The sequence below is a fragment of the Parabacteroides massiliensis genome (assembly GCF_900155425.1).
Classification (GTDB): Bacteria; Bacteroidota; Bacteroidia; order Bacteroidales; family Tannerellaceae; genus Parabacteroides; species Parabacteroides massiliensis.
Genome location: NZ_LT700191.1, coordinates 1533497 through 1591167 on the forward strand (window position 1 = coordinate 1533497; position 57671 = coordinate 1591167).

Consider the following 57671-nt stretch of genomic DNA (forward strand, 5'->3'; position numbering starts at 1 on the left):
TGTCGGTGGAAATGGAATTGAAGCGGATGTTATTGTGTTGCCAGATGGAACACGTGTTAGTCTCGGAACCCAAACTTCTTTCTCTTATGATTCTCGTTATGGTAAATCTGAACGTGTTGTACAACTGGAAGGAGAAGCCAATTTTGAAGTTACCAAAGAAAAAAATAAACCTTTTATTGTCAAAACAAAAGAACAGTCTATCGAAGCTCTTGGAACGAAGTTCAACGTTTCTGCTTATCCGACCGATTCGCTCTTGACTACGACATTGTTAGAAGGTTCTGTCCTGTTGACCACGCAGAATTTGTTACATCCTACAATCCTAAAGCCTAACGAGCAGTTTATTTATAATAAAAAGACACAATTGACTATCCTGCAACAGGTTGATGCCAACCAATTCGTTTCGTGGACGACTGGGTATTATTTTTTCCCCGAACAAAGTCTTGAAGCTATTTTGTATCGGTTGAGCCATGTTTATGGTGTACAGTTCACTATCGAGTCGGAAACACTGAGCCGACGGACATTTACCGGAACTTTTTATCGCGGGCAAAGTATTAAAGACATCATGGAGATTATCCATCTGTCAATACCAATTCGGTATAAGATCGATGATCATCATGTAACAATATCAGAAATCTAAATAAAAACAAATGCTAATCTTAGTAGAAAATATGAATACCAGTTAGTCCTAAGCAAAAAAGAAGAGAAAATCTTGCCGGATCTTCTCTTCTGAAAGTGTGAACAATTAAACTCCCATTGCCGTGGGATTGTGTTTAATCTTAAAAACATTCAAAAGTATGAATAATCAACGTATAGTTGTTTCTCTTAACCTGAAAAGAACTATAAAAATCATGAAATTAACCGTGTTAATGTTGGCTGTTTGTCTGTCGAGCGTGGTTGCTTCCACTTATGCACAAACTACCACTCTAAATGTTTCAGCTAAGAATGAAACTTTAGAAAAAGTATTGAAACAGATAGAAAAGCAGTCCGAGTTTCTGTTTTTCTATAATTTGGAAGAAATCAACAAGAATGAAAAGATCTCTATTAATGAAAAGAATGCCAACATTCAAACAGTATTGAATGCCATTGCTGCTAAAACAGGTTTGAAATATACGATCAAGGATCGTCACATCGTCCTGACTTCCGAAGTCGTTCCAGCGTCTCCTGCTGTGCAACAGCAGGAGCGCAAGGTGACCGGTACTGTAAATGATGCTTTCGGCCCTGTTGCCGGAGCGAACGTCATCCAGAAAGGTACGACCAACGGTACGACTACCGACATGGATGGTAACTTCTCCATCGAAGTCCCGGCCAATGCGACTTTGCAGATTTCCTTTATCGGATACATTCCACAGGATATAGCTGTGAAGAACCAGAGTGTGATCAACGTCCTGTTGAAAGAAGATACGCAGGCATTGGAAGAAGTGGTAGTTGTCGGTTACGGTACGATGAAGAAGAAAGACTTGACGGGTGCGGTCGCTTCTGTCAAGATGGACGACACTCCTGTCGGTACGGTTTCTTCTATCAGCCACGCTTTGGCTGGTAAAGCAGCCGGTTTGTAGGTAAGCACGATCAGTGCGCAGCCAGGTGGCCAGTCTACTTTCCGTGTACGTGGTGCTGCCTCTTCCGATAAGGCCGGTAACGATCCGTTGATCATTATCGACGGTTTCCCTGTTAGTACGCCGGGTTCTTTGGACAGTGGTAACCAATATAAGGATGGCAACACGGATAACATCTTGGGTTCTATCAACCCGAACGATATCGAATCTATTGAAGTCCTGAAGGATGCCAGTTCTACGGCTATTTATGGTGCGCGTGCCGGCAACGGTGTGATCATTGTAACGACAAAACGCGGTAAGAGCGGTGCTGCTAAAGTTCAGTATTCAGGTTCTGCTTCTGTTCAGCAGATTGCCAAATCGTATGAAATGCTTGATGCTTCCGGTTTTATGCAAGCGACAAACAACTATAATCGTGAATTATGGTTGCATACTAATAAAGTTGGTATTTATGGTGGATTGTCTGAGTCTGAAATTTCGACTCCTTTTGTTCCGACTTATACCGATGCACAAATTGCAAATCCTACAAACAATACAAACTGGTTTGACGAAATTTCTCGTTTGGGTTTCCAGACTTCTCATAACTTGTCTGTTACCGGAGGTAATGACAATACAAAGTATTTGGTTTCCGGTAACTATTTCAAACAGGACGGTGTGATCAAGAGCAACGCAATGGAACGTTATTCAGTCCGTGTTAATTTGGACCAGAAATTGAGTAAATATGTGAAGATGGGAATAAACCTGAATGTTTCACGCAATGAATATGATAATATTCCATTAGGAAATGGAGAAAATGAAAATGCAGGTATTTTGGTTTCTGCCGCTCAGTTCAACCCGACACTTCCAGTTCGTGACGAGAATGGTGATTATTCGATGAACTCCGATGCCTCTTTTTTGCCGAATCCTGTGTCTTTGTTGGATATCACAGACAAAACAACAAAAGAACGTTTGTTAGGAAGTATATTTTTTGAAGTTCGTCCGATTCAAGATTTGTTATTGAAGGCAAATTTCGGCATTGACCGTAACTATCAGAAACGTAAACAGTACATGCCAACTACGACTCTTTACGGAGCCAGAGAGAATGGTTCAGCTTATGTCGCTCAGGGGGATAATTCCGATTACCTAATGGAATTGACGGCAAGCTACACGAAACAGATTGGCGAACATAACTTCGGTGTATTGGCTGGTCATTCTTATCAGTTGTTTACATACGAAATGTTGTCAGGTAAAAGTAATGACTTTATTACAGATGGTTTCTTATTTAATAACTTAGGAGCTGGTAATGCAAAACGTCCGACTGTCGGTTCAAGTGCAACGAAATCTCGTATGGCTTCATTTTTCGGTCGTGTGAACTATTCATTCAAGGATCGTTACTTGCTGACTGCTACTATCCGTACGGATGGTTCTTCCAACTTTGCTGAAGGTAATCGTTGGGGTGTTTTCCCTTCAGTTGCTGCTGGATGGAGATTCACGGAAGAAGAGTTTTTGTCTCCGTTGAGAGATGTATTATCTAATGGTAAATTACGTTTGAGCTATGGTGAAACCGGTAACTCTAACGTCGGCGATGTGGCTTACAGCTATTATAAGGTCGGAGATCGTAATAATATTTTCGGAGGCTCAATGATCAATGGCGTTTATCTGGATCAACTGGGCAACGGTAATGTGACTTGGGAAACGACACGTGAGTGGAACGTCGGTTTGGATTTAGGATTTCTGAACGGACGTATCAATGTAACAGCTGAATATTACCATAAAATAATCTCGGATCTGTTGAACGAACGAACATTGCTTTCTTATAACGAAGTCAATAAACTGATTGCAAACGTTGGTAAAACACAGAGCCAAGGCTTTGAGTTGACAATCAATACGACAAATATTCGTAACAGAAATTTTGAATGGACTTCAGACCTGACATTTTCTTTGTATCGTGACAAATGGAAAGAACGCGATCCGAACTGGAAACCGAATGCTTATAGTGAGTATAACGGATATATCCGTACGTTTGCAGGTTATTTGTCGGATGGTCTGGTTCAGCCGGGAGAAACAATCGATCATATGCCGGGTGCACTGCCTGGACAGGTAAAAATCAAGGATATAGATGGCTATGTATATGAAGCTGATGGTTCGATCAAGGTAGATAAACACGGTATTCCGATGAAGACTGGTCAACCTGACGGCAAACTGGATGATGCCGATAAAGTAATTTACGGAAGCAAGGATCCGGGATATTTGTTGGGATTCAACAATACCTTACGTTATAAGAACTTCGATTTCAATATTTACTTCTACGGACAGTTTAACAAACTTTCAGCCGGAAGTTATAAGAAACAGTGGTTGAGTAATAATGTAAATGATTTACGCCGTGGTTATAACCAACCGACTTCTATTAGTGATCTTTGGAGTTCTGCTAATCCGAACGGAACATTACCGGGGTATTTCCAGACAGAAAGTGCGTATGGAACAGGCGACTATTATTATGAAAAGACATGGTTTATCCGTTGCCGTAATATTACATTAGGTTATAATATTCCAATCAAGACCAGCAAACACATTTTGTCCAATGTACGTGTATACTTCGATGTGAACAATCCGTTTACTATTACTCCGTATACAGGTCTTGACCCCGAAACTGATGTCTCAAGTGATAAGACCGATGCTTCACAGTTGCAATGGGCATATCCGAACGTTCGTACATACAGCTTCGGTTTGGATATTACATTCTAATAGTATAAACAGATAAAAATATAAAGATAAAGTCATGAAAAAATTATTATATACAGTGATGTGCTGCTGTGCATTAGCCTCATGTACTAATTTGGATTCGGAGAGATACGATGCGATCAATCCGGACTTCTTCCCGACAAGTGAAAAGGATGCGGAAGCCCTTGTTGTAGGGGGTGTTTATGCTCCTTTCCGTAGTGCGGAATATAGTGGTGTGTTCAGTACGGCCCATAGCTTCCAGGTGATTGGTGACATGTCGACCGATATCGCTGTTTGCTGTTGGGTAAATAATAGCTGGATTCCATTGACAACCCACAACTGGACTTCGAACCATCAATATACGACTCTCAACTATACGGATTATGCCAAATATTTAGGAACAATGACATTGACATTAGACCGTATTTCAAAAGTGGAAATGAGTGATGAGAAGAAAGCTCTACTGATTGCTGAAACACATTTCGGTCGTGGATGGCTGGCTTTCATGTTGTATGATTTCTACGGTCCGATTCCAATTCCGACTTTGGAAGATTTGCAAAACCCGTTGGAGGAAATTATCGAACCACGTGCCACTCAGGAAGAAATGACAAACTTCATCGAAACGGAATTAACCGAATCTTTGAAAGGCCTGCCGACCCGTACGACACAGTTCGGACGTTTCGACAAAGGTCTGGCATATACAGTTCTGATGAAGTACTACATGCACGAAAAGAATTGGGCGAAAGCTGAAGAATGCGGTCGTGAATTGCAGAAAGCCGAATATGGTTATGGATTGATGGACAGATATGCAGATATCTTTACACTTGAAAACGAAGGTAACAAAGAAATTATCTTTGCTTGTACACAGGAAAGAGGAACGGCTCTGCAATTGTGGCATGACCATGCCCTTCCTGGTAACTATCCGACTCAGAATACTGCTATCCAGAAATGGGATGGTTTCAAAGTGCCTTGGGCTTTCTATCATACTTTTGAAAAGAATGACGATCGTTTGTCTGTTTTGGTCGGTGAATATGTAGGTACGGATGGTGTCCTTTTCAATGAAGAATCTGATCTGATTAAGCATGGTAATGTCTATTCAGGTGCTGTTCCTGTAAAATATGGCGAAGACCCTGAATCTACAGGTGACGGTAGCCAGATTGACCTGGTCGTTTACCGCTATGCGGACGTTCTGACTTTGCTTTCTGAAGCAATCGTTCGTAAAGGGAATGCTGTCACTTCCGAAGCATTGGATCTGTTGAACCAGGTTCGTGTACGTGCCAAACTGAATCCGTATGCAATGGGTGATGTAAAGGGTGTAAACGACTTCCTGCAGAAAGTATTGGATGAAAGAGGCCATGAATTATGGTGGGAAGGCGTTCGCCGTGCCGACTTGATCCGTCACGGACAATTTATCCAGAACGCAAGAGACCGCGGTTGTACGACTACCAAGGATGAATTCGTTCTCTTCCCCTTGCCTCAGGCCGTTATCAACGAAGGTAAAGGTAAGATCATTCAGAATCCGGGTTATTAATCCGATTCTTTTTTAGAGTCTATATTAATAGGGAAAGGGCCGCTTCATTGCGGCCTTTTTTTTCTCCGTTAACACATAAATATCATGAGTAACAAATATATATTCAGTACATTTCTTGCCTGTTTCCTTTTGCAGGGTAACTTACAGAACATACAGGCACAGGATTATCCCGCCAGTCCGTTGGAAAAAGAGGGATACCGTCTGATTTTCCACGATGAATTCGACGGAAAAGAGATCGACCGGACGAAATGGATTCCAGAGTATCTGCCTTCCTGGCCGAAAAGTCGGACTATCTGTACACCGACATACGAAATGAAAGACGGCGTGATCCGGCTGACGATCGATCGGGATTCGAAGAACGAGTTTGATAAAGGGATGTATATATCGGGCTTTATGAGTGCCAGCCGTACAGGCATGCATCATTATGATCCGAAAAGAAAGGCGCTTCACCGGATTAAGACCGAAGCTACGCAGATCAACCAGTATGGTTATTACGAAATGCGGGCGAAGATGCAGGCCGGAGGCGGTGTGCATTGTGCTTGGTGGCTGATCGGCTTTGAGGATGATCCGAACCAGAGTTGCGAGATCGACATCTTTGAAATATTGGGAACGGATGTGGATCGCATCTGGTCGACCGTGCATAGCTGGAAAGACTCGACGATCCGATATCATACGGAATATCCCTGGTTTGCCAATAAGAAGTTGGCGGATGAGTTTCATGTATATGGCTTCGATTGGACACCGGAAGGCGTAACCGTTTATGTGGATGGCATACAGGTGATGACGCATAAGGCGGCGATCACGTATCCGCTGATCCAGATTATCTCTTTCTATGACAATCGGAAAGCGAAGAACGGCTGGACAGGGACGTACGATCCCTCTGTCCCGTATCCGAAGAGTTTCGATATCGACTATATCCGCATGTACAAGAAGATACCCGACTGCTGTCGGGCGGTACCGGAAAATGAACTGCGTATTACTGCAATCGAGCCTGCCCGCTTGCAGGTATCCGAAGGAAAAGTTACCTTGCGCGATATTGACGGACATGTGACACGCGAATTGTTGTACACGCCTTCGTTTGTGAACGTGCATTATAACGACGGAACGGTAACACAACAGTTCGTGGAATGGGAACCGTTGAGCGATACTGCCTTTCGCCGGATTCAGGATGCCGGGACGGTTATCGTGAACGGAAAGATCACCGGCCTGTCGGATGATTTGCTGAAAGAGCAGGAAGCTACATTGATTATAATAACAACTAAAAACGATTGAAATGAAGAACATAGTGACTTTGGCTCTGGCTATCACATTGGCACTTGGGTATTTCACCTCTTGCAACTCCGGTGTGCAGCATCGTACTTTTCGGGGCATTTATGCGGATGATCCGGCAGGTATGGAAGGACTGTATAATCCCGAAAGAGGGTTCCGGCTTGAAGTGGCTCTGGATGTAACGGAAAAGAACTATGTCTGGGCTCCCGAAGAATATCCTGATATCACCTCCTATCTGGAAGAGCAGTCCGAACTTTATGCATCTGACAGTGTTTCCCTGGTTCAGACCTATTTCTATCTGACAGGAGCAGTCGGAAAAGATTTGACAGAAGCTGATTTCCGGACGATGAATATTTTTCTTGATAAACTGCGTGAACTTGGCAAGAAAGCAGTGCTCCGTTTTGCTTACGAAACTCAATTTATGGGAAGGGCGGCAATGGGGCCGACGTTGGAAGATATCGTCCGTCATACGGAACAGCTTCGGCCTTTCCTCGAAAAGAATAAAGATGTGATCCAGGTCGTGCAAGCCGGTATGATTGGTGCTTGGGGAGAATGGCACAGTTCTTTTCATGGCTTGGAGAAGTCGGACGAGACGAAACGGACTGTTTTGCAACACATCTGCCGGATGGCACCGGAAGGGCGGGTTGTCCAGATACGGGTTCCCGAATATAAGAACTTGTTGGATCCGGTTTCGGATGATTATAAGCGTGTCTCTTTTCACGATGATTTTATTGTGATTAAGAAACATCGCTGGGATGGTGAAATGTCCGAAGGCACGCCGGCTTACGAACAAATTGTACGTGAGTCTCCTTATCTTCCGGTCGACGGGGAACTGCCCTGGGGGACCTGGAGCATGAATGAGGACACCGATAATCCTGAAGCTGGGTGGATCATTGATGGATTGCAAACGGCACACCGCCTGTTCCTGCAACATTTCACTTCTCTTAGCGTGATTCATAACTATAAGGAAAAAAATACGAAAGATAAGTATTCGATGATGTACTGGAAGGAAACTCCTATTTTCACAGAATTCCTGCGGGAGAACAAGATGCCGGTGTCGGATGGGTATTTCATCAGGAAAGATGGCTCTGTAGCGGAACGGAATGTATTCGATTATATCCGGGACCATCTCGGTTACCGTATCGAGTTGCAGGAGATGACGGCTCCGGCGGTTTTGCTTGCCGGGCAGGCTAATCCTGTCGAAATATCTTTGATAAATCGCGGTTTCTCGACTTTGTTTAATGAACATCCTGTCTATTTGGTCTTGATTGACGAGTCCGGTAAGGTTTGCCATGTCGCTTTGACAGATGCGAATGTGAATGACTGGCAACCGTATGAACCGGGTGATAGCACATGTACTCCGTTGCTGCATACTATTTTGACCGATCTGCAAATTCCGGCAGACCTGAAAAAAGGAACGTACTGCCTCGGCCTATGGATTCCGGACGGTTCCGTCCGTTTGCAGTATGACAATCGTTTTGCGATCCGTTGTGCAAACGGCGATACGCATTGGTGGGTGTCTCCTGATGGAAAGTATGGTGTCAATATATTAATGAATAAAATCTCTATCAAATGAAAATCATTCATATCCTTGGCATGTTGCTGATGGCGCTTGCCGTAAAAGCGGTTTCTCCTATCGAAGGGTTGCTGGAACGTATTGATAAAGGTGCGTCGCGTAAATTTGTGATTGAACAGGTGAAATCGCCTGCCGATTTCTTCGAACTCGACCAGAAAGGTGACAAGGTCGTGATTCGAGGTAATAATTATGTGAGTATCGCGACCGGGTTGAACTGGTATCTGAAATATCATGCCGGGATTCATCTTTCCTGGAACGGCATGCAGGCCGAATTGCCGGAGGTCTTACCGGCAGTGAAGCAGAAGGAGCGTCATGAGACGGATATGAAATACCGCTATGACTTCAACTATTGTACCTTCTCCTACACGATGGCCTTTTGGGATTGGGCACGCTGGGAGAAAGAGATCGACTGGATGGCGTTGCATGGCATTAACCTGCCGTTGGCAATGGTCGGGACGGATGGTGTCTGGTACAATGTGCTGAGTAAGTTAGGCTATACGAAAGATGAAATCAACGAGTTTGTAGCCGGTCCCGGTTTCCAGGCTTGGTGGTTGATGAACAATCTGGAAGGGTGGGGCGGTCCGAATCCGGACAGTTGGTACCGGCAGCAGGTCGCTTTACAGAAACAGATCGTGAAGCGGATGCGTGAGTACGGTATCGAGCCGGTATTCCCCGGATACTCCGGCATGGTTCCCCATAACGCAAAAGAAAAGTTAGGCCTGAATGTCTCCGATCCGGGTTTGTGGTGCGGATATCGCCGTCCGGCATTTTTGCAACCAACAGATCCGCGGTTCCAGGAGATTGCTTCCTTATATTATAAGGAGATGAATAAATTGTACGGCAAAGCGAACTACTACAGCATGGACCCGTTCCACGAGGGCGGAAGTGTTGCCGGTGTGGATCTGGATGCGGCCGGGAAAGCAATTATGCAGGCGATGAAAAAGAACAATCCGGAAGCTGTTTGGGTGGCGCAGGCCTGGCAAGCGAACCCGCGTCCACAAATGATCGGGAATTTAGAGGCAGGAGATCTGATTGTGCTGGATTTATTTGCGGAAAGCCGCCCGCAGTGGGGAGATCCTGCGTCTACCTGGTATCGGAAGAATGGTTTCGGACAGCATGACTGGATTTACTGTATGTTATTGAACTATGGTGGAAACATCGGATTACATGGGAAAATGAAGCATGTGATCGACGAGTTCTATAAGGCGAAAGAAAGTCCATTCGGTAAAACGCTGAAAGGAGTCGGTATGACAATGGAAGGAAGTGAAAACAATCCGGTTATGTTCGAACTGCTGACGGAACTACCTTGGCGATCACAGCATTTCGACAAGAATCAATGGTTGAAGGAGTATACGGTCGCCCGTTACGGAAAGAGCAGCCCCACGGTGCAAGACGCTTGGATACTGCTGAGCAATACCATCTATAACTGCCCGGATGCAAATACGCAGCAGGGAACCCATGAGTCTGTATTCTGTGCCCGTCCTACCGAACACCCGTATCTGGTTTCGAGTTGGTCGGAGATGGAAGATTATTACGATCCAAACGATGTGATCCGTGCCGCCACTATGATGGTGGCTGCTTCCGATCAGTTCAAGGGGAACAATAATTTCGAGTATGATCTGGTTGATATTGTCCGCCAGGCAATCGCTGAGAAAGGACGTCTGACGGAGAAAGTTGTTGAGGCCGCTTTTGCCGCCGGCGACAAGAAGCTGTATAAAGATGCTTCCGACCGCTTCCTGCGTTTGATCCTGTTGCAGGACGAATTGCTGGCAACGCGTCCTGAATTTAAGGTTGGAACCTGGATTGGCCGTGCCCGTAACCTCGGAAATACCCCTGAAGAAAAGGATCTCTACGAATGGAACGCCCGTGTACAGATCACGACCTGGGGTAACCGGTTGGCGGCCGATGAAGGCGGCTTGCGCGATTATGCCCATCGCGAATGGAACGGTATCCTGAAAGATTTCTATTATATGCGCTGGAAAACCTGGTTCGATTATCAGATGCAGCTTTTGGATGGCAAAAGCCCGGCAAAGATTGACTTTTATGCAATCGAGGAACCGTGGACGAAAACAACAAATGTTTATCCGAGCGAACCGGAAGGAGATTGTATTCCGACTGTACAACGTATATTTGCGGAAATATTCGGGAAATAACATAACATAATTGAATAACATCATGACACGTAAAACAATCTATCTCCTTTTTCTGGCTCTCTTGGTCTTGCCCTGCTTTGCGGTGAGTAAGTACGAATCGAAAATAATGTCTCTCGAAGGAGAGAAATGGTGGGGCGGTGCTGTCGGCTTGGGTTCGAAGATGCCTTTTGAAGGCGACTTGCGTTTGTTCGACCTTTCCGCTGAGAATCTGAACAATCAGAACGTACCGCTTCTGCTCTCTTCCGAAGGACGGTATATATGGAGTGACAAGCCGTTTTCTTTTCAGATGGAGAATGGGGAGTTGTGTTTGTACTCCGATTATGAGAAGATAGAACCTGTATTGGCGGGCCGTACGTTGAAGGAGGCTTATATGGCTGCTTCAGCCAAGCATTTCCCGCCTTCCGGAGATTTGCCGGACCCGCTGTTCTTCTCCATGCCACAGTACAATACCTGGATTGAGCTGATGTACAACCAGAATCAGGCGGATATCCTGAAATATGCGGATCATGTGTTGGAGAACGATTTCCCGGTCGGCGTGTTCATGGTGGATGACAACTGGCAGAAATATTATGGCAATTTCGACTTCAAACCCGAACGTTTTCCCGATCCGAAAGGGATGATCGACCGCCTGCACGGGCAAGGGTTCAAGATCATGTTCTGGATTTGCCCGTTCGTCAGCCCGGACAGCCCGGAGTTTCGTGAGCTTCAGCAGAAAGGGTATCTGATCAAGAAGAAGGGAACGAACAAAGCCGCCATCATTCCTTGGTGGAACGGTTACAGTGCTTGCTATGACTTGAGTAATCCGGCTGCCGCCGAACATCTGAAACAGCAGTTGCGTGGCATGCAGGAGAAATACGGTGCGGATGGCTTCAAGTTCGATGCCGGTGATATCGGCCATTATAATGATCCGGATCTGGAGTTCTATGATAAGTCGGCGACCTCTGTCGATATGTGCGAGTATTGGGCGAAGATCGGGTTGGACTTCCCGTTCAACGAATATCGTGCCGGATGGAAGATGGGAGGTGAGGCACTGGTTCAGCGTCTGGGAGATAAAGATTATTCCTGGAATGCGGTCGGCCTGCTGATCCCCGACATGATTGCTGCCGGACTTGTAGGATATGCTTATGCTTGTCCGGATATGATCGGTGGAGGCCAGTTCGGGTCTTTTCTGGGAGTAGACCAGACAAAGCTCGATCAGGAATTGATTGTCCGTTCCTGCCAGGTACACGCCTTGATGCCGATGATGCAGTTTTCGGTGGCTCCGTGGCGTATTCTCGATGAAAAGCATTTGGCAATTTGCCGCGATTATGCTCACCTGCACGAGAAAATGGGAGCATATATCCTGGAGCTGGCACACCATGCCGCAAAGACCGGTGAACCGATCATCCGGCACATGGAATATGCCTTTCCACACCAGGGATTCATAGATTGCAAAGACCAGTTCATGTTGGGCGACAAATATCTGGTAGCTCCGGTATTGACAAAGGAACATACACGCAAGGTAATGCTGCCCAAGGGAGTATGGAGGGACGATACGGGCAAAAAATTCAAAGGTCCGAAAACGATTGAAGTGACAGCCCCTCTGGAACGCTTGCCCTGGTTTGAAAAAATAAAATAAACGGGTGGAAACACGACCTCCGATTTATGTGACCGGACGCTAATTTGCATCTTCTGCAACATCAGCGTCCGGTCCTTTTCTTGCCATTTTCTTTTCTTTAAAAATTTGTACTATCTTTATCGGCGAAAAGGATTATCATGGAAACGGCTTCGGAGATAAAAGCATTTAATAAGTTGTTTGCTGAATATCATGGATTGTTTGTGCGTTTTGCCAATACATATCTGCAAGATGAGGTGGCAGCGGAGGATATTGCTGTCGAGGGGATCATGTATTATTGGGAAAACCGCCATTCTCTTTCTTCCGATTCGAATATCCCGGCCTATATCCTGGAAGCAATCAAACATAAATGCTTGAACTATCTTCGTCATCTTCGTGTCCGTGAAGATGTGGAACAACGCATTCAGGAACACCAGCAACGGGTGAACAGCCTGAGGATTGCCACCCTTGAAGCCTGCGATCCTCAGGAAATCTTCAGTTCGGAGGCCGGTCGGCTTGTCGACGAGGCCTTGGCGATGATGTCCGACAAGACTCGCCGGATCTTTATCATGAGCCGCTATGAAAATAAAACATATCCGGAAATCGCCGCCCATTTTTCTCTTTCCGTCAAGAGTGTGGAGTTTCACATCTCCAAAGCATTGAAGATATTGAAAGTGAAACTGAAGGACTATATGGCGATTGTTTTGTTCATTTGAGATAAAGTGTTTTGGGAAAAATGATATTTCTTTTTAGGGGATATCCTTTTTGAGGTGCTTATTATATAAGAAACTTGAAAAACACATTATCAAATAAGTAACATGAGAAAACAGATTTATTGCCTTTTGTCTCTTTTATGGATTAGCAGCCTTTCCGTATCGGCAGCCGATCGCTGGACCATTAATCCTGCCGGCGGTATTACCTGGCAGGTAGATGAGCGTATCCCACATGAAGATCATATTGAAATGAGCGGGTTGAAAGTTTCGACCGTGCTTCGCTACGGAGTCGATGCAAACGGAGCCTTTATGCTGAACAGAAGTATGGTATGGCCGATGCTCCGCACGATTCCGAATAATACGCATGCCAGCCTGATGCGTCGCTTTGCCTGGAACGTGACGGATATGGTCGAGGTAAACGGACGGTCTTTGCTGAATGAGAAAGTAAAAGAGATTACCTTGAACGGCACGATGGTCGTGCAGAGCGAATACGTGCTTCCCCGTAAGGGAAAACTCGGCTTGACACGTATCCTGTTCCCTTCCGTTTCGAATCCGGCTTTTTGTGAAAAATATATTTTACGCAATATAGGCGAATCTGCGATATCGGTGGAAATCCCTTCTTCCCGTTCGGTTGTCGAGACAGATGCCGCAAAGGGGGTGGATGGCAGCTATAAGTTGGTTTCGACAATCAACGGACAGGCAGCCTGCCAGTTACAACCGGGCGAGGAGTTGACTTTCAGTGCGGTTTTTGCCGGATATAAAAAGGATGAAAGCGAGCTTTCGTTCGATATTGACCGGGAATTGCAGGCCCGGCAGGATTTGATTGCCGGCTTTTGGAATAATCTGGTTCTGGATACGCCCGATCCGGTCATCAACACCATGTTCGCTTTTGCAAAAATCCGTGGAGCGGAAAGTATTTACGACACGAAAGGCGGACTGATGCACGGTCCCGGCGGTGAATCCTACTATGCAGCCATCTGGGCGAACGACCAGGCAGAATATATCAACCCTTTCTTCCCTTACTTGGGATATGAGGTAGGGAACCGTTCCGCATTGTGCTCGTATGAGCATTTTGCCCGTTTCATGAATCCGGAATACAAGCCGATCCCCAGTTCGATCATAGCGGAAGGCCTCGACATCTGGGCGGGAGCCGGTGACCGCGGTGATGCGGCGATGGTTGCCTATGGCGCTTCCCGCTATGCTTTATCCCGAGGAGATAAGGCGGAAGCCGAAAAGTTGTGGCCGTTGATCGAATGGTGCTTGGAATATTGCAGGCGCAATCTGAACGAGAGTGGAGTAGTGGCTTCCGATGCAGATGAACTGGAAGGACGTTTTCCGGCAGGGAAGGCGAATCTTTGTACTTCCTCCTTGTATTATGATGCTCTGATCTCTGCCGGTTATTTAGGAAAGGATTTGGGCAAACCTGTTGCAGCTTATGCCCGCCAGGCAACGGCTTTGAAGAAAAATATCGATCGCTATTTCGGTGGGACGGTCGAGAGCTTCAATACCTATCGGTATTATGAAGGCAACGATGTCTTGCGTTCTTGGATCTGTATTCCGCTCACGGTCGGGATCGAGGATCGGAAAGATGCGACTATCCGGGCGTTGTTCTCTCCGCGCCTGTGGACGGAAAACGGTTTGTTGACACAGGCGGGAAGTGAAACCTTCTGGGACCGCTCCACCTTGTACGCGTTGCGTGGCGTGTATGCTTGCGGTGAGACGGAGAAGGCTACCGGTTATTTGAAATTCTATTCTTCCCAACGCCTGTTGGGTGAACATGTCCCTTATGCAATCGAGGCATGGCCGGAAGGCAACCAACGCCATCTGTCAGCCGAAAGCGGCTTGTATTGCCGTATCATCACGGAAGGAATGTTCGGCATTCGTCCGACCGGCCTGAATTCGTTTGTCTTTACTCCCCGCCTGCCGCAGGAGTGGGATCATATGAACCTGCGTAAGATTTGCGCGTTCGATAAAGTTTTCGATCTCGAAGTGAAGCGCTTTGGCGGTAAGCTGCAAGTTGCTGTTGTCGCTGACGGAAAAACGATCTGTAACCGGAAAATAAAAGAAGGCGAAAATATCCGGATAAAATTTTAGGGGGTTGCTTCCGAGAGGTGCTTATATTGTATATGGACAGAAATGTATTACATCGGTTTTTTGCAGGAACAGCCTCTTTTGAAGAGGAAGAGGCTGTTTGCGATTGGGTGGATGCTTCTGATAAAAATCGGGAAGAGCTGATAAGGGAGCGGAAATATTTTGATGTGCTGTTGTTGCATAAGGCAAAAAATAGCAGTATGCCACAATCCGGCCACCGTTTCAGCCTGCCTTTTGTTATCGGAGAATCGCTGAAGATCGCTGCTGCTATTTCCGTATTGGTAATGTCAGCTCTATACATATATAATAGCGTATCAAAACCGGCTCCTGTATTGGCGATGAACAAGATAGTCGTCCCACCGGGCCAACGGGCTAATCTCACTTTGTCCGACGGGACGAATGTTTGGCTGAACGCTTGCAGTGAGTTGACCTATCCGGCCTCTTTTACGGAGGAATCTCGTAACGTCTCGCTGAAGGGGGAAGCTTATTTCGATGTCTCTAAAGATGCGGAACATCCGTTTGTCGTACAGACGAAGAAATGCGATATAAAGGTTTTGGGTACGGAGTTCAATGTGCAGGCAGATGAGTCGGATTGCGAATTTTCAGCAGCTCTGCTGGAAGGCTCCATCGAGTTGACGAATAAAATGAATCCCGGTCCTTCCATCCGGCTTGCTCCGATGCAGAAAGCGGAGTGGACGGGCGGTAAAATAGTGGTCGATTCGATCCGTAACTTGGATAATTATCGCTGGAAAGAGGGATTGATCTGCTTTGAAGATATGCGTTTTGCCGATTTGATGCAACGTTTTGAGAAAACTTATGATATCCGTATTGTGATTCAGAACAAAGGGCTTCATGATTATAAATGCAGTGGGAAATGCCGTGTTTCGGACGGTGTGGATTTCATTTTGCAGGTGTTGCAACGCAGTACGCGTTTTACTTTCTTTCGCAGCGACGATAATACGATTATCTACATAAAGTAAGTGTCTAACCTTAAATAAAAACGAGAAATGCCTATGGAATGAAAAGAAACAGAGTACAGGAAATAATGTGAAAAAGGCGATGAATGTGCGAGATTCACCGCCTTGCAATTAACACATGTCTAACACAAGTATTAATCTTTAAATATTACAAAGTTATGAATAAATTACCTTTGTCGGGGTTTTGTCTCTTGTTAAAATCACGGCATAAACATTTATTTAGGATTATGAGAATAACCTATATGTTCTTATTTGCAGCCATTTTCTGTTTGCATGCAGAGAATGCGATATCGCAAAAGATCACCCTGCAGGGTGATAATCTTTCAGTAAAGGATTATTTGAATACTATTGAAAAGCAAACGGATTACCTCTTTATCTATGATGCCGGCGTAAATGTAAATAAGAGGATATCTGTTAATATGGTTGGTAAGTCTATCAAGGAAGTTTTGGATAACCTCTCTACCCGGTTGGGATTGAATTATTCCCAGAAGGGTTCTTATATTGTCCTGTCGAGCTATAAGGCAAAGGATACATCCGCTCCGGTCGTTACCCAGCAGAAGAAGACGATTACGGGGGTCGTCACGGACGATTTGGGCGAACCGATTATTGGTGCCAATGTAATAGAGAAAGGCACTACAAACGGTATTATCACCGATATCAATGGTAAATTTACGTTGGAAGTCGCTCCGGGTGCGGTCGTACAGGTGTCATATATCGGTTATAATACGCAGGAAATAAAGGTGGGTAACCAGTCGGCATTAGTTATCCAGATGGTTGAAGATACCCAGGCATTGAGCGAGGTTGTGGTTGTCGGTTACGGTGTTCAGCGCAAAGTGACGACTACCGGTGCCGTTACCAAACTGGAAGGTGATGAAATCAATAAGATGACAGTGGTAAATGCCACAAAAGCTTTGCAGGGTTTGAGTCCCGGTATTACGGTAGTCGACCGTGGCGGTGCGCCGGGAAGTGACGATCCTGAAATCTACTTGCGTGGTGTCGGTACGACCGGCAATGCCAAACCGTTGGTATTGGTGGACGGTATCGAAATGTCTTTGAGCCAGATCCCTTCTTCCGAAATCGAGAATATCTCCGTTTTGAAAGATGCCGCATCTGCTTCTATCTATGGTTCGCGTGCAGCTCACGGTGTAATCTTAGTAACAACCAAACGTGGTAAGGAAGGGAAAGTGAAATTATCGTACGACGGTACGATCGGTTTCCAGGACCGGGCGGTAAGAGCCGAACAAGTTTCCGCACGCGAATATATGACGATGGTCAATGAAGCCTTGATCAATTCAGGTGGTTCAAGCAAGTATTCGGAAGACGATATTCTGGCAACGGAAAGAGGTGATGATCCGTATAACCATTCTTATCTGAACTGGGCTAATGAAGTGTATAAACCGACTTATATCACACAGCATACCTTAAACCTGACAGGGGGTAGCGAAGTCGGTCGCTATCTGGTTTCGTTTGACTATCTGGATCAGCCCGGATTGGTTAAGAACACGGAATATCAGCGTTATAGCTATCGTGTGAATACGGATTTGAACATTGGCAAGATGCTGAAAGTCAGCAGTGACGTGACATATCGCCACATCGACCGCCTGTGGCCTGAAGCATTGGGCAACGTGCAGTATGATGTCTGGAGTATGCAGCCCACATCGCCGGTCAAGTATGAAAATGGCGATTACCGTTTGGATAAGCAGAACAGAAATGCCATTTCTCTTATGGACTTGGATGTCGTAGGAGAAGACCGCTATAATATGGATGTGGTTTATGGGCAGGTAAAAGTCGATTTGGAACCGGTCAAGGATTTGGTATTTACCGGTATGGCTTCTTTGAACGGTTCTTGGGACAGAAGAAAGATCCATTATAAGAACCATAAGTATTATAACGAAGCCGGTGAACTGATCACACAGCGCAATAATCCGAACAGCGTAAAAGACTCACGTAACAACAGCTATCAGATGACACTTCGTTTCTTGGCCAATTATAAAAAGCGTTTCGGCGACGACCATGATTTGGCATTGCTCTATGGTATGGAACAAATCTCTTACCGTAACTACTATTCGATGGCTCAACGTAAGGATTTGATCTCTGATGCTTTACCGGATGTTTCTTTAGGTTCGGCCGGTAGCCAGTTTGCGGAAGGATATCCGACAAAGTGGGGTATCAATTCTTTCTTCGGACGTGTAAACTACGGTTTCAAGGATAAGTATTTATTTGAAGCGAACATTCGTGCCGACGGTTCTTCCCGTTTTGCGAAAGGTCATAAGTGGGGCGTTTTCCCGTCTTTCTCTGCCGCATGGCGTATTTCGGAAGAAGGATTTATGAAGAATTTAGGATTTGTGGATAATCTGAAACTGAGAGCATCCTGGGGGCAGACCGGTAACGAACGTATTGATGCTTTCATGTATCTGCCTCAATATAACACTTCGAATGTCGTCATGAACGGTAACCTTGTTTCTGCGGTTTACCAGAAAAAGATGGCAAATCCGGATGTGACTTGGGAGACGGTGGAACAGACCAATGTCGGCTTAGACTTTGGTTTCCTGAATAACACGATTTATGGAGAATTGGACTGGTACTCGAAAGACACGAAAGATATTTTGTTAGCGTTGGGTATCCCTCATTTCATCGGTTTGGATGCTCCCGAACAAAATGCCGGAGTGGTTCGTAACTCAGGCGTGGAGGCGATGGTCGGTTTCCGCAAAACATTCGGAGAATTTACGTTCAACACCTCTTTCAATCTTGCCTATAACAAGAATGAATGGATCGATCGCGGTGGTGACGACAAGAATATCAGCGGTTATAATATCCAGACGATCGGTTCGCCTTTGAACGCTTTCTACATCTATCAGGCAGACGGTCTGATCGCGAACGAACAGGAACTGGAAGAATATCGCGCCAAATATAAATCGGACCCGCGTGGCATGTCCGATCTTCATGCCGGCGATGTAAAACTGGTCGATACGAATAACGATGGAACGATCGATCCGGACGACCGTCAGATATTTACTTCCAATATTCCTAAGTTCACATATGGATGGAATATCAGCGGCGAATATAAAGGATTCGATTTGAGTTTGCTGTTCCAAGGGTCAAGCGGTGCGAACCGTATGATGTACGGGGAATGGATCGAAGGACCGAGCTATGAGGCCTTCACCGGTGTACATTTCCGCGACAGATGGACGGATGAGAACCAGAATGGAAATGCCGAAATGCCTCGTTTGGAAGCAGCCAATAACCGGAATGCATCTACTTATAACTCGTTCTTCCTGAAAAAGACAAATTATCTGCGTCTGAAGAACGCCCAGTTAGGTTATACCTTCTCGAAGGGTATCACGGACAAGCTGAGGATCACGAAGCTGAGATTGTATGTTTCAGGTTCGAACCTGCTTACATTCAGTAGCTTGTATCAAGGCTTGGATCCGGAAGGAAAGAGTGATAGAATCTATGATTTTCCTCCGTTGAAAATCGTGAACTTCGGTGTGAACATTATCTTTTAATCTAAACTAATAAATAGAGCATTATGAAAATATATAAGAAATCGTTGCTGTATGGAGCGTTGGCTTTTACCCTCTGTATGGCAGGCGGTTGTAACAGCAATATAGATCTGGAACCGGAAGGCATCATCACGGCAGACGGTTATTTCAAATCGGCAGAAGACTATGAAAAGGCGCTGACCGCCTTGTATGAGAGGCTGAACGTCGAAAATTATGATTTGTGGATGGATGGCGTGACGGATAACGGTTTGGTTACACATAGTTGGAATAGGGGATATGACTTGGGACGAGGCCTCGGAAGTACGGCCTCTTCTTTCCCTGCTAACAAATGGGATAATGGGTATATTTCCGTCCAGCGTGCGAATAACGTGATCAACAACATCGATAAGTACCAATGGCCGGGCGGAGAGAGCGATGCTAACCGGAACCAGGTTTTGGGAGAAGCCCGTACCTTGCGTGCTTATTTTTATCTGGATTTGGTTTCCATTTTCGGACATATCATGTTTTATACGGAAAATCCGGCTACAGTAGCGGAAAGTGAAAATGTCAAACAAATACAGGATCCGAAAGAAGTGTTCGATTTTATCCTGGATGACCTGGACAAGGCAATTGCCGGACTGCCGGACAAACCAAGCAATAAGTCGAAGATCGGAAAACCGGCTGCCCGCTTGCTTCGTGCGCGTGCTGCAGCTTATGCCGCCGGTTACCTGAATGATAAGTCTTATTTCCAGATTACGCTGGATGAAACGGCTCAACTGGTTGCATCTGCTCCGCAGCTGGCCGATTTTGACAAGTTGTTTGTGACCGGTTGCGAAGACCTGGATGAAGTGATCCTGGTAAGACGCTATTCATTGGATGCGACGAACGGTTGGGGAAACTGGTATAACCAGTCTATCGGCGGTTATTGCGTGACGACTCCGGTAAAAGCATTGGCTGATGCATTCGAATATGTGGGCGAGAGAAACGAGGCTATGCCGTATCTGAATAAGGATCCTCGTTTTTACCAGACCATTTATGCTCCGGGTATGGAAATGCGCGGCAAATATTTTAATACGATCCCGAACAATGTGGTTGAAAAGGACGGCAAGACCTATTTTGATCCCAACAAGGATTACGGGGCTTTGCAGGACAAGGAAGTCAGCGTAGGTGATGTCTTGGCAGAAGGCGGCGGTGGCGAATGGAACAAGACGCCTACCGGCCTGTCTTGGAAGAAATATTGCCAGGAGCCGGAAACATGGACAACTTACAACTCGTTTATCATTTTCCGCTATGCGGAAGCTTATCTGTTGAGGGCGGAAGCGTTGGTGGAAACCGGAGGAAGTACGGACGAGGTTAAGTCTCTGATAAAAGTGATCCGTGACCGTGCCGGCAATACGAACGATATCGACAAGATGGTAGCCGAACGTTATAACGGCAGCCTCCGTGACCTGGTCCGCAACGAAAGACGGGTGGAACTTGCACAGGAAGGCCTTCGTTTTGCCGATATCCGTCGCTGGGATATCTTGTTGGATGTGATGAACAAGCCGATCGAAGGAATCGAATACCGCGATTTCTCAAGTGGGACGCCTGAACATGCCATTTTGGTTCCGGCAATAAGAGAAGCTTATACGACAAGAGATTTCTGGTGGCCGATTCCGCAAGCGGAGATCGACTTGAACCCGGATCGTATCACTCAGAACGAAGGTTGGAAATAGTAACCCCCGGTTCTGAATTATGATTATAAAGAAAAGCGTGTCAGGACTATCCGAGGATATTCTGATGCGCTTTTTTTGTAATTTCGCTGAAGCACATAAATATAAACTTGAAAAAGATGAAAAAGTCGATTAAACTTGTAGCCTTGTTGTTGACCGCCGGATTTTATTCCGCTTGTACCCAACAACTGCCTCCCGATACCCGGAGCCGTATTTCCCTGGAGGGAAATTGGGGATTGCAACTGGATACAGCCGGTACGGGGATTGCTCCTGGCTGGTTGGCAAAGCCCTGTACGGACTCTCTTTTCCTGCCCGGCACTACCGATATGGGGAAAAAGGGAACTTACAATACGGATATGACACAGACAACAGCCCTTTCCAGGGAATATATGTTTGAAGGGAAGGCGCTATACACGAAGCAGATCGATATACCGGAGGAATGGGCCGGGACATCCGTCCGCCTGGTGATGGAACGTACGAAACCCACGACAATCTGGATCGACGGGAAAGAGGTCGGATCGAATAGTGATATCTCTACCGCCCAACAATATGACCTGTCCTCCTATCTGTCTCCCGGAACTCATGCACTTGCCATTTTAGTCGATAACGGGAAGGAGGCGGTTCCGGAAAAGGTCTATGGTTCTTCACATGCCTATTCTGCTTCCACACAGACAAACTGGAACGGGATCATCGGCGGTTTCTATCTGGAAAGCGCCCCTCTTTGCGGGATCGACGATATCCAGCTTTATCCGGATGTCGCGAAAAAAGCCGTGACAGCCAAAGTACTCCTTCGTAACCCGGATAAAGGGACGGGAAAGGGATTCTTGTCTTTTTATGCCGAAGCCTGGAATACGGACAGACAACATAAGACACCGGTGCAGACGGTTGAAGTGGACTGGACGAAGCCAGAGCAGGAATTCGAACTTGCGCTGGGGGATAAGGCTTTGCTTTGGAGTGAATTCACACCGGCTCTTTATCGTCTCTCTGTCTCATTGAAAACAGACCGGTCCGTCGATACCCGGCAGGCAACTTTCGGTTTGCGCGACTTCAAAACAAAAGGCCGCCAGTTTACCATGAATGGCAAGACTACGTTCCTGCGCGGAAAACATGATGCCTGTGTCTTTCCTCTGATTGCCCATACCGCAATGGATGTGGAGACTTGGCGGCACTATTTCCGAGTAGCGAAACAGTACGGCATCAACCATTATCGTTTCCATTCCTGGTGCCCTCCCGAAGCCTGTTTCGAAGCTGCCGACATCGAAGGTATTTACCTGCAACCGGAACTTCCTGTTTGGGGAAACGTCAATATCAACGATTCCGAATTATGCGATTATCTGTTGAAAGAAGGACGGAACCTGCATCGGACCTATAGTAACCATGCCTCTTTCGTCATGTTCGGATTAGGGAATGAGATGTCCGGCGAAGAAGGGCTTGCCATGCTGATCCGGACTTTCAAAAAAGAAGACAATCGCCATCTGTATGCTTCCGGTTCGAATAACTATTTAGGCTTTAAAGGAAAGCAGGCAGATGAAGATTATTTTACCACCTGCCGTGTCGGACGTGAAGACGAGAAGCAGTTCAACACCCATGCCCGTGCCTCTTTCTCGTTTGCCGACGCTTATGACGGCGGGTATCTGAATCACACGTACCCGAATTCGGAGATGAACTTCTCGTCAGCCAATGCTTTGTGCGATATCCCGATTATCAGCCATGAGACAGGGCAGTTCCAGGTATATCCGAATTACGAAGAGATCAAGAAATATACGGGTGTGTTGAAGCCTCGCAATTTCGAAATCTTCAGGAAACGCTTGGAAGAAGCCGGTATGATCGGACAGGCGCATGATTTTATGATGGCTTCCGGCAAATGGTCGGCCCTGTTGTACCGGGCGGATATCGAGATGAACCTGCGTACGCCGGAATGGGGCGGTTTCCAGTTGCTCGATTTGCAGGATTATCCGGGACAGGGATCGGCTTATGTCGGCATCCTGGATGCTTTTATGGAAAGTAAAGGGTTGGTCACACCGGAAGAATGGCGCCATTTCTGTTCGGAGGTGGTTCCTCTGTTCTGCATCGAGAAGTTCTGTTGGACGAACGATGAGGTTCCTGCCGGAGAGGTGGAGATTGCCAATTACTCTGAAAGCGATTTGAATGGCAGACAATTGTCCTGGACATTGACCGATAGCAAACAACAGGTCTTGGATAAGGGTGTTTTACCTTTGCAGGTCAAACAAGGAGAGCTGGCAAAGGTGGGTACTTTGAAGCCGGCGATCGCTTCTGTCCGGAAGGCGGAAAAGGTTACGCTTGGCTTGTCGATAGACGGCACTCCTTACCGGAATGATTATTCCCTTTGGATTTATCCGGCAGATAAAGCCGATAAAGAGGTGAAAGCGGCTGAAGGCATTTGTGTGACGGACGATCTGGACGCTCATCTGAAATACCTGGCGGAAGGCGGCAAAGTCCTTTGGTTTCCTTCGAAAGACAAACACAAGGATCAAACGGTAGGCGGACTGTTCCAGACGGATTATTGGAATTACCGCATGTTCCGTTCCATCTGCGAGAACTTAGGACGCCCTGTCTCTCCGGGCACATTAGGGATTCTGACCGATCCTGCCCATCCGGCACTGGCTGATTTCCCGACCGAGTTCCATACCAACTGGCAATGGTTCCCGATCATCAAGCAGAGCTATCCCATGATTCTGGATCGCCTGTCCGACGATTACCGGCCGATCGTGCAGGTGATCGACAATGTCGAACGCAACCATAAGTTGGGCCTGTTGTTCGAATTCAAGGTAGGGAACGGAAAACTCTTGGTTTGCATGTCCGACCTGAAAGCCGTCCAGGACAAGCCGGAAGCCCGGCAGTTCTACCGTAGCATTTTGGAATACATGGAAACGCCTGCTTTTGCACCGTCTTATTCCTTGTCCGTCAGGGATTTGCAAGACCTGTTCACCGCTAAGGTGAAAACCGGCGAGATGAAGAAGCTGTTTAATATTTCGTCTTATGAATAGTCTCGTTTTAAAACACCTATGTTTTGATTGCAAAGCATAGGTGTTTTGAAATCGAAACATATATGTTTTGGGAAGGAGGCCTGTCGCTTATGGAAGGATGTCTTTCTTTTTAGGGTTTCTGTAAAATCAAACTCAGCGCTTTCAGGTCGTCGCCTCCGATCAAATCCACTTTTTCCCGGATAAAGAACTTCTTGAACTGGGGCGTGTCCGGTGCGCCCCACCAACGGAACAGTTTGCCTTCCGCATGGCTCTGGCGGATATAGCCGCGCATCTTTTCGAGCATCTCGGCGGGAATTTCTCCCTGGCCTTTCCAGTCGATGTATTTGGAATAATTGTCGCTGATGACCGGCATCAGGACAGCCGGGATACCTTTACCCAGATCGTCGATCCTGCCGTCCAGGAAGATAAAACGGTTGCTCTCGGCGGTGATAGCTTTTCGGGGGCTTCTTCCCGACAGGTAAAACAATACAGCGCTTTCTTGAAGTTTGCCGTCTTTCTCGTGGCAGAAAAGAGACTCGTACGGTTCCAGTTTCTTCTTCAGTACGGGATACATCGCTTCGCCGTCCGTCTTGCAATCGACCATCAGGTAAAACGGACGGTCGCTGCCCGGATATACTTTGCCGTTATTGTTTGTGATCCGTTCGACTAATGGCAGAAGGTATAGCTTCTCGAATGTGATATCCGGATTGGGGGCGACCGAGTCATGGGAAACATACAGTTCGCCGTCGATCAGCCATAAATCCGCTTCCACACAATTGAATTGCAAGGAAAGGGCATCGAATAGCGGGCGAGGACGTTCATAATCGTTGTGCGAAAAGGCATTATAATGGATTGTCTGTGCTTGCAACATGCAAGAGAACAGGCTGGTCAGCAGGATGATTACTTTTAGTTTCATATAGCAGATTCATGTTTGACGAGGCAAAGGTAAGCAGTTTTTATCTAATTCTCCGGGAATATTGTTTACATTTGCCTTGATTAATCTGAAAAACCATGAATAGACGATTATTTTTTAAGAAATCATGTGCAGGAGCATTGCTTTTGTCCTGTCCGGGCTTGTTGGCACGGGGAAATGAAAAGAGACTGCGTTTCGGTTTGGTGACGGATGTCCATTTCGCACATCGTAAAGTGCACGGGACCCGCTATTATGAACAATCCATCACAAAGCTGTCGGAAGCGATAGACGTTTTTAATAAACGGAAACTTGACTTCTTGATTGAACTTGGAGACTTGAAAGACATGAAGAATAAGCCTGAAAAAGAACAGACTCTATCCTTTCTGGATGAGATAGAAGCCAAGTTGCAGACCTTCGACGGCCCAGTCTACCATGTGTTGGGCAACCACGATATGGATAGCATATCGAAGCCCGAATTTCTTGCACATACGGCCAATCACGGAAGTGCGGAAGGAAAACCTTATTATTCATTCGTGCGGAATCAGATTAAATTTATCGTGCTTGACGGTAATTGCAACGAGGATGGTTCCGACTATGATTCCGGCAAATTCGATTGGACCAAGGCGTTTATCCCGTCCGCCCAAAAGGAATGGCTCCTGCAAGAACTGAAGAAAGACGATTTGCCGGCTGTGATCTTCATCCACCAGCTGTTGGATACTTTTTCGGGCGTTGGCAAGGAACTTTGTATCGGCAATGCAGAAGAAATCGTTTCGATACTTGAGCAAAGCAACAAAGTCGTAGCCGTCATCCAAGGGCACCATCACGCGGGGAATTACAGTTTCCGGCATGGCATCCATTACTTTACAATGAAAGGAATGATCGAAGGAAGCCTTCCCGAAAATAATAGCTTTGCTATTGTCGAGATAGACAAATCCCTGAATATCTATATAGAAGGATTCTATAACTGCAAAAATAAAGAGATGGTACATCAGTCGTAAAATAAGATGAAACATTTGATTTATATTTTGTTTCCGGTATTGCTGGCTTCCTTATCAGTGAAAGCACAATCTCGTATTGACCGGAAAGCGGTGGTTGAGAGGCATAAGATCGTTACGACGAAAACGAATCCCCAAAGTCCGGCCCAGGTTGGAAATGGCGAGTTTGCTTTTGGAGTGGATATTACCGGACTGCAAACCTTTGTCCCGTTTAACACGATGGCGCAATGGAGCTGGCATAGCTTTCCGTTGCCCGAAGGTATGTCTGATAAGGATTACAGGCAAGTCCCGATAAACACGTATGGAAGGCAAGTCGGTTATGATTTGCCTAACCCCGCCCAACCGGAGCTTTCCGCCTGGCTGGCAGCAAATCCGCATCGTTTCAATTTGGGACGTGTCGGTTTGAAATTGTTGTTGTCCGATGGGACGGAGGCCGGCCCTGATGACATACGGAACGCTGTCCAGGAAACAGATATGTGGAAGGGCATTATTACAAGCCGTTTTGAGTTGGAAGGCATACCTGTAGTCGTGAGAACGGCTTGCCACCCGGATTTGGATATGATCGGGGTGGAAGTGGAAAGTGATTTGATGCGGAAAGGAAGACTTTCCGTGTTTATTGATTTCCCGTATGCAGACACGAACGAGGTGTCTGCTTATGTCGGAGTGTATGATCAACCGGCGAAACATCGTTCCTCGATAGAGAGTCAAACCGGGCAGTCGGTCCGTATCTCCCGGAAAATGGATGATACTCATTATTCGACTATCCTGCGGTGGAAGTCTCCGGCACATTTTTCTCCGGCCACTCAAGACAATCCCCACTATTTCGAGCTTCACCCTTCTGATACGGATAAACTCGATTTTACTTGTCTGTTTACGCAGCAAGAAGAAAACTTTCTGGAAGAGAATGTGTTTGAAGCGAGTAGCAGGGCGTGGAAGAGATTCTGGAATACAGGAGCCGCTATCGATTTGTCGGAGAGTTCGGACCCCCGTTGGAAAGAATTGGAAAGAAGGATTGTCCTGTCGCAATATGTGATGCGTGTAAACGAAGCCGGTTCACTGCCTCCGCAGGAAAGCGGGTTGGTTAATAATGGATGGTATGGCCGTTTCCATTTTGAGATGATCTGGTGGCATGGAGTACATTATGCTCTATGGAATCGTTGGGATTTGTTGGGTAAGAGCCTGCACGTATACAACAATTTTTTGCCGACTTCTCGCGAACGAGCAGGAAAGCAAGGTTATAAAGGAGCTCGCTGGCCTAAGTGTACGGCCGGTTTTGACCGGGATTGGCCTCATATTATCCATGCTACGTTACTCTGGCAACAACCCCATCCCATTTATTTTGCAGAATTGGATTACCGGTTGCATCCGACACCCGAAACCTTGGAAAAATGGCGTAATGTCGTATTTGAAACGGCCGATTTCATGGCAGACTTTGTTCATTACGACAAGCAGAAGGACCGTTATGTATTGGGACCTCCGGTATATATCGTTTCGGAGAATACGGATCCGATGCAAACGATCAATCCGGCTTTTGAATTAGGATATTGGCGTTTTGGCCTGCGTGTAGCCCGGACATGGCGCGAACGGATGTCTTTACCGGTGGAAAAGAAATGGACAGAGGTGGAGGATAAATTATCTCCGTTGCCGGTAAAAGATGGTGTCTACACAACTTACGAGGATATTCCTGATATGTGGACTAAATATACATTTGAACATCCTGCGTTAATAGGAACTTCGGGTATGTTGCCGGGAGATGGGGTCGACAAGGATATTTTTGTGCATACATTGGATAAGGTTTCTGCTGTATGGAATTTTGATCATGTATGGGGTTGGGATTTCCCCATGTTGGCAATGGCGGCTGCCCGGAATGGCAAGCCGGCCTTGGCTCTTGATTTTTTGTTACATTCTTCGCCTAATTTCCAATTTGACGAACATGGATTGGCTACTGGAGGGCCATTCCCTTATTTCCCTTCCAACGGAGCGTTGCTGACTGCAATAGCAATGATGGCTGAAGGCTGGGATGGCTCTACTGGAGATGCTCCGGGATTCCCGAAAGACGGGACTTGGATTGTGAAAACGGAGGGTTTTGTTTCAATGCCTTAAAATTCTTATTGATCGCATATAAGGGAAAACTCGTGCATTCTCTTATATGCGATGATTGTTTTTCTCTTATAAATCCTTTATATTAGCGTCTTTATTTAGACTATTGTAAAGATGAAAACACTGTTATTTTTTATTTGGCTTGTTTTTGCACCGATAATGTCTTGGGGGCAACTTCCCCGCATGCTATACGGTGATACCTCGCGTGTAGGGGTTCCTTTTTCGAAAGATCCGCATGTGGTTAATTTTAAGGGGCGTTATTTGATGTATCATTCCATTCCGCCGATGAAGGGGGATCCTGATTCGGGATGGAATATTGGGATTGCGGAGAGCCGGGACTTGGTGAACTGGACGAAGGTGGGAGAGATCACGCCTGCTCCCGGGGCCGATTATGAGAAGAAAGGACTTTGTGCGCCCGGTGCGTTGGTGAAGGATGGAAAGGTGCATTTGTTTTATCAGACATACGGGAATGGAAAGAAAGATGCCATCTGCCATGCCGTATCGGACGACGGCATTCATTTCAGAAGGAATCCGACGAATCCGATTTTCCACCCTACAGGAGATTGGACTTGCGGTCGTGCCATAGACGCGGAAGTGTGCGAGTTCAAAGGGCGCTATTTCCTCTATTTTGCAACCCGCGATGCAAACTACGACATCCAGATGCAGGGAGTGGCCGTTGCTCCGGGCAATACCGGCTTCAACCGGGAAGACTGGATGCAGGCGGCCGATTCCGCTATTCTCTATCCCGTGTATCCGTGGGAAGGAAAATGTATCGAAGGGGCTTCGATCGCAAAGAAAGGCGGCAAACTCTATATGTTTTATGCCGGAGCTTACAACAATGCTCCCCAACAGATCGGAGTGGCGGAAAGCGAAGACGGCATTGTCTGGAAACGCCTCTCGGAAGAACCTTTCCTCAGAAACGGCAAACCCGGCGAATGGAATTCCAGCGAATCCGGCCATCCGCATATCTTTACCGATTCGGACGGACGCACTTACCTGTTCTACCAAGGGAACAACGACAACGGGAAAACCTGGTATATCACACAGGAAGAGGTGATATGGAAAGACGGGAAACCGATGCTGAAAGGAAAGTGAAAAAACGGTTGTTAACCGGGCTGCACTTGTGCCCGCCCGGTTTTACCATGTCTTCCTGTTCAATATGCGGACAGAGTTGAAGACCGCCAGCAGCGCGACACCGACATCTGCGAAGACCGCTCCCCACAACGTGACATATCCCAATGCGCCTGCCAGCAACACGATCCCTTTTACTCCGAGTGCCCCTATGATGTTCTGGTGGACAATCGTGCGTGTCTTGCGGCCGATCATGATCGCGGTCGCCACTTTGGACGGCTGGTCGTTCTGGATGACGACGTCGGCACTTTCGATCGCCGCGTCCGAACCGAGTCCGCCCATCGCGATCCCCACATGGCTTAGTGCCAATACCGGCGCATCATTCATGCCGTCTCCGACAAAAGCCACGGATTTGCCCGGCTCTTCGATCATTTCCCGGATATGAGCCGCCTTATCCTCCGGCAACAGGTTCCCGTATGCCCGGTCGATGCCTAAACGTTTGGCAAAAGACTCGACAATCTCCTTTTTGTCGCCCGAGAGCAAACAGATATCCGTCACCCCCAACTTCTTCAGTTTGGCGATTGCCTCCACGGCATCGTCTTTCAACGTGTCGGACAGTAGCAGATGGCCGGCATATTTCTTATCTATGGCACAGATGACCACGGTCGCCACCTTGTCGGACAACTCTTCGGGGATGGAAATCCCGCGTTCCGTCATCAGACGGATATTCCCGACAAGCACTTCTCGTCCGCCGATGGCAGCCTCTACGCCGTGTCCGGCCAGTTCGTGCATCTCCGAGATGTTTGCCGCAGAAATGTTCTGTTTCTTCGCGTACCGGACGATCGCCTGGGCGATCGGATGCGTGCTTTTCTGTTCGACGGACAAGAGCAAGGCCAATAGCTCCGGAGCGGCAATCCCCTGTGCCTTGACGTCCGTCACGTCGAAACGTCCGGTCGTCAAAGTTCCTGTCTTGTCGAATGCAACGGTGTTTATCCGGGTGATAGCATCCAGATAATTGCCGCCCTTGAACAAGATGCCGGCACGTGACGCAGCCCCGATGCCGCCGAAATATCCCAACGGCACACTGATTACCAAGGCACACGGGCAGGAGATAACCAAAAAGACCAATCCCCTGTAGAGCCAGTCGTGAAAGACATATTGAAAAGACGGCATCGACAGCCCGACAAGCGCCGGAACCCCTACGATCAGCACTGCCAACGCGATCACGGCAGGCGTGTAGATCCGTGCGAACCGGCGGATAAACAATTCGGTGGGAGCTTTACGTTCGGCCGCATCTTTCACCAACGCTAAAATACGGGCTAATGCGCTCTGCTCATACGGACGGTTCACTTCTATGCGGACCGCCTGCCCCTGTACGATCATTCCCGCCAGTACTTCATCTCCTTGCCGGAGTGTGCGGGGCATGCTTTCGCCTGTCAGGGCGGAAGTGTCGAACGAGGCCTCGGTCTCCTGCAAAATCCCGTCGAGCGGTATGCGGCCGCCCGGTTTTACCTCGATCCGTTCGCCTGTCTGCACCTCTTTCGGGGAGACATTGGTGTATTTGCCCTCACGAAACACATCCGTACGTTCGGGACGGACATCGAGCAGGCGGCTGATATTTTGTGAGGCACGCTCGACAGCCCTGTCTTGCAGCATTTCCCCCACCGTATAGAAAAGCATGACAGCCACGGCCTCCGGATATTCGCCGATGCTGAAAGCCCCGATCGAAGCGATCGACATCAATGAGAACTCGGTGAAGAAGTCTTTCTGCAGGGTCTTGTGCAAAGCCTCCCGCATGACTGGCAGTCCGACCGGAAGGAAAGCCGCCAGATACCAGACGAGTTTTACTGCCGGCGAGAACCAGCTCTGCCCCGTATGGCCTGAGATAAGTCCTGCAACCAGCAGGATGAAAGACAGGATCGGCAATGCCACGTTCGGACGTTCTTCAGCATCCTTATTGTGTCCGCAGCTGCATCCGCCTTCGGAGTGGCAAGTAGTTTTTGCATCCATAAAATCAATCTGTTTTTATTATTTTGATGCAAAGATCCGAAGAAGCTTTTGCAACTCGATTGCATTTTTACGGTTCCGCGTTTACAGCTCCGGAGACTTGCAGGCCGGACAAATCCCTTTGACCGTATAGTTGATCGTATCCATGATAAAACCTTCGGGCAACTGTACGACCGGGATTTTTATATGATCCATGCAATAGGTCTGATGACAAACTTCGCAATAAAAATGAATGTGTCTGTTCCCGATAAAGCAGGTCTCCGTGTCGCTTCGGCAGATTTCATATTTCATCGATCCGCTTCCGTCCTCGAATGCGTGGACGGCGTGATGCTCCAGGAGGATTGCCAGAGAACGCGAGATGGTCGATTTGTCCAAAGTCTCTAATTGTGCCTCCAGTTCGAGCAGGGAAATAGGATGCGTCTGTTCCGACAATTTCTGTAAGATAAGAATCCGGGCGGCTGTCGGGCGTACACCTTTATCTTTGAGCTTCTCTTCGCATTGTTTTGTTGACATGATTTTACTCTTTTTTCTCGACACGGTAAAAGTACAACAAAATTACTGCAACTGTGTTGCAAACTTTTATTTTGATAATTCTGATATTTTTTGCTACTTCGCGTTCGTTATGAAATTACCAGAGGAACAAAATATCTTAAAAGAAATTGCCACCGGAAACGTGGAAGCTTTCGAGCATCTGTTTTTCCAGTATCAACCCCGGTTGGTCAATTTCCTTATCGGCCTGACGCACGATAAGGAAGTCAGCCGTGATATGGCCCAGGATTTGTTTCTCTCGTTGTGGAAAGACCGTGAAAAACTGCAGACTGTCCGTTCTTTCTCCTCCTACCTTTTCCAGATGGCCCGTTTTACCGTGTACGACTACTTCGACCGTCTCATCGTTTCGGAAAAATATACGAACGAATACCTGCAGGAAGCCTCCCCCGCCGAGTCGGAAGAAGAAGCCCTTTTTGTCCGCGAACTGCAATCGATCATCAACCGTACGGTCGATCGGATGTCTCCCCAGCGAAGCAAAATCTACCGGATGAGCCGCGAGGAAGGCCTGTCTAACGATGAAATCGCGACACGTCTCGATATCAGTAAACGGACGGTGGAAAACCATCTGACCGCCGCCCTTGCCATCCTTCGCAAAGTCCTTTATCTGTTTTTTGTCATGCACGCTTGAACTGCCGTCCGCATGCTTGTCTTTTGATGGCCGGATGCAAGTGTAATCTGTTTTTCCCGTTGTCGTGTATATATTCGGCGTTGTCGAGAATATGTACGGCCTTGTCGAATATGATCTCGACATTGCCAAAAACAAATTACACTTACATCTGATCGGCAATATATAAAGAAGAAAAGTTGAAAAAATGTATATATCCGGTTGTGTGTATTCCCATCGTAAGCCGACTCTATTATAAAGCACGGGATTTTATGGAAAACGACAACAATATAAAACGGATCATACAACTTTATTTCGGGAAGCATTTCTCCCGTTCGGGACGTGTCCTTTTCGGACGTTGGCTGCGAGCGGAAGATGGGATTTCCGAAAAGGCTGATGTATTGCAAACCCTTTGGGAACATTCGCCGGCAGAAGTGACCGGCGAGACCCGTGAAGACTGGGACACCCTGAAAAGACATTTGCTGGGCGGACCGGTCCGTCGGAATACCGTCTCGCTGTATCGCGGATGGATCAAATATGCGGCGGTAATAGCCTTGATGCTATTGACGGGAGCGGCGACCTTTTTCGTTACGGACCGCCTGAAACCCACCCGGCATGTAGAGATGGCGGAATTGTTCGTCCCTTATGGCGAGAGCCGGCAGGTCCTCTTGCCGGACGGTTCGCAGGTATGGGTCGATGCCGGTTCGTTGCTCGTTTACCCGAAAGATTTTACGGATACGGAAACCCGTACGGTCTACCTGACAGGCGAAGCATCGTTCACGGTGCAGAAAAACGCGGAAAAGCCTTTTATCGTGAAGACGACCTATCTGGATGTCCAGGCTTTGGGTACGGTATTTACGGTTGCATCCTATCCGGCCGATTCCTGCACGAGCACGATCCTGGAAGAAGGGAGCGTCAAGGTGGATGTAAAGACGGGCGAACACCAGTCAGCTATCCTGAAGCCGAACGAACGTCTGGTTTATTCGCATGCGGCGCATACGGTGGCGATCCAACCGGTCGATGCCTTGCTTTATAAGATGGAGCGTAGCGGCTACCAGATATACGAGGATGTCTCTTTCAGCCACCTGATGGCTTCATTGGAACGGAAGTTTAACGTGACGATCCATTATAATTCCCAGAAATATGCCGGCGAATATTACAATGTCAAGTTTGCCCCGCATGAAACCCTGGAGGATGTGTTGGCTGTTTTGCAGCAGTTGATCGGCATTCGTTTCAAGATAAAGGAAAATGTTGTATTTATAAATTAAAATAGAGGAGAGGAACAAGATGAACAAAAGAAAACCGGAAAGAACGAAAGTGCGAAAATCCCTCTTTCCGGCATTTGAAACCGAATTATAACTTTTTTGGACTCAACGTAAAACGTTGGAAATAATTAATATTCAATTTTCAAACATACAAATATATGAAATTAACTAATCTAATACCTATAAAAGCGGGAAAAACGCTTTCCCGTCTATGTATAATTGGAGCTCTATCTCTTGGAAGTTCGTTCGTATTTGCTCAAAATCAACAGGTCCGCTTGTCCGGAAATAATTTGACCTTAAAGTCGGCTTTCAAGCAAATCGAACAACAAACAAAACTCTTCGTAGATTACAACACCCAAGATGTCAACGATTCACGCGTAATCAAAAAAATACCGGCCGGCAACAACGTCAAAGACATCCTGGAACAATTATTGGAAGGCACCAACTGCTCCGTCACATTCAGCAACGGCCATATTATCATTTCCAAGAAAGCCCCAGCATCTTCCAAAACAAAAAAAGTCACCGGCGTAGTCAAAGATGAAAAAGGCGAACCGGTCATCGGCGCAAATGTTGTGGAAAAGGGGACGACGAATGGTATCATTACTGATATTGATGGGAATTTCGAATTGAATGTCGTATCTTCTTCTGTATTGGAGATTTCTTATATTGGATATATTTCCCAAGAAATAAAAGTAGGCAATGATGATCAATTCAGAATTAGACTGGTAGAAGATACACAAAACCTAGACGAGGTGGTAGTGGTTGGATATGGTATGTCCCGCAAAAGAGATATAGTTAGTGCAATGGCTAATGTTAAAGGAAAAACTTTTAGTAGTGCATCCACCAGTAATGTTCAAGATATTCTTCAAGGCAAGGTTGCAGGTTTGGATATACGGACTTCACGTTTCCCGGGTGATAATCAGTCAATAAACATTCGAGGAGCCAGATCTCTGAATGCAGGTAATAGCCCTTTGGTAATTGTCGATGGCGTTCCTGGGAGTCTCAGCGATTTGAACTCTTATGATATCGAATCGTTAGAAGTTTTAAAAGATGCTGCCAGTTCTGCAATTTATGGATCTATGGGAGCTAATGGCGTGATATTAGTTACAACCAAGCGAGGACGGAAAGGGGTTAAACGAGAAGTTAATTTCAATTCGTATGTCGGAGTAAATGTTCCGCATATGATTAAAATGCAATCCGGTGGACAATATGCTCAATTCCGTCGTGATGGCTATCGTTTTGCACATGGTTGGGATAACTCTTTTACGGATGAAGACGTGTTCTCTGCATCAGAACTGGATGTCATAAAGAGTGAAGATTATACGGATTGGCAGGATCTTATGTATCGGAATGGATTTATACAGAGTTATCATTTGGGGATCAGTAACAGTGGAGAGAAAACACAGTTGTATCTGTCGTTCAAATATGATGATGAGCAAGGTTATTATCGGACACATGATGTTAAAAATTTGAATTTAACTCTTACTGCAGATCATGAGTTGGCAAGTTTTTGGAAAATTGGTTCTTCAATTCGTTTACGTCGTAATGACAATTCTGGATATAAAACTATCGGAAACGATATTTTGTATATGACTCCACTTGCTAAGCCATATAAAGAGAATGGAGAGATGGACTTTTTTCCTAATCCTATAAATACATCCGGATATAACCCTCTTGCAAACTACCTTCCAGGACAATTTATAGATGATACCCAAAAAAATATCATTAATTTGAATTTGACATCTGATATCAAAATAACCAATTGGCTCAGTATGCATACTAACTTTGGGTTCATATACAATAATTATGAAAAAGGTTATTTCTATGGTAAGGATTCTCATAATAATAAAGGAGTTAAAAATTCTTCTGGTAAAAACTATAACAAGTATGATCAGTATACATTGAACCATATTATTTCATACGATAAGAGTTTTGGCGATCATCATCTCACTGCTGATCTGGTAGGTGAAATACAAAGTTATCGTTATGAAGAGTCGGCTCTTTCAGGAGAAAACCAACCAGTAGAATATACAACCTATCATAATTTGGGAACAAATAGTGATAATATAAAAATCAGTAGTGGTTATAAAGAATGGTCTTTGGCTTCCGGATTAGTTCGCGTACGGTATAATTATAAAAATAAATATTTCTTGAATGGAGCGATCCGTGCGGACGGTTCTTCCCGATTGGCAAAAGGAAAACAGTGGGCATTTTTTCCATCAGGAGGTATTGGATGGAGTTTGAAAGATGAAGATTTTTTATCAGGTACAGAATGGATTAGTGCACTTAAAGTAAGGTTTTCTTATGGTACTGTCGGCAATACAGCTATCAGCCCATATCAGACCTTATCTTCTCTTACACAGGACAAATATCTTTGGGGTGAAGGTGACAGTGATAAATTCTATGTATATTATCCGGGATCCATTATTAATCTTGATTTGGGTTGGGAAATATCGAGAACAATTAATGCAGGATGGGACTTTGGTTTTTTTAATAATAAGCTTAATGGCTATATTGAGTTCTATAATACAAAAACAAGCGATCTTCTGATGAAAAGGGCTATTCCTACATTTACAGGCTTTAATGAAATCTGGCAAAATATAGGTAAAACTCAAAATAAAGGTTTTGAATTCAATTTAAATTATGCACCTGTGAGGACAAAAGATCTGAATATAGACTTTACTTTCAATGCTTCTCGTAACTGGGAAAAGATTCTGGAATTGATCAGTGGAGAAGACTTGCCTAATAATAAATGGTTTATAGGAGAGCCTTTGTCTGTCTTGTATAATTATGAGAAATTGGGTGTTTGGCAATATGGTGAAGAAGAAGAGGCTGCTAAATATAATGCATCTGTTGGAGATCTGAAGATTAAAGATCAAGATGGAGACGGGACCATCAGTGCTGCAAAAGATAGAGTTATTTTAGGACAAGAACGTCCTAAATGGATCGCTTCTTTAGGAGCAAATATTCAATATAAGAATTTAGATTTTTCATTCAATATCAATTCGAGATGGGGATATTCTTTCAATCTGGCTCCATTCAATGACGTTGTTTTGGATGGACAAAGATGGCTACCTGCTGTAGATTATTGGACTCCTGACAATCCGACGAATAATTATCCGAAAGCTGATCAATCAAACGGCTGGGATACCTATAGATCGGCAAACGGATATCAGAAGGGTGACCATATTAAACTACAAGATGTTACTGTAGGGTATAGTTTTGATAAATTATTATCTAAGACATTTATCAAAAAAGCCAGATTTTATGTGCAATTGAGAAATGTAGCCTATTTGTATAAAGCAACTGATTTCGGTATCATGCCAGAAGCACCGGATATGAATTATACAATTCCGAGTAGTTATAATTTTGGAGTTAACGTAACATTTTAAATAATATCATATTATGAAAAATAACATCATTGTATATTTAATAACATCGATTTTACTATTGTCCTCATGTGATAGTTATTTGGAAGAAAATCCCAAAGGTCTCATAAGTGATGCTTATGCAAAAACAGAGGAAGGAGTTGAATCTCTCATATTAAGTTTATATCAACAAAATCGTTATTTGCCACAGAGACTTATGCTGTTTGCTGACACAGGAACAGATGTGACAACTTATGGTATGAAAGGAACAGGTTGGGCTTATGAATCGTCTTATTATGATGACGCAAAACTTATATCGAATAGTGTAAATTCTGAATATTGGAAATATTTGTATCAAATATTAAATATAGCAAATACGGGTATCCAATATTTAGAGGAGACTCCGATCTCCAGTGAAAAAAAGAAAGAGCAACTCACTTCTGAAGTATATGCTTTACGTGCTTTTTATCTTTTTTTGATCGTTGAGACTTATGGCCCCGCTTCCCATTACGCTGATACTCCTTCTCAAACAGTAATAACGGAAGGATTCCAGCCAGGTATTGCTACTTTCTATAAAAGAATTTTGTCAGACTTGGATATCGCTTTTAAAAATCTGGATATACCACAGAATACAAAATGGGGACGTATGAATATAGGTGTTGCAAAAGCTATAAAAATGCGTGTACTCATGGCTTTGGCAGCTTATGAAGACAATATTATTACAGAAGCTGGTTACACGAAACAGCAATGTTACGAAGAAACTATTATGCTGTGTAACTCTCTTATTAATGATTACAATTATAAGTTGTTAGAAGATTATGCTTCAATCTTTGATGTAAATAATCAAATCAATGATGAAATTATTTGGTCTATCCAATATACTCGTGATTTGGTTTATAATGGTATGGATGGGAAGAAGATTGATTGTAATTTTTTGCATCGTTATTTTGTTGGTTGGTGTAATAAATCTGTAACTAACAGTAATCAAAATATAGATGGATTATGGAGCCATTCGCGTGTATATGGACGAGAGTTTCGGGTTGGCATGCCGACATATTATTATATCTCTTGCTTTAATAAGTATGACAAACGTAGGGAAGAAACGTTCCAGACGGCATGGTGCAGGATTCCGGATAACTGGAATAATGATCCAGATTATTCTGATACTTTGCTTATTCGTACTTTGGATGTCGTATCTCCGGAATTTGTACAAACTTATAAAAATAGAGGGATTGTTGTTGATAATTTATCTGACATCTATGATACGGTTACTGGTATTCCGACTATAGACGGTCGCTCTTGTTATCATACTATAACCAAATTTTTAGATCCGAGCCGGGATGAGGCAAAGCGGGAAGAAGGTTTTAAAGATGTTATTCTATTACGTATGGGAGAGGTTTATATTACATTGGCAGAAGCATATGTTAGAACGAATCAGGTTGATAAAGCAGTGAATACTATTACTGATTTGAGAAAACGTACTTTAATTCCAGGTCGTGAAGAAGAAATGAAAGTTACAGCTTCAGATATGAATATTGATTTTATTTTGGAAGAAGGGGCACGTGAATTGGGATGTGAATTGAATAGATGGTATATGTTAAAACGGTCAGGAAAGCTTGTTGAATGGGTGAAAAAGCATAATCCGGATATCTCCTTGATTCAAGATTATCACATTTATCGTCCTCTTCCACAAGATGCATTATATGAAGTAAGTAATTTGGATCAATTTGTTCAAAATAAAGGTTATAAATAAATTATTAAAATATATATATTATGACTAAAATATCACGAAGACATTTTTTAGCTGTAACCGGAGCAATAACTGGCTCTGCTTTATTGAACCCGTTATCCGAAATTAAAGCTGAGAATATAGAAATTTCAACTCCTACAGTTAAAAAGACCCGTATAGCGCTTATTGGTACAGGATCAAGGGGAATATTTATGTGGGGAAGAGATTTGGTGAGGGAGTATTCCAATTATATTGAATTCGTTGGACTTTGCGATATCAATGAAGGACGTGTTGAAACGGGAAAAAGAATGATCGGAGTCTCTTGTCCTACATACACGGATTTTGAAAAGATGATGAAAGAAACAAAACCTGAGGTGTTGATCGTTACAACAATGGATAGTACACATCATCAGTTCATAATCCGTGGAATGGAACTTGGTGCAAATGTCATCACTGAAAAGCCAATGACCATTGATGAAAAGAAAATACAGGCAATTTTGGATGCAGAAGAAAGAACCGGAAAACATTGTCGAGTTACATTTAATTATAGATATTCTCCTCATAGGGCTAAAATATGGGAGTTGCTTCGTGCCGGAGAAATAGGTGATATCACTTCTGTAGATTTTCATTGGTATCTTGATACTTCACACGGAGCCGACTATTTCCGGCGTTGGCACAGGCTTGTTGAATGTAGCGGTTCGTTATGGGTACATAAAGCCAGCCATCATTTTGACCTTTTAAACTGGTGGATCGATAGTGATCCGGAAAGTGTATATGCATTAGGTGAATTGAATTTCTACGGTAAAAATGGAACGATGAGGGCGAAAAATTGTCGTACCTGTTCCCAAACCAAGCAATGTCCGTTTTTCTTTGATATTACCAAGGTTAAAAGCCATATGGATATATATGTAGCCAACGAAAAATATGATGGTTATTTACGTGATGGTTGTGTATTTAGAAATGATGTCAATATTTTCGACAAAATGGCAGCAACTATCCATTACAAAAATGGGGTACAGGTAGCATATTCGTTAACAACTTATTCTCCTTATGAAGGTTACCGTATCGCTTTTAATGGAACAAAAGGTCGGTTAGAAGCCTGGATACAAGAGTCACGAAAAACTTCAGATGTAAATTATGACGAGATTGTGTTGTTTAAAAACTTTTCTAAGCGAGAATATATACATATACCGTTTGGAACTTCTGGACATGGAGGAGGTGATGCCCTTCTGAAAGATCAATTGTTCCTTCCTAATGTCGATGATCCGTATCGTCAGTGCGCTAACAGTAGAGATGGGGCATTAGCTTGTTTGGTAGGGATAGCTGCACGTAATAGTATAGCAACGAAGCAACCTGTGAAAATTGCAGATCTTACTTCTATATCTCCAATGGAAAAGAAACAGTATAAAAGAATTCTCTAATAATGTGGTAGCAATTGAGGATTATATAAATTCGAATTTTTGAATTGCTTCTTATAGAGGAGTGTAGAATCTGCACTCCTCTCTTTAGCTTCAAATAGAATACTTATTTTTATAGCTTTTGATAATACGTAAACGGTCTGTAAAGTTGTTACGCCCGTTATGCCCAAGAAATATTAAACAGTAAATAGCACTTTATGAGAAAGAAAACACTTGTACTTTCCCTCCTTTTGGCCTGTGCGACCGCTTTCGGCCAGTCGTCCTACGACTTGGTGATCGTCGGCGGCAACCCCGGAGGAATCATGGCAGCTATCTCGGCTGCCCGGATGGGGAAAAAATCGGTGATACTCGAACGTACCCCTTATGTCGGCGGACTTCCCGCCAACGGACTCGGAGCGACCGACATCGCCACCCGTGCCGCAACGACCGGCCTGTTCCGTGAGTTTGTGGACGGAGTGAAGCAATACTATATCGACACCTACGGTCCTGACTCCGAACAGGTGAAGGTATGCAGCGACGGCTACCACTTCGAACCTTCCGTCGGGGCACGCATCTTCCAAAAGATGCTCGACGGACAGAAGGATAAGATCACGGTCCTGACCATGCGCCAGTTCGATGCCGAAGACGAAAACATAGTCATGCGCGACAACCGCATCGAAAAGATCCGCATCCTGAACCGCGAAACCGGGGAGATGGAGGAATACACCGGTTCTGTATTCCTGGATGCCACCTACGAAGGTGATCTCGGAGCCGCCGCCGGCGTTCCTTTCCGCGTAGGGCGCGAAGGGAAAGACGAGTTCGGTGAACCCGGCGCCGGACGTGTCTACAAATATTGGGGCGGTCCGGAAGGGAACGGCAGCACGTTCAAGAAAGACAATGCCGTGCAGTCCTATAATTACCGCCTCTGTCTGACCAACAATCCGGCAAACCGCGTGGCTTTCACCAAGCCGGCCCATTATAACCGCGAAGACTATGCCTCTATCGTGGAGGACGTCTGGACCGGACGCAACACGGATGCCGCCATGCAACGCGTAACCTCCGAAATGATGGAAGAGAACCGGAAACATATCAAGGCCGGCAATCCCTCCAAACTTCTGGGCGACAAATGGGGGATCGCCAAGATCACCAACATCGTCCATGTCCCGAACATGAAGACGGATGCCAATAACCAGCATGGCGTGTTCGTCTCCACCGACCTGCCGGAGGAAAACTGGCCCTGGCCCACCTCTTCGTGGGAATGGCGCGACAAGTTCGCCCAACGTCTGCGTGAATACACCGAAGGCCTTTTCTGGTTCGCCCAAAACGATCCCGAACTGCCTGCCCACTTCCGCAAAGCGGCAAAAGAATGGGGGCTTTCGAAAGACGAATATGCGGACAACGGGCATTTCCCGCGCCAAGTCTACGTCCGTGAAGGCCGTCGTTTCGAAGGCGTGTATTTCTTTACCGCCAACGATGCCATCCCGGTAACGATCGGCAGCCGCCCGCCTATCCACGAAAGCAGCATAACGGCCAGCCATTATGCACTGGACTCGCATGCGGTGCGGAAAAGAGAAGAAGGAAGGGTACATTTGGACGGCTTCCTGAGCTATCCGTCGGCAGTCTACACTGTTCCTTATGGCGTGATGGTCCCGAAAGAGGTGGACAACCTCCTGTTGCCCGTCCCGGTGTCAGGTTCTCACATCGGATTTTCCACCCTGCGCATGGAGCCCTGCTGGATGGCGATGGGACAGGCCGCCGGTATCGCTTCGGCCCTTTCGATCGACGAGAAAGTTAAGGTGCAGAACATCGACCTCTCCCGCCTGCAGGACAAGCTGGTTGACCAGAAGGCGACACTCATGTATTTCAAGGATGTGGATTACACGAGTCCCCACTTCCGCATGATCCAGTATCTGGGACTGCGCGGCTACCTCCCCGAATGGAATGCACGTTTGCAGGACCCGGTGGATGCTGCGACCCTTGCCGCTTGGAAAAAACTGAGCGGAACAAACCTATCAGGTATAGAAGCCGGGAAAACAACAAGATTGGCGGCTTTGGAAATGATTTATCAGAAAATAAAATAAAAAAAGGGCGGTCTGGGAAGATCGCCCGCGTATATCAATCTTGTTAAAAAAAGGAATGAGTTATTCTGTTGGAATATGCATCAATCACGGCTCTTTCATTTAAAGTAGAAGTAATGATATATTGCCCCTTACCCGATTCATTGTGAATCGGACATTTCTTTTATCTCTGTATGTCAAATAGTTATGCTTTTGTCAAAATCTATTTTTTGTCATTTTTGGCGAAGAAAACGTAAAAGTCTGGTAAAGCCCATTGATACCTCCCTCATGAGTTCAGCCATCCCCTTTCTCTTGTCATCCCTCTTTTTACGGAGTCCTTTCCATATAGAGAACAGCGAGTGTACAATTCTTTGTATGGTATCAAGGTTTTTGGCGGCTCTTGCCGACTTGCGTTTTATCCTGTCTTGCAGCAGATTATAATCCAGTGTCCAGTGCATGCTTTCTATCGACCAGTGATTGCGCACCAACGAACCCAACTCCGGAGTGTCTGTTGGCAGACTGCTCACATACAGCCTCTTTTCAGTGGTCTGTGCGCCAGACGACTTCTTTATCGTGTTGGATTCATATACTATAACCGTCATGCTTCCTCTCCATTTTTCCTTGTCTGCTATGATGTCAAGACCGTCAAAGATACGATAGGTTCTGGTTTCGATTCTGCCGTGCCCAAGTTCCGGTCCCTCCGTGTAGGAATACACAGGAGGCTGTCCCTTGAGTCTGTCTTCCACGCCATAACGCAGGGATGGTTGGTTCGCTTTTAGCTCTATAAGGAAATCCCCCCGTTCTCTCTGATTCTGTCGATGATACACTTTTGCATGGACATGGCATCGGCTGTGACTATTTTTCCTGATATGTTGATTTTGTCGATAAGCCGCGGTACGGCTTTAATCTCATTGCTTTTCTCCCGGCAGGCTTCGGTTGCCAATGTGATGCCGGTATTGTATGAATACGCCGACACGATATCGGGATTGCGCCCGTTGTCCAACACGGTGCCACGCTCGGCTTTGCCATCCACGCAGATTATTTCCTTATCTCCTTCTGCCTTGTACAGTCTTCGGTGGAACAACTCCGCAAACTCCTGCATCCTGTCTGCAAGTGCCAGTTCATCGATACCGTGTTCCACGCGGCAGAGAGTCGCCTCGGACGGCACACCGTTCTTCAGCATGCCCAATTGGCGGAATTTCTTAAGATTGTATCTGCCGAATTCTATTATCTCGGTTCTGCCAACACACTTTGAGGCGCGGGCAAGTATCATCAGCATGATGATGTCATCGAGTCTGTGACGAATATTTCCTTTGTCTGATCTTCTAAAATCCGGTACGGATGAAGAGAATTCCTTCAGTTTATACAAAATACTGTCTCGTGAACCGAATTTATTTACTACTTTTGTGGCATGATTGTGTGCGTTCGCTCCAATCAAAATAACTTGGTCGAGTGGTTTGATTTGATTCATAACTATTTGATTGTTAACTATAAAGTCACGAAAAATCTGCCATTCGACCTATTTATTTAAGTACTTATTTTGCTGAAAATCAAAGAAATCCGTATCATCGGAAGCATATCTTCCAATCATAGAATCGCCCCATGAATTATGAACCGTGCGAGCAAAAAGCGCACTCACCATCCAAGGAAACATTCACTATAAAATAACAACATTTTTAAGTGAGCAACGAAATCTTAAATGAAAGAGCCGTGGTACAAGAGTATTATCGCTTGAAAAAAGCAGAAGGAAGAGCATCCAAGATGCATTGTATTGAGATATAACCATTATATTTGTAGAAACAATGTTTTGTTTGTTGTCTGTGAAATAATGATTCTATGAATGAACAAATAGGAGAAATCTCCATGAAGGAGGATTTGTTTAAAAACGATCTATAAATCAATAATATCATGAATAATAAACTAATGTTACTGACGGCAGCTTCATCCTTTTCAATGGCAGGTATGGCTGCGGATTACACGAATATCGTCCTGATTAATTTGGATGATGTGGGTTATGGAGATTTTTCTTGTAACGGGGCTTACGGGTATACCACTCCGAATATCGATAGAATGGCGGCGGAAGGCGTTCGTTTTACACATTTCTTGGCGGGACAACCGATCAGTGGAGCGTCTCGGGCCGGCTTGTTGACCGGTTGTTATCCGAATCGTATCGGTTTCTCCGGCGCTCCGGGGCCGGATTCTAACTATGGGATTCATCCGGACGAGATGATGATCGCTGAAGTATTGAAACAGAAAGGATATAGTACCGCTGTCTTCGGTAAATGGCATTTGGGAAGCCAAAAAGAGTTCTTGCCTTTGCAAAATGGTTTCGACGAGTATTATGGTCTGCCATATTCTAACGATATGTGGCCTTTCCATCCGCAACAAGGCGAAGTCTTTAATTTCCCCGATTTACCGACTTACGACGGGAATGAGATTATCGGTTATAATACGGACCAGACACGGTTGACAACGGATTATACCACCCGCTCGGTCAATTTCATCAAAAAGAATAAGAATAAACCGTTCTTTTTGTATCTGGCTCATAATATGCCCCATGTCCCGTTAGCTGTCTCCGATAAGTTCAAGGGGAAGAGCGAGCAGGGCCTGTATGGCGATGTGATGATGGAGATCGACTGGAGTGTAGGCGAGGTGTTCAAAACATTGCGTGAGCTGGGCTTGGAGGATAATACGTTGGTGATCCTGACTTCCGATAATGGCCCTTGGGCTAATTACGGCAACCATGCCGGTTCTGCCGGCGGTTTGCGCGAGGCAAAGGCTACAACTTTTGATGGAGGTAACCGGGTTCCTTGTATCATGTATTGGAAAGGCAAGACGATTCCGGGTACGACTTGCAATAAGCTGGCTTCTAACATAGACCTTCTTCCTACATTCGCTGAGATCGCGGAGGCGCCGCTTCCTTCCCGCAAGATTGACGGAATCAGTATCTTGCCGTTGATCGAGGGCCAAAAGGACGCCAACCCGCGCGAGTCTTTCGTCTATTATTATCATAAGAATGACTTGGAGGCTGTTACGGATGGAATGTTCAAATTGGTATTCCCTCATAAATATGTTACTTACGGAGCTTACGAACCGGGAAATGACGGCCAGCCGGGACGGTTGACGAACTTGGAGATCATGAAACCGGAGATGTATGACTTGCGTCGTGATCCGGGTGAACGCTATAATGTGATTACCCAATATCCGGAAGTAGCGGCGAAACTGATGAAGATCGCCGACCAGAAGCGCCATGAGTTAGGAGATGATTTGACTCGCGTGAAGGGAACTGAGCGTCGGGAACCGGGTTTGGTGAAAGGTAAAGAACGTCATGATTTGTGAAACAGTTTCTAAATAGGATGTGGAGAATATGAAAAAGCGACTGTATTTATTATGGGTGTTTTTGTGTTGTTCGGTTTTTTTATTCGGACAAGGGAAGAAACAGAAATACGATGTGGCAGCATTCCTCTATCCGGCCTATGCTTCTGACGATCCGCGTTTGCGTCCGTTTTGGCCGATGGGAATAGGCGAATGGGAAACGGTTATGACAATGCAGAAAAGGAATCCCGGACATTATTGGAACCGTAAACCATTGTGGGGGTATATTAATGAAGCAGACCCTTCTGTCATGTCGATGGAAATAGAACAGGCGACAAAACATGGCGTAAATGTTTTTATCTTTGACTGGTATTGGTATGACGGCCGTCCGTTTATGGAGACGACTTTGGACAATGGTTTCCTTAAAGCAGAGAATGTGAATAAAATGCAATTCTACCTGATGTGGGCAAATCATGATGTGCTAAATCTCTGGGATACGCGTTTGGCCAATGTAAAAGAAAATAATGTCATCTGGACGGGCAAGGTGGATCGGCAGGAGTTTGAAAAGGTCTGTAAACGCAATATCGAAAAGTATTTCAAACATCCTCAATATTATAAGATAGACGGAAAACCTGTTTTTATGATTTACGATATACCGCAGTTGATAGCGGGATTGGGAGGAATCGAAGAGACAGCTGATGCGTTGAAATGGTTTAAAGAAGAAACGAAGAAGGCCGGATTTCCGGGGCTTGAGTTGCAGATAACAATGTGGTCCATTAATTTGAACTATAGCGGTTTGGATGCAGGAAAGACGACGGATCCGGGGAATTCTTTTGTCAAGAAGTTGGGATTTACGAGTGGAACTCATTATCAGTTTGCTCATTTCACCAACGTAAATGAAGATTACAATGTGATTATGGATGCTGTTGAAAGGGAATGGGAACGCATAGATTCTTCTTATGACTTTACTTACTATCCGCATATAAGTGTGGGATGGGACAACAGCCCCCGTACAGGCGTTAGTGCTGTTATGAAAAACAATACTCCTGAAAACTTTGAAAAAGCACTTCGTAAAGCAAAAGCCTTTGTGGACCGGCATCCGAAGCAGAAACCATTAATAACAATCAATAGCTGGAATGAGTGGACCGAAACCAGTTATCTGATGCCTTGCGATATGTTCGGATATGGTTATTTGGAGGCCGTTAAACATGTGTTTGTCGATTCTGATTGACGACACACTGTTATCTTGTTGAAAAATAGAGGCATATAACTCTGTTGAAATGTTTCCCGGATAGGATGTTGGAGGAAGATGATTTGATCATAATCCAAAATTTATTTATATTTGGGGCAAAGGAGATAAACAGGAGAAGTATGTTTAATACCACAGATGAGAAATTGATAGAGGCGATCAGGGGAAACGATTATATCAGCTATAACAAACTGTTTGAACGTTACTATGGCCGCCTTTGTCAATATGTCTATAGCCTGCTCATGGATAAAAGCGATACGGAAGATGTTGTGCAGGAGCTTTTTCTGAATATATGGAAGAACCGGGAAAGAATCGAAATCAAAGAAAATGTTGGCGGATATCTTTATAGGATGGCTAAACATTTGGCCTTGAACCACCTTCGCTCAAAAGTCCATTTTAATAACCTATCGGAAGCTCAGGATCAGTTATCGTATGAAGACAACCGGGTCGAGTCTGAAGAATTTCGGGTCGCTCTTTATGGCTGTATCGATCACCTTTCGGACCGCTGTAAGGAAGTGTTGTTGTTGCATCGGATAAAAGGATTGAAACAAAAAGAGATCTCGGAAAAACTTGATATCTCGGTAAAAACGATTAAAAATCAGATATGGACATCTCTTCAAAGGCTGAAGAGGTGTTTGGAATTAAAAGGAATATAATTTTTTTCAGGTCCGGAATAGGACCTTTTTTTATTTGTTGTGTCATATAATAAAAGCAAGATTCATGGAAGAACAAAAACAGATGAAAGATTATATCATCGACTATCTGCTGGACGGTGAAGATGAGAAACATCTCGATCCGGTATTGGCTGAGTGGTTAGCCGAAGATGAATCCCATAGGAAAGAATTTGATTTGTATAAAAAGATTTGGGAAGAATCTCGGCATTATACGGAACCCTCGGCTTTCGATTCTGATCTTGCCTGGGAAGAGGTTGACCGGATAAACCGGCGGAGAGTTTATTTCCGAAGATATTGGAAAAATATATTGTATGTGGCTTCCGGAACGGCAGCTTCTTTGTTGGTGATTCTTGCGTTGTCTTTCATGGGGGTTTTTGAGAAAAACTCGGACACGCAGGTTCGGATGAGTGCTGCTAATGGAAGTCGTTCGGAGATTGTTTTGCCGGATGGATCTATGGTAAAGTTGAATTCAGGTTCTGAAGTGATTTATGCTTATGATTCGAAAAAGAAAATACGGGAGGTTGATTTTCAGGGTGAAGGTTTCTTTGATGTTTCAAAAAGCAAAGCTCCTTTTATAATAAAAACGGCCGGAGGGTTGAATGTGAAAGTTTGGGGAACTTCCTTCAATCTGCAGGCATATGCAGACGACCCGATAGTCCAGGCCTCTTTGGTCGAAGGGTGCATTGAACTGGAAAGCGGGGAAGAGAAGCTGATTATGAAACCCGGCGAAATAGCCGTTTTTGATAAGGAGACAAATAAGATTAAACAGATGAAAGGAGTGTTGTCGCACTCTTATGGCTGGCTGGATAATAAATTGTACATGGAAGATATGCCATTGTCTCTTGTGTGCAGGTATCTGGAAAGATGGTATGATGTCAAGATTACGGTTCAACCCGGATTAGGCGAAAATATTCGTTATAACGGAGTCATACAGGAAGAAACCGTAACGGATGTGATGGATGCGTTATCTCGCTTGAGTAATATCTGCTATCATGTGAAAGGAAAACATATAAGTATAACCTCTAAATAAAATTGCCTATGAAATAAATAGAATGCCATGAATACACAAAAACGGGAAATGCTGCAACATCTCCCGTTATGAGCTTGATCATAAAATTAGTGCTTGCAACACTAATAGTTAATTAATAATCAATTTACAAATATATGAATTTATCTAATACGTTAGAGTTGGATTTTTCTCCAACCCTTAAAAAGATATTATCTATTATGAAACTAACGGTAGTTTTTTTAGTTGTCTTTTCACTGAATATTTCTGCTACTGTATATTCGCAAACGACAAAATTGTCTTTGAATGCTCAAAACCAATCAATAAAGGAGATACTTTATTTGATTGAAAATCAATCGGATTTTCGGTTTATCTATGAAAGTGGAAAGATAAATTTGGATAAGAAGGTTTCTGTTCAAGTGAAAGAGCAGGCAGTAGAAGTTGTGTTGAAACAATTATTTAATAACGAAGGGATTAATTATGAGATTACGGATAATAATCTTATTCTGATAAATCCTTCTCCTGAACAATTAAAAGCCATTAGTCAAGATAAGTCTCAAGCCAAGAACAAAATCACCGGTGTTGTCAGAGACGAAAAGGGTGAACCGATCATCGGGGCGAATGTGGTTGAAAAAGGAACGACTAATGGAACGATCACCGATATGGACGGCAATTTCACATTGGAAGTTTCTCCTGAAAGTATTCTGCTTGTCAGCTATATTGGATATGCTCCTCAAGAAGTTGCGGTCGGAAATCAGAAAAACATCCATGTGAAACTGCATGAAGATACGGAAATGCTGGATGAAGTGGTCGTTGTCGGTTATGGTACGCAGAAAAAGTCGGATGTGACGACTGCTGTTGCTTCTGTCTCTTCCGAAAACCTGAAAAACAGGGCGGCAGTGAACTTCGGAGAAGCAATGGCAGGACAGGTTCCCGGGGTACTTATCCAGCAAACGAATGGGGCTCCCGGTGGTGAAGGACTGACGGTCAAGGTACGCGGTACTGGCTCTATCACCCAGTCCAACGATCCGCTCTATGTTGTCGACGGCTATCCGATGGAAGGAGGTGCATTCCGTCTGTTGAATTCTTCCGATATCGAAAGCATACAGGTGTTGAAGGATGCTTCCTCTACTGCAATCTACGGGTCAAGAGGAGCGAATGGAGTTGTTATTATCACGACTAAGAAGGGGCAAATAGGCAAACCGACTGTTCAGTTGAATGCTCATGTCGGATTCCAACAAAGGGAAAAGAAGATCGAAATGATGAACCGCGACCAATATGTACAATGGTTTATTGACGGACGTAACCAGGCTTGGCTGGATGCCAAAGTCATCTCTGCAGACCCGGACAAATCTCCGCATTCCGTCAACGATCCGAACTCCCGCCGTGCTCTTTATTCCGGTGCAAGCAGCCAGTATATGATTCCAGACGGGACAGGTAGCTATAAGTATAATTTCCTTGACCCGGCTTCGGTAGCGCAAATGCCGGATAACGATTGGCAGGATTTGTTGTATCGCAATGCTTTGACACAGCAGTATGAGCTGTCGGTTAATGGTGGTTCTGAAAATACTCGTTATACATTTTCGGGTAGTTATATGAGCCAGGATGGTATCGTCCGCAATACGGATTATGAACGTTATAACTTCCGTACGAATGTGTCTTCCAAGATAGCAGATTGTTTGAATGTCGGGATGAGCCTGATGGCTTATTATGCGAATGGGACGGAACAGGCAAATGGTAAAGATTCTCCCGTCATGTATGCGTTGAACTTGCCGCCTATCTATCCTTTGTATAACGAAGACGGGACATACGGTTCGATGGTTCGTAACCCGGAAATCTTGGCGGGTGATGTGGCTAACCCGATCGGTATTGCAGATCAGGTTATGAACAAGCGCAAACGTCATGGGTGGTTGGGCACAATCTTCGCTGAATGGGAAATCATCAAAAATTTGAAATACCGTATCAGCATCAACGGTGGAATCCAGGATAATATCCAAAAGAAGTTTGAACCGTCTTATGTGGATTTCGACTCTTCAAAAGCTCCCCGGCCGGCAAAAGGCATCAACGAACGATGGACAGACCGCGATTGGGTGATCGAAAACACCTTGAACTATTCGTTTACTTTGGCAGACAAGCATAGCTTCAATACGTTGTTGGGATATACGACACAAGCCCATTCTTATGAACACATGAAGGGGGAAGCTCGTGGATATGCCAACGATAATATCACGACGTTGAATGCCGGAACCATGTATGCTTTGACAAGTGACGAATCGGAATATTCCATGATTTCATATTTAGGACGTATCAATTATGTCTATGATAATCGGTATATGTTGACGACTACTCTTCGTAGTGATGGTTCTTCTCGTTTCGGACGTAACAAGAAATGGGGTACTTTCCCTTCTGTCTCCTTAGGTTGGCGTATCTCACAAGAGAAATTCATGCAAGATGTGAAACCGGTCAGCGATTTGAAAATCCGTGCCAGCTTTGGTATTTCCGGTAATAACCGCATCGGCAACTACTCAGCTATCGGTTTGCTGTCTACCGGTTTCTATCCAACGGGAGATGCTGTTCAGAATACGGTAAATCCGAGCACGATGCCGAATGACGATTTGGGTTGGGAACGTACTCGCCAGTATAATGTCGGTTTTGAGTTGGGGCTGTTCGATAACCGTATCCGTTTGGAAGGTGATTTCTATGACAGCCGATCTATCGACCTTTTGCTGAATGTCCCGATCCCGACAATCACTGGCTATTCTAATCAGATGCAAAACATCGGTAAGGTGCAGAACAGAGGTATGGAATTTACGTTGAACACCAAGAACTTCACCGGTGGCGATTTTACGTGGTCCAGCAACTTTAATATTTCATTCAATAAGAATAAGGTATTGGAAGTCGGTGTAGACGGCAGACCTATTTATGGTAGTGCTCCTAATGCGAATAATGCGTTTATCACGAAACCGGGATATCCGATCGCCAGTTTCTATGGATATAAATACTTAGGTGTATTCCAAAGTGAAGAGGAATTGGAGAAATATCCGCATTTGCGTAATGACAAGGTGGGAGACGGCCGTTACGAAGATGTGAATAAAGATGGCAAACTGGATCAAAACGATAAAACGATCTTAGGAGACAACAATCCTTTGTTTACTGCGGGATTCAGCAATTCTTTCAGATATAAGAACTTTACGTTGGATATCCAGTTTACGGGTTCTTATGGAGCGGAGGTCTTCAGTTTCTACAAACGTATGTGTGGTATTTATCATGGAGATCGCAATGGTTTGATCGAACAATTGGGACGCTGGCGTTCTGAGAGTGAACCGGGTGACGGTGTTCACTTCCGTCCGACTCGTACGCCGTCGGGATGGCAACGTGATCCGTCTTCTGCCTGGGTACAGGATGCTTCTTATCTTCGATTGAGAAACTTGACCTTTGGTTATGATTTTGATCAGAACGTACTTGAGAAGGTGAAGATGAGAGGGCTGCGTTTATATGTGACAGGACAGAATCTTTTCACGATTACGAACTATGTCGGTTATGATCCGGAGACCAGTAGCCAAAGTGGGCTGGCGCAAGGTGGTGACTATTTGGGATATCCGACAGCCCGTTCTTTCATCATTGGTGCTAATATTACATTTTAATTATCTTTAAATGCGATTCAATTATGAAAAAAGGATATTTATTATTTGCATTTCTTCTGTTATGTATGTCTTGTAGTGATGATTTTATTAGCAAGAATCCTCCTTCGGATCTGAATTCGGATGGCTTTTACAAGACGGAAACAGATATGAACCAAGCCGTATTGTCGGCTTATGGAAATTTGCGTACTCTTTACAATTCACAACTTGTCCGGTTGGGGGAAATCCGGTCGGATAACACGACATATTCATGGTTGAGCGGAAACCCGGCAAACGAAAAAGGTATTGATGAATTTGCTTCTCCCTTGTTGCCGGAAAACAGCTTTTTGGCCAGTTGCTGGAACGATGGCTACAATACGATTTTGCGTTGTAATATCGTGATTGGAAGAATCGATAATATCGAGTTTAAAAGTGAAGCTCTAAAAGCACAATATAAAGCTGAGGCTCGTTTCTTGCGTGCTTTGATTTACTTTAAGTTAAACCAGGTGTTCGGTGGTTATAGCACGAATGGGGAATTGCTGGGTGTTGTCAAAGTCGACCGGGAAATCACCCAAGCGGAAGCCTATGAATTGGTTCGGGTTCCCCTGGAAGAAATGTATGACCTGATTGTGGAGGACTTGAAGTTCGCTGAAAGCAATTTGCCGGAATCATACGGCTCTACTGATGTTGGGCGTGTAACGAAAGGTGGTGCGACCGCATTGTTGGGTAAAGTCTATATGACGATGGCCGGCTATCCGTTGAACAAAGGAGATGAATACTATAAACTGGCAATCAACCAATTTAAGTCTGTAATCGATAATCCTCGCTATTCTTTGGTTGCGACTTATAAGGATTTGTTCGAAGTATCCAACAAGAATACATCCGAATCTCTTTTTGAAGTCCAATATAAGAAAGGAACACAAGGTGGAGCTACCGGTAGTCCTTGGAATAATAATTTCGCACCGCGTTTTTCAGATAAGGAAGTTGTGCTGGTTGGGGATAAAGGAGGAGAAAACTCGCCTACCCAGGATATGTCCAATGCTTATGAGGTGGGTGATCCGCGTAAATATGTATCCATGCGCGACGGTTGGACGAATGCAAAGACCGGAGCTTGGGAAAACGAGAAGTATGTCTGCAAGTATTATGATGTAGCATCGAGCGGCTCGGATAACGATAACAACTGGATCGAATTGCGTTTGGCCGATATTTATCTTTTATATGCCGAAGCACTTGTCCGTACGAACGGGGATAAGCAAACGGCGGTTGACTATGTGAACAGGATAAGAGAACGTGCACGTAATACACCGGGAGATCCGGCCATTACGCCTGCGGCGGATCTATTGCGGAATTATACGCTTTCAGATTTTTCTACCTCAGACGACTTGTTGCTGGCTATTGAAAAAGAACGCCGTGTGGAGCTGGCTTTCGAAAACCATCGCTGGTTTGACTTAGTGCGTACAGGACGGGCAAAAGATGTGATGACTGCTGAACAAAAGTTTGACGGTTATTCCGACTTTACTTGGAGTGATGATGCCCTTGCTTATCCTATTCCGATGACAGTAATGCAGTCTAATCCGGGTAAAATTATCCAGAATAAGGGATATACGCAACTATAATGAAAAGATGATGAGGGTGTGTATATATGAGCACCCTCATTAATTCAAACAGGTGAAATACAGGAGGAGATAGTTTGAAATTTATCATAGTAAGAACAAAATAATAGAAATGGGTATGAAAAAAATGTTTGTAATTTTAGCCACACTTCTGTTCGCGTGGACAGGAAGTGCCGTGGCTCAAGACAATCAGCTTACGGCCAAGGAAAAGAAAGAGGGCTGGGTGCTGCTTTTCAATGGAAAGAACCTGGAAGGATGGACATCGGTCGGGAAAGACACTCCGCCCGCATTCGGCTGGGAGATCGAAAACGGAGTGATGACGGTTCGTAAACAGGACGGAAAAAGAGGGGGCGATATCATCACACGTGAACAGTATTCGGATTTCGACCTGAAAGTGGATTTTCGTATCACGAAAGGAGCCAATAGCGGCATCAAGTATTTCTTCACCAAGTATGAAAAAGGCGGCTGGTTGGGATTGGAGTACCAGATACTGGATGACGAAAACCATCCGGATGCCAAAATGGGACGTGGCGGGAATCGTTTGGAAGGCGGTCTCTATGATATGTTCCCGACATCGGCGAAAAAGGTAAATCCGATAGGCGAATGGAATCAGGCTCGTATTGTCGCAAAAGGTTCGAAGGTTACACATTATTTGAACGGGAAGAAAATCCTGACATTCGATCGTAGCAGCCAGTTGTATAAAGAGACGTGGCAATTAAGCAAGTATAAGAATAGCCAGCCGATGTTCGGAGATGTGGAAAAAGGACATATTCTTTTGCAGGACCACGGAGATGTCGTTTCTTTCAAAAACATAAAAATCAGAAAATTGAAGTAATAAAAAACAAACATGGACATGAAAAATACAACAACAAGAAGAGGATTTATCAAACAAGTTGCCGCAACAGGTGTAGGCTTGACGATCGGTGGTATGTCATTTAAAGCGACCAGTGCGAAGAGTTATGCGAATATTATGGGTTCGAACGAACGTGTAAACATGGCCGTTATGGGAACCAATGGACGTGGTGCCGGTATGGCTCGGAACTTCCAAAGCCGCAAAGACGTGGAAATGAGATATGTCTGCGATGTGGAAGAAAAGGCCTTGGCGAAAGGTGTTGCTGCAGTAAAGAAAGCGGGTGGCAATCCGAAGACGGAAAAGGATATTCGTAAGATATTGGAAAATAAAAATATAGATGCGATACTGGTGACGGCTCCTGATCATTGGCACGCCCCGGCAACGATAATGGCTTGTCAGGCGGGAAAACACGTGTATTGCGAAAAACCTTGCAGCCATAATCCTCACGAGGGTGAGTTGAGTATTGCCGCTGCGCGTAAATATAACCGGGTCGTACAGGTAGGAGCCCAGCGTCGTTCCTGGTCCGGACTGACGGAAGGAATAGAGGCCTTGCATAATGGGGTGATCGGGAAAGTGCATTATGCAAAGGCTTGGTATACGAATAACCGCAAATCGATCGGTTTTGGAAAAGAAATACCGGCTCCGTCAACGATTGATTTTGATTTGTGGCAGGGACCGGCTCCCCGCCGTTCTTACCGTGATAACCTGATTCATTATAACTGGCATTGGTTCTGGCATTGGGGAACTGGCGAAGCTTTGAACAACGGAACTCATGAGATAGATGTCGTACGTTGGGGATTGGGATTGGATTTCCCGACTGCCGTCAGTTCGGAAGGCGGACGTTTCCGTTTTAAGGATGATTGGGAAACTCCCGATACACAGACGATCGATATCCGTTTCGGTGATGATTGCCTCGTTACTTGGGAAGGACGTAGCTGTAACTCCCGCGATACGGAAGGACGTGACCGCGGCGTGATCTTCTATGGCGAAGGTGGAGCGTTAGAAACGGGCTATAACGGGTATCGTATTTTTGATATGAAGAATAAATTGGTCAAAGAACTTGCCTCCAAAGACGTTATCGATGGTCGTGACCCGAACAGTCCGAGTGTGAATCTGGATATGGACCATATTGCCGATTTCATCGATGCGATCAAGAATAACCGGCGTCCGAATGGAGACATTGAAGAGTTGCATAAAAGTACGCTGTTAGTCCAATTGGGTAATATTGCCTGGCGTACGGGCCATCGCCTGATGATCGATCCTGCCAACGGTCATATCGTGAACGATCCGGAAGCCCAACGTTTGTGGAGTCGTACGTATGAACCGGGTTGGGAACCTATTGTTTAAATCTCTATTTCGTGGTAAAAATGGAAGAAAAGCCGGATACTTGTTTGGAAGAACAGGTTCCGGCTTGATTCTGTCTGATGTAATCATAGAAAATATGTATAAAATCCGTACTTTTGTACTCCATTTTAATGCAAAGGTATGAATTATACAATAAAGTCTCCTGTTTCACTGAAAGCTTCCATCAAGCTTCCTGCATCCAAGAGTATCTGTAATCGTGCGTTGATACTCAATGCGTTGAGTTATAGTCCGTATGAAATCCGGAATTTGTCGGATTGTGATGATACGGAGGTGATGGTGAAGGCTTTGAACTCGAATGATCGTGACTTTGATATAAAAGCCGCGGGGACTGCGATGCGGTTCCTGACGGCTTTTTTGTCTAAAGTGGTGGGCGAATGGACGATTACCGGGACCCAGCGGATGAAGAACCGGCCGATCAAGATACTGGTGGATGCGCTGAACTCGCTGGGTGCACGGGTGGAATATATGGAGAAGGAAGGCTATCCTCCTCTTCGTATTTTCGGAAGTGCGTTGCAGGGAGGCGAAATCTCGCTTGCCGGCGGGGTCAGTTCGCAGTATATTTCGGCGTTGCTGATGGTCGCGCCTCTGATGGAAAATGGTTTGACACTGCATCTTGAAGGTGCTGTCATTTCAAAACCCTATATTAATCTGACATTGCAACTGATGGAGCAATATGGGGTAAAGGCGGAATGGAGCGGGCAGACCATTAAGGTCAGACCGCAGGATTATCATCCTATACCCTTTACGGTAGAGTCTGACTGGAGCGCCGCTTCCTATTGGTATTCCATGATGGCGCTGTCCAAAGATGCGGAAATTGAGTTGCTGGGCTTGTTCAAGAACAGTTTGCAAGGAGATGCCGCCGGGGCCAAATTGTTTGCACAGCTTGGTGTGGGTACGACCTATACGGATCGGGGTGTCATCCTGAAACACAACGGGAACAGAACGAAAAAACTGAATTATAACTTCGTAAACGAGCCGGATCTGGCTCAAACTTTTGTCGTCACCTGTGTGTTATTGAATATTCCTTTCCGTTTTACCGGTTTGCAAAGCCTGAAGATAAAGGAAACTGACCGTATCGAAGCGCTTAAGACGGAGTTGCGTAAATTGGGATATCTCCTGACAGACAGCAACGGCAGCATCCTGGAATGGAACGGCGAACGTTGTGAACCGCAACCGCATCCTGTGATTGCAACCTATGAAGACCATCGTATGGCAATGGCATTTGCTCCTGCCGCTCTGGTTTTGCCGGAAGGAATTGAGATTGCGGATCCGGAAGTGGTCAGCAAAAGTTATCCGCATTATTGGGAGGACTTGAGAACAGCAGGCTTTATTGTAATTGACAAATAGTTGTCACAGTGTCTGAAGTTCCGTAGTCAATTGTTCATTGTTAATTGTCAATTATTATGTGGTATATATTAATAGGAATAGTCGTTTTGGGTGTCGTTGCTGCCATTGCCGGTTATTTTCGGAACCGGAAATTGCAGAAGATGCTGGAGCGTGGGGAAATTTCTGAAATCCCCGAAGCACAGGAGCTTGTCACTGGCGAATGTTGCGGACAGCATGAGACTTGCGAACGCGACAGTCTG

General features: G+C 45.2%; 34 protein-coding genes and 2 pseudogenes (2 of these 36 running past the window's edge). 32 read left to right on the forward strand and 4 right to left on the reverse strand.

Features of this window, described 5'->3' with window-relative positions; translation table 11 throughout:
• The 13 genes and pseudogenes from BQ9893_RS17265 to BQ9893_RS17325 all read left to right on the forward strand — a co-directional run.
• Window positions 1-637 carry the 3' portion of a FecR family protein gene (locus BQ9893_RS17265; protein WP_075967071.1) on the forward strand. 344 nt of this gene lie to the left of the window's left edge, so only the last 637 of its 981 coding nucleotides appear in the window; its start codon lies beyond the left edge, outside the window; the stop codon is at window positions 635-637.
• 157 nt (window positions 638-794) lie between these two features.
• A pseudogene (locus tag BQ9893_RS17270) lies at window positions 795-4274 on the forward strand (TonB-dependent receptor).
• Between the two features lie 34 nt (window positions 4275-4308).
• Window positions 4309-5781 carry a RagB/SusD family nutrient uptake outer membrane protein gene (locus BQ9893_RS17275; protein WP_075967072.1) on the forward strand — a complete coding sequence of 491 codons (1473 nt, stop codon included), beginning with the start codon at window positions 4309-4311 and terminating at the stop codon, window positions 5779-5781.
• Between the two features lie 84 nt (window positions 5782-5865).
• The gene (locus tag BQ9893_RS17280) at window positions 5866-7053 is read left to right on the forward strand and encodes a family 16 glycosylhydrolase (protein ID WP_075967073.1); all 1188 of its coding nucleotides are present in this window, start codon (window positions 5866-5868) and stop codon (window positions 7051-7053) included.
• 1 nt (window position 7054) lies between these two features.
• Window positions 7055-8626 carry a DUF4832 domain-containing protein gene (locus BQ9893_RS17285; RefSeq protein WP_075967074.1) on the forward strand — a complete coding sequence of 524 codons (1572 nt, stop codon included), beginning with the start codon at window positions 7055-7057 and terminating at the stop codon, window positions 8624-8626.
• On the forward strand, window positions 8623-10779 hold the full coding sequence (locus BQ9893_RS17290; protein ID WP_075967075.1) for an alpha-N-acetylglucosaminidase: 2157 nt from the start codon (window positions 8623-8625) through the stop codon (window positions 10777-10779). The genes BQ9893_RS17285 and BQ9893_RS17290 overlap by 4 nt, the downstream gene beginning before the upstream one ends.
• Window positions 10780-10801: 22 nt before the next feature.
• On the forward strand, window positions 10802-12397 hold the full coding sequence (locus BQ9893_RS17295; protein WP_075967076.1) for a glycoside hydrolase family 31 protein: 1596 nt from the start codon (window positions 10802-10804) through the stop codon (window positions 12395-12397).
• A 137-nt stretch (window positions 12398-12534) separates the two neighbouring features.
• Window positions 12535-13089 (forward strand): RNA polymerase sigma-70 factor, encoded by a 555-nt coding sequence (locus BQ9893_RS17300; protein WP_075967077.1) that lies wholly within the window; start codon window positions 12535-12537, stop codon window positions 13087-13089.
• 102 nt (window positions 13090-13191) lie between these two features.
• Window positions 13192-15180: a glucosidase family protein gene (locus tag BQ9893_RS17305; RefSeq protein WP_075967078.1), complete on the forward strand. Its 1989-nt coding sequence runs from the start codon at window positions 13192-13194 to the stop codon at window positions 15178-15180.
• Between the two features lie 32 nt (window positions 15181-15212).
• Window positions 15213-16157: a FecR family protein gene (locus BQ9893_RS17310; protein ID WP_075967441.1), complete on the forward strand. Its 945-nt coding sequence runs from the start codon at window positions 15213-15215 to the stop codon at window positions 16155-16157.
• Window positions 16158-16381: 224 nt separating this feature from the next.
• A complete protein-coding gene (locus tag BQ9893_RS17315) occupies window positions 16382-19660 on the forward strand; it encodes a SusC/RagA family TonB-linked outer membrane protein (RefSeq protein WP_244155175.1) in 3279 nt (1092 codons plus the stop codon).
• A 23-nt stretch (window positions 19661-19683) separates the two neighbouring features.
• Entirely contained in the window at window positions 19684-21351 is a 1668-nt protein-coding gene (locus BQ9893_RS17320; protein WP_075967080.1) for a RagB/SusD family nutrient uptake outer membrane protein, read from the forward strand.
• A gap of 116 nt (window positions 21352-21467) precedes the next feature.
• Window positions 21468-24356, forward strand: a complete 2889-nt coding sequence (locus BQ9893_RS17325) for a sugar-binding domain-containing protein (RefSeq protein ID WP_075967081.1) — start codon at window positions 21468-21470, stop codon at window positions 24354-24356.
• Between the two features lie 109 nt (window positions 24357-24465).
• Here BQ9893_RS17325 and BQ9893_RS17330 read toward each other — a convergent pair whose 3' ends face one another.
• Entirely contained in the window at window positions 24466-25251 is a 786-nt protein-coding gene (locus BQ9893_RS17330; RefSeq protein ID WP_075967082.1) for a phosphatidylinositol-specific phospholipase C/glycerophosphodiester phosphodiesterase family protein, read from the reverse strand.
• 95 nt (window positions 25252-25346) lie between these two features.
• Between BQ9893_RS17330 and BQ9893_RS17335 the strand changes: the two genes are divergently transcribed.
• The 3 genes from BQ9893_RS17335 to BQ9893_RS17345 all read left to right on the forward strand — a co-directional run bounded on the left by BQ9893_RS17335 (window position 25347) and on the right by BQ9893_RS17345 (window position 29438).
• Window positions 25347-26246, forward strand: coding sequence for a metallophosphoesterase (locus BQ9893_RS17335; protein WP_075967083.1), 900 nt, complete (start codon window positions 25347-25349; stop codon window positions 26244-26246).
• Window positions 26247-26252: 6 nt separating this feature from the next.
• Window positions 26253-28346, forward strand: coding sequence for a hypothetical protein (locus BQ9893_RS17340; RefSeq protein WP_075967084.1), 2094 nt, complete (start codon window positions 26253-26255; stop codon window positions 28344-28346).
• 156 nt (window positions 28347-28502) lie between these two features.
• Window positions 28503-29438, forward strand: a complete 936-nt coding sequence (locus BQ9893_RS17345; RefSeq protein WP_244155213.1) for a family 43 glycosylhydrolase — start codon at window positions 28503-28505, stop codon at window positions 29436-29438.
• A 42-nt stretch (window positions 29439-29480) separates the two neighbouring features.
• Here BQ9893_RS17345 and BQ9893_RS17350 read toward each other — a convergent pair whose 3' ends face one another.
• Both BQ9893_RS17350 and BQ9893_RS17355 read right to left on the reverse strand, forming a co-directional pair.
• Complete coding sequence (locus tag BQ9893_RS17350) at window positions 29481-31424, reverse strand: heavy metal translocating P-type ATPase (RefSeq protein ID WP_075967086.1); 1944 nt, start codon at window positions 31422-31424, stop codon at window positions 29481-29483.
• An 81-nt stretch (window positions 31425-31505) separates the two neighbouring features.
• Complete coding sequence (locus tag BQ9893_RS17355; RefSeq protein ID WP_075967087.1) at window positions 31506-31934, reverse strand: Fur family transcriptional regulator; 429 nt, start codon at window positions 31932-31934, stop codon at window positions 31506-31508.
• Between the two features lie 109 nt (window positions 31935-32043).
• On the opposite strand from BQ9893_RS17355, the gene BQ9893_RS17360 reads away from it, so the two are divergent.
• The 6 genes from BQ9893_RS17360 to BQ9893_RS17390 all read left to right on the forward strand — a co-directional run bounded on the left by BQ9893_RS17360 (window position 32044) and on the right by BQ9893_RS17390 (window position 42414).
• Window positions 32044-32598, forward strand: coding sequence for an RNA polymerase sigma-70 factor (locus BQ9893_RS17360; protein ID WP_075967442.1), 555 nt, complete (start codon window positions 32044-32046; stop codon window positions 32596-32598).
• 248 nt (window positions 32599-32846) lie between these two features.
• Complete coding sequence (locus BQ9893_RS17370; RefSeq protein ID WP_075967088.1) at window positions 32847-33842, forward strand: FecR family protein; 996 nt, start codon at window positions 32847-32849, stop codon at window positions 33840-33842.
• A gap of 155 nt (window positions 33843-33997) precedes the next feature.
• Window positions 33998-37231: a TonB-dependent receptor gene (locus tag BQ9893_RS17375; protein ID WP_075967089.1), complete on the forward strand. Its 3234-nt coding sequence runs from the start codon at window positions 33998-34000 to the stop codon at window positions 37229-37231.
• Between the two features lie 13 nt (window positions 37232-37244).
• On the forward strand, window positions 37245-38960 hold the full coding sequence (locus BQ9893_RS17380) for a RagB/SusD family nutrient uptake outer membrane protein (protein WP_075967090.1): 1716 nt from the start codon (window positions 37245-37247) through the stop codon (window positions 38958-38960).
• 11 nt (window positions 38961-38971) lie between these two features.
• Complete coding sequence (locus tag BQ9893_RS17385) at window positions 38972-40357, forward strand: Gfo/Idh/MocA family protein (RefSeq protein ID WP_075967091.1); 1386 nt, start codon at window positions 38972-38974, stop codon at window positions 40355-40357.
• Window positions 40358-40551: 194 nt separating this feature from the next.
• Window positions 40552-42414: an FAD-dependent oxidoreductase gene (locus tag BQ9893_RS17390; protein ID WP_075967092.1), complete on the forward strand. Its 1863-nt coding sequence runs from the start codon at window positions 40552-40554 to the stop codon at window positions 42412-42414.
• Window positions 42415-42623: 209 nt separating this feature from the next.
• Here the strand turns inward: BQ9893_RS17390 and BQ9893_RS22580 are convergent.
• Window positions 42624-43861, reverse strand: a pseudogene (locus tag BQ9893_RS22580) (ISAs1 family transposase).
• Between the two features lie 437 nt (window positions 43862-44298).
• On the opposite strand from BQ9893_RS22580, the gene BQ9893_RS17400 reads away from it, so the two are divergent.
• The 10 genes from BQ9893_RS17400 to BQ9893_RS17445 all read left to right on the forward strand — a co-directional run.
• Window positions 44299-45729 (forward strand): sulfatase family protein, encoded by a 1431-nt coding sequence (locus BQ9893_RS17400; RefSeq protein ID WP_075967093.1) that lies wholly within the window; start codon window positions 44299-44301, stop codon window positions 45727-45729.
• A 28-nt stretch (window positions 45730-45757) separates the two neighbouring features.
• Entirely contained in the window at window positions 45758-46936 is a 1179-nt protein-coding gene (locus tag BQ9893_RS17405; RefSeq protein WP_081415487.1) for a glycosyltransferase WbsX family protein, read from the forward strand.
• Window positions 46937-47076: 140 nt separating this feature from the next.
• Entirely contained in the window at window positions 47077-47610 is a 534-nt protein-coding gene (locus BQ9893_RS17410) for an RNA polymerase sigma factor (RefSeq protein ID WP_075967445.1), read from the forward strand.
• A 64-nt stretch (window positions 47611-47674) separates the two neighbouring features.
• A complete protein-coding gene (locus BQ9893_RS17415) occupies window positions 47675-48658 on the forward strand; it encodes a FecR family protein (RefSeq protein WP_075967094.1) in 984 nt (327 codons plus the stop codon).
• Between the two features lie 197 nt (window positions 48659-48855).
• The gene (locus BQ9893_RS17420; protein ID WP_244155181.1) at window positions 48856-52278 is read left to right on the forward strand and encodes a TonB-dependent receptor; all 3423 of its coding nucleotides are present in this window, start codon (window positions 48856-48858) and stop codon (window positions 52276-52278) included.
• Window positions 52279-52301: 23 nt separating this feature from the next.
• Window positions 52302-53870, forward strand: a complete 1569-nt coding sequence (locus BQ9893_RS17425) for a RagB/SusD family nutrient uptake outer membrane protein (protein ID WP_075967096.1) — start codon at window positions 52302-52304, stop codon at window positions 53868-53870.
• 115 nt (window positions 53871-53985) lie between these two features.
• Window positions 53986-54702 (forward strand): 3-keto-disaccharide hydrolase, encoded by a 717-nt coding sequence (locus tag BQ9893_RS17430; RefSeq protein WP_075967446.1) that lies wholly within the window; start codon window positions 53986-53988, stop codon window positions 54700-54702.
• Window positions 54703-54720: 18 nt separating this feature from the next.
• On the forward strand, window positions 54721-56067 hold the full coding sequence (locus tag BQ9893_RS17435) for a Gfo/Idh/MocA family protein (RefSeq protein WP_075967447.1): 1347 nt from the start codon (window positions 54721-54723) through the stop codon (window positions 56065-56067).
• Window positions 56068-56205: 138 nt separating this feature from the next.
• Window positions 56206-57432, forward strand: coding sequence for a 3-phosphoshikimate 1-carboxyvinyltransferase (locus BQ9893_RS17440; protein ID WP_075967097.1), 1227 nt, complete (start codon window positions 56206-56208; stop codon window positions 57430-57432).
• Between the two features lie 56 nt (window positions 57433-57488).
• Window positions 57489-57671, forward strand: partial view of a phospholipase gene (locus BQ9893_RS17445; RefSeq protein WP_075967098.1) — the 5' end (the start) only. The gene runs 240 nt beyond the window's last position; only the first 183 of its 423 coding nucleotides appear in the window; its start codon is at window positions 57489-57491; the stop codon falls past the right edge of the window.

What these genes read in the sequence shown, in the direction of transcription:
- BQ9893_RS17310 (WP_075967441.1), top strand. Translation starts at nt 15,213, where the DNA reads ATGGACAGAAATGTATTACATCGGTTTTTTGCAGGAACAGCCTCTTTT.
- BQ9893_RS17315 (WP_244155175.1), top strand. Translation starts at nt 16,382, where the DNA reads ATGAGAATAACCTATATGTTCTTATTTGCAGCCATTTTCTGTTTGCAT.
- BQ9893_RS17370 (WP_075967088.1), top strand. Translation starts at nt 32,847, where the DNA reads ATGGAAAACGACAACAATATAAAACGGATCATACAACTTTATTTCGGG.
- BQ9893_RS17330 (WP_075967082.1), bottom strand. Translation starts at nt 25,251, where the DNA reads ATGAAACTAAAAGTAATCATCCTGCTGACCAGCCTGTTCTCTTGCATG.
- BQ9893_RS17350 (WP_075967086.1), bottom strand. Translation starts at nt 31,424, where the DNA reads ATGGATGCAAAAACTACTTGCCACTCCGAAGGCGGATGCAGCTGCGGA.
- BQ9893_RS17405 (WP_081415487.1), top strand. Translation starts at nt 45,758, where the DNA reads ATGAAAAAGCGACTGTATTTATTATGGGTGTTTTTGTGTTGTTCGGTT.
- BQ9893_RS17380 (WP_075967090.1), top strand. Translation starts at nt 37,245, where the DNA reads ATGAAAAATAACATCATTGTATATTTAATAACATCGATTTTACTATTG.
- BQ9893_RS17305 (WP_075967078.1), top strand. Translation starts at nt 13,192, where the DNA reads ATGAGAAAACAGATTTATTGCCTTTTGTCTCTTTTATGGATTAGCAGC.
- BQ9893_RS17280 (WP_075967073.1), top strand. Translation starts at nt 5,866, where the DNA reads ATGAGTAACAAATATATATTCAGTACATTTCTTGCCTGTTTCCTTTTG.
- BQ9893_RS17430 (WP_075967446.1), top strand. Translation starts at nt 53,986, where the DNA reads ATGAAAAAAATGTTTGTAATTTTAGCCACACTTCTGTTCGCGTGGACA.
- BQ9893_RS17290 (WP_075967075.1), top strand. Translation starts at nt 8,623, where the DNA reads ATGAAAATCATTCATATCCTTGGCATGTTGCTGATGGCGCTTGCCGTA.
- BQ9893_RS17410 (WP_075967445.1), top strand. Translation starts at nt 47,077, where the DNA reads ATGTTTAATACCACAGATGAGAAATTGATAGAGGCGATCAGGGGAAAC.
- BQ9893_RS17275 (WP_075967072.1), top strand. Translation starts at nt 4,309, where the DNA reads ATGAAAAAATTATTATATACAGTGATGTGCTGCTGTGCATTAGCCTCA.
- BQ9893_RS17360 (WP_075967442.1), top strand. Translation starts at nt 32,044, where the DNA reads ATGAAATTACCAGAGGAACAAAATATCTTAAAAGAAATTGCCACCGGA.
- BQ9893_RS17375 (WP_075967089.1), top strand. Translation starts at nt 33,998, where the DNA reads ATGAAATTAACTAATCTAATACCTATAAAAGCGGGAAAAACGCTTTCC.
- BQ9893_RS17345 (WP_244155213.1), top strand. Translation starts at nt 28,503, where the DNA reads ATGTCTTGGGGGCAACTTCCCCGCATGCTATACGGTGATACCTCGCGT.
- BQ9893_RS17335 (WP_075967083.1), top strand. Translation starts at nt 25,347, where the DNA reads ATGAATAGACGATTATTTTTTAAGAAATCATGTGCAGGAGCATTGCTT.
- BQ9893_RS17325 (WP_075967081.1), top strand. Translation starts at nt 21,468, where the DNA reads ATGAAAAAGTCGATTAAACTTGTAGCCTTGTTGTTGACCGCCGGATTT.
- BQ9893_RS17300 (WP_075967077.1), top strand. Translation starts at nt 12,535, where the DNA reads ATGGAAACGGCTTCGGAGATAAAAGCATTTAATAAGTTGTTTGCTGAA.
- BQ9893_RS17400 (WP_075967093.1), top strand. Translation starts at nt 44,299, where the DNA reads ATGAATAATAAACTAATGTTACTGACGGCAGCTTCATCCTTTTCAATG.
- BQ9893_RS17435 (WP_075967447.1), top strand. Translation starts at nt 54,721, where the DNA reads ATGAAAAATACAACAACAAGAAGAGGATTTATCAAACAAGTTGCCGCA.
- BQ9893_RS17340 (WP_075967084.1), top strand. Translation starts at nt 26,253, where the DNA reads ATGAAACATTTGATTTATATTTTGTTTCCGGTATTGCTGGCTTCCTTA.
- BQ9893_RS17355 (WP_075967087.1), bottom strand. Translation starts at nt 31,934, where the DNA reads ATGTCAACAAAACAATGCGAAGAGAAGCTCAAAGATAAAGGTGTACGC.
- BQ9893_RS17425 (WP_075967096.1), top strand. Translation starts at nt 52,302, where the DNA reads ATGAAAAAAGGATATTTATTATTTGCATTTCTTCTGTTATGTATGTCT.
- BQ9893_RS17420 (WP_244155181.1), top strand. Translation starts at nt 48,856, where the DNA reads ATGAAACTAACGGTAGTTTTTTTAGTTGTCTTTTCACTGAATATTTCT.
- BQ9893_RS17285 (WP_075967074.1), top strand. Translation starts at nt 7,055, where the DNA reads ATGAAGAACATAGTGACTTTGGCTCTGGCTATCACATTGGCACTTGGG.
- BQ9893_RS17415 (WP_075967094.1), top strand. Translation starts at nt 47,675, where the DNA reads ATGGAAGAACAAAAACAGATGAAAGATTATATCATCGACTATCTGCTG.
- BQ9893_RS17440 (WP_075967097.1), top strand. Translation starts at nt 56,206, where the DNA reads ATGAATTATACAATAAAGTCTCCTGTTTCACTGAAAGCTTCCATCAAG.
- BQ9893_RS17320 (WP_075967080.1), top strand. Translation starts at nt 19,684, where the DNA reads ATGAAAATATATAAGAAATCGTTGCTGTATGGAGCGTTGGCTTTTACC.
- BQ9893_RS17295 (WP_075967076.1), top strand. Translation starts at nt 10,802, where the DNA reads ATGACACGTAAAACAATCTATCTCCTTTTTCTGGCTCTCTTGGTCTTG.
- BQ9893_RS17390 (WP_075967092.1), top strand. Translation starts at nt 40,552, where the DNA reads ATGAGAAAGAAAACACTTGTACTTTCCCTCCTTTTGGCCTGTGCGACC.